Annotated in this window: 50 protein-coding genes, 1 tRNA gene and 1 riboswitch (2 of these 52 only partly in view); of the genes, 27 read left to right on the plus strand and 24 right to left on the minus strand. The window is 68.4% G+C overall.

The features are described 5' to 3' along the window. Positions 1-445: the 5' portion of an RluA family pseudouridine synthase gene (locus ACP7A3_RS04115; RefSeq protein WP_426255244.1), read on the minus strand. 212 nt of this gene lie to the left of the window's left edge; only the first 445 of its 657 coding nucleotides appear in the window; the start codon lies at positions 443-445; the stop codon falls past the left edge of the window. Between ACP7A3_RS04115 and ACP7A3_RS04120 the strand changes: the two genes are divergently transcribed. Beyond that, entirely contained in the window at positions 440-1261 is an 822-nt protein-coding gene (locus ACP7A3_RS04120) for a M15 family metallopeptidase (protein ID WP_426255243.1), read from the plus strand. The two genes, ACP7A3_RS04115 and ACP7A3_RS04120, sit on opposite strands and share 6 nt — an antisense overlap. 3 nt (positions 1262-1264) lie before the next feature. Here the strand turns inward: ACP7A3_RS04120 and trmB are convergent, their stop codons facing one another. Then, positions 1265-1945: a tRNA (guanine(46)-N(7))-methyltransferase TrmB gene (gene trmB / locus ACP7A3_RS04125; RefSeq protein WP_426255242.1), complete on the minus strand. Its 681-nt coding sequence runs from the start codon at positions 1943-1945 to the stop codon at positions 1265-1267. A 96-nt stretch (positions 1946-2041) separates the two neighbouring features. Between trmB and ACP7A3_RS04130 the strand changes: the two genes are divergently transcribed. From ACP7A3_RS04130 to ACP7A3_RS04140, 3 genes are all read left to right on the plus strand, one after another. Beyond that, positions 2042-2857, plus strand: coding sequence for a formate/nitrite transporter family protein (locus tag ACP7A3_RS04130; RefSeq protein ID WP_426255241.1), 816 nt, complete (start codon positions 2042-2044; stop codon positions 2855-2857). Beyond that, entirely contained in the window at positions 2854-3219 is a 366-nt protein-coding gene (locus tag ACP7A3_RS04135; RefSeq protein ID WP_426255240.1) for a hypothetical protein, read from the plus strand. The genes ACP7A3_RS04130 and ACP7A3_RS04135 overlap by 4 nt, the downstream gene beginning before the upstream one ends. Before the next feature lie 81 nt (positions 3220-3300). Next, entirely contained in the window at positions 3301-3642 is a 342-nt protein-coding gene (locus tag ACP7A3_RS04140; protein WP_017979631.1) for a PilZ domain-containing protein, read from the plus strand. 91 nt (positions 3643-3733) lie between these two features. On the opposite strand, the gene metK is transcribed toward ACP7A3_RS04140, so the two are convergent. Then, positions 3734-4951, minus strand: a complete 1218-nt coding sequence (gene metK / locus ACP7A3_RS04145; protein WP_063689693.1) for a methionine adenosyltransferase — start codon at positions 4949-4951, stop codon at positions 3734-3736. A 42-nt stretch (positions 4952-4993) separates the two neighbouring features. Continuing rightward, on the minus strand, positions 4994-6535 hold the full coding sequence (lnt, locus tag ACP7A3_RS04150; protein WP_426255239.1) for an apolipoprotein N-acyltransferase: 1542 nt from the start codon (positions 6533-6535) through the stop codon (positions 4994-4996). Positions 6536-6985: 450 nt separating this feature from the next. Here lnt and ACP7A3_RS04155 point away from each other — a divergent pair, with 450 nt between their 5' ends. Continuing rightward, entirely contained in the window at positions 6986-9742 is a 2757-nt protein-coding gene (locus ACP7A3_RS04155; protein WP_426255238.1) for a [protein-PII] uridylyltransferase, read from the plus strand. Positions 9743-9834: 92 nt separating this feature from the next. Here ACP7A3_RS04155 and ACP7A3_RS04160 read toward each other — a convergent pair whose 3' ends face one another. From ACP7A3_RS04160 to ACP7A3_RS04180, 5 genes are all read right to left on the minus strand, one after another. Then, a complete protein-coding gene (locus tag ACP7A3_RS04160) occupies positions 9835-11598 on the minus strand; it encodes a cation:proton antiporter (protein ID WP_043060347.1) in 1764 nt (587 codons plus the stop codon). 183 nt (positions 11599-11781) lie between these two features. Continuing rightward, entirely contained in the window at positions 11782-14616 is a 2835-nt protein-coding gene (locus ACP7A3_RS04165; protein WP_426255237.1) for a TonB-dependent receptor, read from the minus strand. Between the two features lie 218 nt (positions 14617-14834). After that, complete coding sequence (gene infC, locus ACP7A3_RS04170; protein WP_017979637.1) at positions 14835-15368, minus strand: translation initiation factor IF-3; 534 nt, start codon at positions 15366-15368, stop codon at positions 14835-14837. Positions 15369-15454: 86 nt separating this feature from the next. After that, positions 15455-17452: a threonine--tRNA ligase gene (thrS, locus tag ACP7A3_RS04175; protein ID WP_426255236.1), complete on the minus strand. Its 1998-nt coding sequence runs from the start codon at positions 17450-17452 to the stop codon at positions 15455-15457. A gap of 404 nt (positions 17453-17856) precedes the next feature. Then, entirely contained in the window at positions 17857-18672 is an 816-nt protein-coding gene (locus ACP7A3_RS04180) for an LD-carboxypeptidase (RefSeq protein ID WP_426255235.1), read from the minus strand. Between the two features lie 63 nt (positions 18673-18735). Between ACP7A3_RS04180 and ACP7A3_RS04185 the strand changes: the two genes are divergently transcribed. The 9 genes from ACP7A3_RS04185 to ACP7A3_RS04225 all read left to right on the plus strand — a co-directional run bounded on the left by ACP7A3_RS04185 (position 18736) and on the right by ACP7A3_RS04225 (position 26758). After that, positions 18736-20316, plus strand: a complete 1581-nt coding sequence (locus tag ACP7A3_RS04185) for a glutamate ligase domain-containing protein (RefSeq protein WP_426255234.1) — start codon at positions 18736-18738, stop codon at positions 20314-20316. A 23-nt stretch (positions 20317-20339) separates the two neighbouring features. Continuing rightward, positions 20340-20576 (plus strand): DUF6356 family protein, encoded by a 237-nt coding sequence (locus ACP7A3_RS04190; RefSeq protein ID WP_426255233.1) that lies wholly within the window; start codon positions 20340-20342, stop codon positions 20574-20576. A 68-nt stretch (positions 20577-20644) separates the two neighbouring features. Beyond that, positions 20645-21079 (plus strand): hypothetical protein, encoded by a 435-nt coding sequence (locus tag ACP7A3_RS04195; RefSeq protein ID WP_063685888.1) that lies wholly within the window; start codon positions 20645-20647, stop codon positions 21077-21079. After that, positions 21076-21279, plus strand: coding sequence for a helix-turn-helix transcriptional regulator (locus tag ACP7A3_RS04200; protein ID WP_017979643.1), 204 nt, complete (start codon positions 21076-21078; stop codon positions 21277-21279). The genes ACP7A3_RS04195 and ACP7A3_RS04200 overlap by 4 nt, the downstream gene beginning before the upstream one ends. Position 21280: 1 nt before the next feature. Then, complete coding sequence (locus ACP7A3_RS04205) at positions 21281-22183, plus strand: alpha/beta fold hydrolase (protein WP_426255232.1); 903 nt, start codon at positions 21281-21283, stop codon at positions 22181-22183. Positions 22184-22431: 248 nt separating this feature from the next. Then, positions 22432-23526 (plus strand): YjgN family protein, encoded by a 1095-nt coding sequence (locus tag ACP7A3_RS04210; RefSeq protein WP_426255231.1) that lies wholly within the window; start codon positions 22432-22434, stop codon positions 23524-23526. Between the two features lie 4 nt (positions 23527-23530). Next, complete coding sequence (locus ACP7A3_RS04215) at positions 23531-24583, plus strand: M48 family metallopeptidase (protein ID WP_426255230.1); 1053 nt, start codon at positions 23531-23533, stop codon at positions 24581-24583. Between the two features lie 361 nt (positions 24584-24944). Then, a complete protein-coding gene (locus ACP7A3_RS04220) occupies positions 24945-26225 on the plus strand; it encodes an ATP-binding protein (RefSeq protein ID WP_426255229.1) in 1281 nt (426 codons plus the stop codon). Further along, positions 26222-26758 carry a response regulator transcription factor gene (locus tag ACP7A3_RS04225; protein WP_017979648.1) on the plus strand — a complete coding sequence of 179 codons (537 nt, stop codon included), beginning with the start codon at positions 26222-26224 and terminating at the stop codon, positions 26756-26758. The genes ACP7A3_RS04220 and ACP7A3_RS04225 overlap by 4 nt, the downstream gene beginning before the upstream one ends. 299 nt (positions 26759-27057) lie before the next feature. Here the strand turns inward: ACP7A3_RS04225 and ACP7A3_RS04230 are convergent, their stop codons facing one another. The 9 genes from ACP7A3_RS04230 to wrbA all read right to left on the minus strand — a co-directional run bounded on the left by ACP7A3_RS04230 (position 27058) and on the right by wrbA (position 32703). Then, entirely contained in the window at positions 27058-27360 is a 303-nt protein-coding gene (locus ACP7A3_RS04230) for a polyhydroxyalkanoic acid system family protein (RefSeq protein WP_017979649.1), read from the minus strand. Beyond that, entirely contained in the window at positions 27357-27788 is a 432-nt protein-coding gene (locus tag ACP7A3_RS04235) for a VOC family protein (RefSeq protein WP_426255346.1), read from the minus strand. The genes ACP7A3_RS04230 and ACP7A3_RS04235 overlap by 4 nt, the downstream gene beginning before the upstream one ends. A 153-nt stretch (positions 27789-27941) precedes the next feature. Continuing rightward, complete coding sequence (locus tag ACP7A3_RS04240) at positions 27942-28304, minus strand: hypothetical protein (protein ID WP_426255228.1); 363 nt, start codon at positions 28302-28304, stop codon at positions 27942-27944. Next, the gene (locus ACP7A3_RS04245; RefSeq protein ID WP_241769192.1) at positions 28301-28720 is read right to left on the minus strand and encodes a hypothetical protein; all 420 of its coding nucleotides are present in this window, start codon (positions 28718-28720) and stop codon (positions 28301-28303) included. Before ACP7A3_RS04245 ends, ACP7A3_RS04240 begins: the two co-directional genes overlap by 4 nt. 29 nt (positions 28721-28749) lie before the next feature. After that, the gene (gene gloB, locus ACP7A3_RS04250; protein ID WP_426255227.1) at positions 28750-29478 is read right to left on the minus strand and encodes a hydroxyacylglutathione hydrolase; all 729 of its coding nucleotides are present in this window, start codon (positions 29476-29478) and stop codon (positions 28750-28752) included. Positions 29479-29482: 4 nt separating this feature from the next. Then, the gene (locus ACP7A3_RS04255; protein ID WP_017979654.1) at positions 29483-29932 is read right to left on the minus strand and encodes a VOC family protein; all 450 of its coding nucleotides are present in this window, start codon (positions 29930-29932) and stop codon (positions 29483-29485) included. 471 nt (positions 29933-30403) lie between these two features. After that, the gene (locus tag ACP7A3_RS04260; RefSeq protein WP_426255226.1) at positions 30404-31174 is read right to left on the minus strand and encodes a tetratricopeptide repeat protein; all 771 of its coding nucleotides are present in this window, start codon (positions 31172-31174) and stop codon (positions 30404-30406) included. After that, entirely contained in the window at positions 31171-31905 is a 735-nt protein-coding gene (locus ACP7A3_RS04265) for an alpha/beta hydrolase (RefSeq protein ID WP_426255225.1), read from the minus strand. The genes ACP7A3_RS04260 and ACP7A3_RS04265 overlap by 4 nt, the downstream gene beginning before the upstream one ends. 195 nt (positions 31906-32100) lie before the next feature. After that, the gene (gene wrbA, locus ACP7A3_RS04270) at positions 32101-32703 is read right to left on the minus strand and encodes an NAD(P)H:quinone oxidoreductase (RefSeq protein ID WP_426255224.1); all 603 of its coding nucleotides are present in this window, start codon (positions 32701-32703) and stop codon (positions 32101-32103) included. A gap of 135 nt (positions 32704-32838) precedes the next feature. Here wrbA and ACP7A3_RS04275 point away from each other — a divergent pair, with 135 nt between their 5' ends. After that, positions 32839-33744, plus strand: coding sequence for a LysR family transcriptional regulator (locus tag ACP7A3_RS04275; protein WP_426255223.1), 906 nt, complete (start codon positions 32839-32841; stop codon positions 33742-33744). A gap of 122 nt (positions 33745-33866) precedes the next feature. Here the strand turns inward: ACP7A3_RS04275 and ACP7A3_RS04280 are convergent, their stop codons facing one another. Continuing rightward, a complete protein-coding gene (locus ACP7A3_RS04280) occupies positions 33867-34616 on the minus strand; it encodes an SDR family NAD(P)-dependent oxidoreductase (RefSeq protein ID WP_426255222.1) in 750 nt (249 codons plus the stop codon). A 180-nt stretch (positions 34617-34796) separates the two neighbouring features. On the opposite strand from ACP7A3_RS04280, the gene ACP7A3_RS04285 reads away from it, so the two are divergent. Next, complete coding sequence (locus ACP7A3_RS04285; protein ID WP_426255221.1) at positions 34797-37997, plus strand: TRCF domain-containing protein; 3201 nt, start codon at positions 34797-34799, stop codon at positions 37995-37997. A gap of 105 nt (positions 37998-38102) precedes the next feature. Here ACP7A3_RS04285 and ACP7A3_RS04290 read toward each other — a convergent pair whose 3' ends face one another. Next, a complete protein-coding gene (locus ACP7A3_RS04290) occupies positions 38103-38912 on the minus strand; it encodes a DUF1134 domain-containing protein (RefSeq protein ID WP_426255220.1) in 810 nt (269 codons plus the stop codon). Positions 38913-39074: 162 nt separating this feature from the next. Between ACP7A3_RS04290 and ACP7A3_RS04295 the strand changes: the two genes are divergently transcribed. Continuing rightward, a tRNA-Ser gene (locus ACP7A3_RS04295) sits at positions 39075-39164 on the plus strand. A gap of 120 nt (positions 39165-39284) precedes the next feature. Here the strand turns inward: ACP7A3_RS04295 and ACP7A3_RS04300 are convergent. Continuing rightward, a complete protein-coding gene (locus ACP7A3_RS04300) occupies positions 39285-40835 on the minus strand; it encodes an alginate export family protein (RefSeq protein ID WP_018250667.1) in 1551 nt (516 codons plus the stop codon). A gap of 63 nt (positions 40836-40898) precedes the next feature. Next, the gene (locus tag ACP7A3_RS04305; RefSeq protein WP_331361653.1) at positions 40899-42245 is read right to left on the minus strand and encodes a dicarboxylate/amino acid:cation symporter; all 1347 of its coding nucleotides are present in this window, start codon (positions 42243-42245) and stop codon (positions 40899-40901) included. A gap of 224 nt (positions 42246-42469) precedes the next feature. Here ACP7A3_RS04305 and ACP7A3_RS04310 point away from each other — a divergent pair, with 224 nt between their 5' ends. The 7 genes from ACP7A3_RS04310 (at position 42470) to ACP7A3_RS04340 (ending at position 51179) form a co-directional block, all read left to right on the plus strand. Then, positions 42470-44185, plus strand: coding sequence for a sensor histidine kinase (locus ACP7A3_RS04310; RefSeq protein ID WP_426255219.1), 1716 nt, complete (start codon positions 42470-42472; stop codon positions 44183-44185). Then, the gene (locus ACP7A3_RS04315; RefSeq protein WP_426255218.1) at positions 44182-45498 is read left to right on the plus strand and encodes a sigma-54-dependent transcriptional regulator; all 1317 of its coding nucleotides are present in this window, start codon (positions 44182-44184) and stop codon (positions 45496-45498) included. Before ACP7A3_RS04310 ends, ACP7A3_RS04315 begins: the two co-directional genes overlap by 4 nt. A gap of 244 nt (positions 45499-45742) precedes the next feature. After that, a complete protein-coding gene (locus ACP7A3_RS04320; RefSeq protein WP_426255217.1) occupies positions 45743-46375 on the plus strand; it encodes an RNA polymerase sigma factor in 633 nt (210 codons plus the stop codon). Between the two features lie 91 nt (positions 46376-46466). Beyond that, the gene (locus tag ACP7A3_RS04325; protein WP_426255216.1) at positions 46467-48194 is read left to right on the plus strand and encodes a vWA domain-containing protein; all 1728 of its coding nucleotides are present in this window, start codon (positions 46467-46469) and stop codon (positions 48192-48194) included. 101 nt (positions 48195-48295) lie between these two features. Continuing rightward, complete coding sequence (locus ACP7A3_RS04330; protein ID WP_426255215.1) at positions 48296-49255, plus strand: tetratricopeptide repeat protein; 960 nt, start codon at positions 48296-48298, stop codon at positions 49253-49255. A 51-nt stretch (positions 49256-49306) separates the two neighbouring features. Next, positions 49307-50680 carry a ribosome biogenesis GTPase Der gene (der, locus tag ACP7A3_RS04335; RefSeq protein ID WP_426255214.1) on the plus strand — a complete coding sequence of 458 codons (1374 nt, stop codon included), beginning with the start codon at positions 49307-49309 and terminating at the stop codon, positions 50678-50680. An 82-nt stretch (positions 50681-50762) separates the two neighbouring features. Then, a complete protein-coding gene (locus ACP7A3_RS04340; protein WP_043060370.1) occupies positions 50763-51179 on the plus strand; it encodes an Hpt domain-containing protein in 417 nt (138 codons plus the stop codon). Positions 51180-51488: 309 nt separating this feature from the next. On the opposite strand, the gene ACP7A3_RS04345 is transcribed toward ACP7A3_RS04340, so the two are convergent. Together ACP7A3_RS04345 and queG are read right to left on the minus strand one after the other, a co-directional pair. Further along, positions 51489-52547: a threonine aldolase family protein gene (locus ACP7A3_RS04345; RefSeq protein ID WP_426255213.1), complete on the minus strand. Its 1059-nt coding sequence runs from the start codon at positions 52545-52547 to the stop codon at positions 51489-51491. Between the two features lie 57 nt (positions 52548-52604). Beyond that, positions 52605-52713, minus strand: a riboswitch (SAM-I-IV-variant riboswitch). Between the two features lie 6 nt (positions 52714-52719). Beyond that, entirely contained in the window at positions 52720-53790 is a 1071-nt protein-coding gene (queG, locus tag ACP7A3_RS04350) for a tRNA epoxyqueuosine(34) reductase QueG (RefSeq protein WP_426255212.1), read from the minus strand. A 66-nt stretch (positions 53791-53856) separates the two neighbouring features. Here queG and ACP7A3_RS04355 point away from each other — a divergent pair, with 66 nt between their 5' ends. The 3 genes in view from ACP7A3_RS04355 to ACP7A3_RS04365 are tightly spaced (at most 50 nt apart) and all read left to right on the plus strand, a layout consistent with a single transcriptional unit that may run on beyond the window. Continuing rightward, entirely contained in the window at positions 53857-54810 is a 954-nt protein-coding gene (locus ACP7A3_RS04355; RefSeq protein ID WP_426255211.1) for an ABC transporter ATP-binding protein, read from the plus strand. After that, positions 54807-56036, plus strand: a complete 1230-nt coding sequence (locus ACP7A3_RS04360; protein WP_426255210.1) for an ABC transporter permease — start codon at positions 54807-54809, stop codon at positions 56034-56036. Before ACP7A3_RS04355 ends, ACP7A3_RS04360 begins: the two co-directional genes overlap by 4 nt. 50 nt (positions 56037-56086) lie before the next feature. Further along, positions 56087-56328, plus strand: partial view of a cytochrome P450 gene (locus ACP7A3_RS04365; protein WP_426255345.1) — the 5' portion only. The gene runs 994 nt beyond the window's last position; 242 of the gene's 1236 nt are visible here — the first part of the coding sequence; the start codon lies at positions 56087-56089; its stop codon lies beyond the right edge, outside the window.

Here is a 56328-nt window from a genome sequence, read left to right on the forward strand (position 1 = left end):
TCGGCCGGAATTCGACCAAGGCGCGCCCGTCCCGCACCGCGAGCGTCCGCCATGCGGTATGCGCGGCCTTGCCGGCCGGATCTGCGACCATGCGCCAGCCCGTCTCTCGCGTGCTGACCTTAGCAAGCGCCAGATCGATTTCGCCCGCCGATTCGTGCGGCACACCCGCCAGAATGGCGAGGTAGCGCTTCTCGACCTCGCCGCGCTCGAACGCCTGCTGCAAACGCGCATGCGCTTTTGGGTTGCGTGACAGCAGCAGACACCCGCTGGTGTCACGGTCCAGCCGATGCACCGCCTGCGGCCAGCGCTGGAAGCCGAACTTCAATGAATCGAGATGGTTCTCGAGACTGAGGGATCCGTCACGGGGCTTGTCCACCGGCAGCCCGGCGGGCTTGTCGATGACCAGGGCCTCGCCGTCGATGAACAATACGCGGTCGCCATGCATGCGAAACGCCTTGCCACTCCATCGGTCTTCGCGCCAGAGGCAGCCGCGATGCGCCTCCCCGCCCTTCTCGCTTTGCTGTCCCTGGCTTCGCCCGCCGGTGCGCAGGTTTGCGCCGGTGCCGCAGCGGCGATGGCGAACGATGGTCGCGTCTACGGTCACCTGGCGTATGGCGACGCGCCGCCGGACGATCTGGTCGAGGCGCCGCGCGGCTTCGGGCTGCACGGCTGCCTGTTGCGGCGCGACGTCATCCCCGATCTCGAACGCCTGCTCGCCGCGGCAAAGGGCGATCCCGCGGTGATGGGCACGCTACGTGGCCTGTCCTGCCATCGTTCGATCCTGCGCCAGGCATCGGTGTTCTGTCGCGAACATCCCGACAGCGCCGTCAATGCCGATGCCACGCGTGCGATTTCGGTGGCGCCCCCCGGGCATAGCGAACACGCGACGGGCTATGCGCTCGATTTCGCGGTCCGCCCGGCGAATGGCTGTCCCGATGCCGAAGCATGTATGGCAGCGACCCCGGCCGCGCGTTGGCTGCTCGCCAATGCGCCACGCTTCGGGTTCGAGCTGTCCTTCCCGGGTGGCAATCGCCAGAATGTGAAGTGGGAGCCGTGGCATTGGCGTTGGGTCGGCACCAGCGCGACCGCGCCGGGCGCCGCCCGCGCCCGCTTCCTTTTCGCCCGCGCGCGGGACCAGTTCCCCGCCGACCCCGCGGTCGCCCCGGTCAGAACGATCGCCCGCGTAACGCCGGTGGTCTACGTCGCCGTGCCGACCTGGGTCGACCCACCCCAGAAGGGGAAGACGAAGCGCCGCCGCTGACGGCTACCGTCGGATGTAGCGGAAGTACCACACCTCGTGACCCTGCCGGCGCGCCTTGCGTTCATAGCGGGTCTCGGGCCAGTCGTCGGGGCGGACCAGGAAGTCGGCCGGCTCGCGCGCCTGCCATTCGAAGTCGCGGCGCTGGTCCATCACCATCATTGCCCAGCGGCAATAGGTCGGATCGTCGGTGCCCAGCCGAAATTCGGCGCCCGGCTTCAGCTTGGCAGCGATGGCGTCGAGCGGGCCATGGTTGACCATGCGACGCTTGGCATGGCGCGCCTTACGCCATGGATCGGGGTGGAGCAGATAAACGCGCGACAGGCTGGCATCGGGCAGTCGCTCCACCACGTCGAGCGCATCGCCCATGTGCAGCCGCACGTTGGTGAGGCCGCCATCGCGGATATGACCCAGTGCGCCGACCACGCCGTTCAGGAACGGTTCGCAGCCGATGAAGCCAGTGTCCGGCCGCATCGCCGCCTGCCCCGCCAGATGTTCGCCCGCGCCGAAGCCGATCTCCAGCTCCAGCGGCCGGTCGTCGCCGAACAGCGCCTTGCCCTCGATCGGCCCCGTCTCGGGAACGCTGAGCGCGTCGAGCGTCTCCTCGACCAGCGCGGCCTGACCGACGCGCAATTTGTGGCCCTGACGGCGGCCGTACAGGCGGCGGATGGTGGCGGGATCGTTCATGGCGCCGCGCCCTAGAACAGATGGGGGAAGAGGGAAACGCCCCAATCGCCCTGACACGCGGGAGCCAAGCGCCATCACCGACCGTTGCACGTCACGATGGACGCACCTTCAGACACCTCCGGCGATGACGATCTGAAGGCGGCCGACGCCAAGGACTTGCACCGCACCGTTCGTGAAGAGGGTGAGGAGGAACTGCGCCGCCCGATCCGGTCGCTGTTCTTTTCCGGGCTGGCGGCGGGCATTGCGATCACCGTGTCGCTGCTCGCCGAGGCCGCGTTACATGCGGCCTTGCCTGCCATGCCCTGGCGCGAATTGGTCGTGGGGCTTGGCTATCCAGTCGGGTTCATCGTCGTCATCCTCGGCCGGATGCAGCTGTTCACCGAAAGCACGATCACCGCGATGCTCCCGCTGGTCACGCGGCCGTCGCGTTGGGCGCTGGGGCGAACGCTGCGCCTGTGGGGCATCGTGCTCGCCGCCAATTTGTGCGGGACCGCCATCGCCGCCTTCGCAATCGCCAGCGGCGCCATGGGCAATGCGGCGATTCACGATGCGGCACTGACCATCTCACAGGGGATTACCGAGCTGTCGCCGGGGCGCACCTTCGTCAATGCGGTGCCGGCCGGCTTCCTGATCGCCGTCCTCGCCTGGGCGCTGCCCAATGCGCGGGAACAGAGCGTCACGGTCATCGGCATCTTCACCTATATTCTTGCGATCGGCAGCTTCAGCCATTCGATCGTCGGGTCGGCGGAGGCGTTTCTGTTATGGTTCGCCGGTCAGACCGGGGCGTGGCAGACGCTGGGCGGATTGATCGCGCCGGCCGTGCTTGGCAACCTGTTCGGCGGCGCCGGCATATTCGCACTGCTCGCCCACGCACAGGTTCGTGGCGAAATGCCACAGGGAGACAATCGGTGAGCCACGCTATCGTACCGGCAAACGACACCACACGACGTCTGCCGGCATTTCTGGGCGATGTCGCGCAGCAGCCCCAGTTGGTGGCGGCATCGGTCGGCACGATCGCCGCCGGGCTGGTTACCCGCCGGCCTGACCTGATTCGTGGCGGGGCGCGGATGCTCGCGGTGCATGTCGTCGCCAGTGCGGTCCGAACGGCGATGCGGCAGCGAACGCATGCCCCGAAGCATGCGGCGGATACCGCTGGGTCGCCCTCGCCGCTGTCGGAAGCGATCGTGGCGGGCCTGGTGGGATGGGTTGCGGAAGCCGCGATCGATAGCGCGCTCAACCACTTAGTCCCGGACCGCGAAACAGCGCCGAAATAGCCCCATTTGAGGGGCAATCACCCCACATCGGGTCGTTTACAAACCGGTGACTAATCTCTGTCAGATCGATCCGCGCACGCCATGGAACCGATACCCGAACCCACGCGCGAAAAGCGCAACAGTGTCATCGTCCGCGCCATCGTGATGACCGCCGATGGTCGATCGCGCGAACGCCGCGTCCGCAACCTGTCGCGCCATGGCGCCTGTATCGAACACGACAACGACCTCACCACCGGCGCGACGGTCATGCTGCACATGGGTTCGATGCCCGATCTGGTCGCAACGGTGCGGTGGGTCAGCGATCGGCTCGCCGGACTGAGCTTCAACGAGCTGATCGACCTCGACGAGGCGCGCAAACCGCGCGGCGTCGGCGTCACGCCCCGTGCCGGCTGGATCGCCGAACTCAACAATCCCTACCGCTGACACCTAGGCGTCTCGGGTCCCGAACCGAAACGCCCTCCCCCATCGCGAGACGGGGAAGGGCGCTGTCATGCAACCGTAGGATGCGTGATCGTCAGGCGACGGCAGCCTTCAGCGCGTCGACCAGATCGGTCTTTTCCCAGGTGAACAGATCGCCTTCCGGCTCGCGGCCGAAGTGACCGTAAGCGGCCGACTTGACGTAGATCGGCGCGTTCAGCTTCAGATGCTGGCGGATGCCCTTGGGGGTCAGGCGCACGAGCTGCGGCAGCACCGCTTCCAGCTTGTCCTCGGCGACCGTGCCGGTGCCGTGGGTGTCGACATAGACCGACAGCGGCTCGGCGATACCGATCGCGTACGACAGCTGGATCGTGCAGCGCTTGGCGAGGCCGGCGGCGACGACGTTCTTGGCGAGATAGCGCGCGACATAGGCGGCCGAGCGGTCGACCTTGGTGGGATCCTTGCCGCTGAACGCACCGCCGCCGTGCGGCGCGGCGCCGCCGTAGGTGTCGACGATGATCTTGCGGCCGGTGAGGCCTGCGTCGCCGTCCGGGCCGCCAATTTCGAACGCGCCGGTCGGGTTGATGTACACCTTGGTGTCGTCGGTGACGAAGCCGTCGGGCAGAACGTCGGTCAGCACGCCGGTGACATAGGCGCGCAGTTCCTCATACTTGGCCGGATCGGCGTTCTGGCCCTGCAGGCAATAGCCCGCCTTGTGCTGCGTCGAAACGACCAGGGCGGTCGCGCGGACGGGCACGCCGTTTTCATACTGCAGCGTGACCTGGCTCTTCGCGTCCGGCTCCAGGAACGGCGCCTTGCCCGAATGGCGGTCGGCCGCCATCGTTTCGAGGATCTTGTGGCTGTAGTAGAGCGTCGCTGGCATCAGGCCCGGCGTTTCGTCGGTCGCGTACCCGAACATGATGCCCTGGTCGCCCGCGCCCTCGTCCTTGTTCGAGCCTTCGTCGACGCCCATTGCGATTTCCGCCGACTGGCCGTGCAGGTTGTTTTCGAACGTGAACTCGTTCCAGTGGAAGCCCGACTGTTCGTAGCCGATGCGCTTCACCGTCGCGCGGACCGCCGCCTCGATCTCGGCGAGCGCGCCGTCGGCCCAGGCGTTGTTCTCATACACGCCCTTGCAGCGGATTTCGCCGGCCAGCACGACGAGATTGGTCGTGGTCAGCGTTTCACAGGCGATGCGCGCTTCCGGGTCCTTCGACAGGAACAGATCGACGATCGTGTCGCTGATCTGGTCCGCGACCTTGTCCGGATGACCTTCCGAAACCGATTCCGACGTGAAGATGTAATTGCCGCGCATCATTGCCTCATAACGATATAAAGATACCTTTATATGTCGTCCTTACCGCGCTGAACGGCGGTTGGCAATTGCCGCCACCAGGAAGGCGAGCGCGACGATCAGCGCCGCCCAATTGCCCAGCCGGCTGAACAGCGTGGGCGGCAGCGCGGGCGGCATCCGCACCTCCACCACCCCTGCCCGCTCGTGCGGGATCGTCGCGACGAGCCGCCCGTCGGCGGCGATGACGGCGCTGATTCCGGTGGGCGTCGCACGGACGATCGGCAGCCCCTCCTCGATCGCGCGCATGCGGGTCTGCGCCAGGAATTGCGGCGATCCCCAGCTGCCGAACCAGGCGTCGTTCGACGGATTGAACAGCAGCCGCGGGCGGTGGCCCGGCTCGATCAGCTCGCCCGAGAAGATCGTCTCGTAACAGACCTGTACGCCGATATCGCCAAAGCCGGGCAGGCTCAGCGTGCGCGGACCGGGGCCGGGCGTGAAGTCCATGTCGCCGGGCACCAGCCGGGCAAGCCCGAGCGGGCGCAGCAGCCACGGCATCGGCAGATATTCGCCATAGGGGACGAGGTGCGCCTTGTCGTAGCGGCCGACGATCCGGCCGACGGAATCGATCGCGAGCACGGAATTGGCGGCGCCGGACACCTCGCCGCGCGCGTCGAAGGACAAGGTGTCGGCGCTGGTCATCAGGATGTCGCCCGGGCGCAGCGCGGCGGCGATCCGGCGGCGCGTCCACGACGATGGCCGATCACCATAGACCCAATAGGGATAGCCGCTTTCCAGCAGGTCGCGCAGCAGCCCCTCGGGCCACAGGACCAGCCGAGGCGCACCGGCGGGGTGACGCGTACCGCGCAGCAATGTCGCCAGCGCATATTCCCCCGCATTCTCGCCGCGCACGTCGTTGCCGATATTGGGCTGCACGACACGCAGGATCGGCGCATCCGCCGCTGCGGAAGGCGCATGGGTCCACAGCGCGGACAGTGCGGCGCCGGCCAGCACCACTGCGAGGCCCGCCGCCAGCCGCCAGTGCCGCCGCACCGCCATCAGCAGCGCTACCGCGAACAGCACGGTTACGCCGGACAGCGCATAGGTGCCGATCCATGCCGACAGCCGCGCGATGCCGATTATCGGCACCCAGATCACGCCGATCGGGTCCCAGGCATAGCCCGTGAACAGCGTGGCGCGCAGATATTCGCTGGCGATCCATGCCGCGGCGAAGACCAGGGCGAAGGCCGCATCCACGCCGCCGCGCCCCCGGAAGCGCCAGCCGACCAGCGACGCCAGCATCGGAAACACCGCCAGATACAGCGCGAGGCCAACCGCCGCGAAATAGCCGAGCACCGGCGGCATCTTGTCCTGAAAGTCGAAGGCGTGCTGGAACCAGTTGTTGTTGATCGTGAAATGCCCGACGCCCCAGCACCAGCCGATCCACGCGGCGCGGCGGCCGGTGGGCGCGGCCTGCACCAGCGCGGCGAGGCCCGCGAGGCCGAGGAGCGTCAGCGGCCAGAATTGCAACGGCGCGAAGCCGGTGGCGGCTACGACGCCGAGCAGGAGGGCGGTTAGCGCGGGACGGCGGGACACATCGGCGATCATGCGCGGCGCTTTACTGTACCGCTGGTGGCTTGTCCCAAGCCTTTCACCCCCACGCGTCACCCCGGACTTGTTCCGGGGTCCACCGGGCCGCTGGGGAATGGTAGGAGGCTCGAGCCGTCTCCCTCGCCGCAGAGTGGACCCCGGAACCAGTCCGGGGTGACGGAGGGTTTGTGGACACGTGTCGCGCTCATCGGACGCCGATTCGGACCTCGCCCGACGCTCTGCGCACCGCGGAAGTGGACGAAGTGGACGGTACGTTATCGTCGGAATGCCCTCCCGTCCGTCGGCACGCGCAAAAGCCGGCTTCACGGTATCAAAGAGCAACGGGAGGGTAGGCATAATCGGGTCGTGTAGGACAGCGAAAAATGCGGACGTCGCCGACGCGAGGCGTCCGGGACAGTCGACCGCGACCACCCACCAACACCATGTCGCGTTAACCCTGTCTCCGCTATGACCGCCGCCATGCAGGGCCGTTTCGACCACATCCCCAATCGTCGCGCGATCATCGATCGGCGCGCGCTCGCCGAGCGGATCGCGGCGATCGATGCCGCCGATGCGCCGTTGCGCGCGCAGGCGACGCAGCTACTCAAGGCGGCGCTGGCCGATGGGCGCACCGAAATTCAGCGCCGTCTCGCTGCACATCCCTCACGCGGGCTGGAGGCATCGAACGCGCAGGCGTATCTGACAGACCAGCTGCTGCGCCTGCTCTACGATCTCGCAACGCAGCGGCTGCATCCGCTCGCCAACCCCACCGCGGGGGAGCGGATGACGCTGATCGCGGTCGGCGGCTATGGCCGTGCCGAAATGGCGCCCTATTCGGATGTCGATATCGGCTTCCTGACGCCGGGCAAGCAGACGCCCTGGGCCGAGCAGGTCATCGAATCAATGCTGTATGCGCTATGGGACCTGGGGCTGAAGATCGGCCATTCCAGCCGCTCGCTCGACGAGATGGTGCGCCAGGCGAAGGCCGATGTGACGATCCGTACGGCGCTGCTGGAGGCGCGCTACGTCATCGGCGACCAGTCGCTGTATGACGAGGCGGCGCGGCGCTTCAAGGCGGAGGTGCAGCACGGCACCGAACGCGAGTTCATCGCCGACAAGCTCGCCGAACGCGACGCCCGCCATCGCAAGATGGGCGACACGCGCTACGTCGTCGAACCCAACGTCAAGGAGGGCAAGGGTGGCCTGCGCGATTTGCATGCGCTCTTCTGGATCGGCAAATATATCTACGACGTGCAGCGCGGCGCGGATCTCGTCGGCGTCGGCCTGCTGACGCCGGAAGAGTATAAGCTCTTCCACCGCGCCGACAATTTCCTGCAAGCCGTGCGCTGCCACCTGCACAGTATCACCCGCCGCGCGGAGGATCGCCTGACCTTCGACGTCCAGCGCGAAGTGGCGGCGCGGATGCGCTTTTCCGACCGGCCGGGCAAACCCGCGGTCGAGCGGTTCATGCAATATTACTTCCTGCAGGCGCGCACCGTCGGCGACCTGACCGGCGTGTTCCTCGCGCACCTGGACGAGCGGTTCGCGGCGCGCGGGCGCAGGTTCGGCCTGCCGACGATCCGGCGCCGTCCGGGCAAGCTGCACGGCTTCGTCCTCGATCGCGGACGCCTCGCGCTGCCCCGCGACGACTATTTCGCCGAAGACCCGGTGCGGCTGATCGAGATCTTCCAGCTCGCCGACCTGCACGGCGTCGAGATTCACCCGCTCGCGATGCGCGCGGCCAAGCGCGATGCCAAGCTGATCGACGGGCACCGCCGCGATGCGCGCGCCAACGCCTTCTTCCTCGATGTGTTGACGTCGCCCCGCGATCCCGAATTGGTGCTGCGCTGGATGAACGAGGCGGGCGTCTTCGGCCGCTTCGTGCCCGATTTCGGCCGCGTCGTCGCGCAGATGCAGTTCGATATGTACCACCATTATACGGTGGACGAGCATACGATCCGCGCGATCGGCTTGCTGAGCCGGATCGACAAGGGCGAGCTGAAGGAGGACCATCCGCTGTCCTCCGCGATCATCAAGCACATCATTTCGCGCCGCGTCCTCTATGTTGCGGTGCTGCTGCACGACATCGCCAAGGGGCGCGGTGGCGACCATTCGATCCTGGGCGCGGAGGTGGCCGAGCGGCTATGCCCGCGCTTCGGCTTGTCACCCGCCGAGACGGAGACGGTGGCGTGGCTGGTCCGCTGGCACCTGCTGATGTCGGCGACCGCGTTCAAGCGCGACCTGAGCGATTTCAAGACGATCCTCGATTTCTGCGAGGTGGTGCAAAGCCCCGAACGCCTGCGCCTGCTGCTGGTGCTGACCATCGTCGACATCCGCGCAGTGGGGCCGGGCACGTGGAACGGCTGGAAGCGGCAGCTGCTCGCCGATCTGTTCGAGGCGGCGGAAGAGGTGCTGCGCCTGGGCCACAAGCAGCGCGGCCGCGCCGAGCGGATCGCCACGCGGCAGGAAACGCTGCAGGCGACGCTGGCGTGGGACGATGCGCGCTTCGCCGCCTTCGTCCGGCGCTTTCCCGAGGCCTATTGGATCGCCGAGCCGGACGATGTGCTCGCCCATAATGCGCGCTTCATCGATGCCGCCGGGGACGCGCAGCTCTCCATCGATGCGCAGGTCTATGCGACGCGCGGCGCGACATTGGTGACGATCTATGCCGCCGACCATCCTGGGCTGTTCTATCGCATCGCCGGTGCGATCCATGTCGCGGGCGGCAACATCATCGACGCGCGCATCCATACGACGCGCGACGGCATGGCGATCGACAATTTCCTGGTGCAGGACCCGTTCGGCCGCCCGTTCGACGACGCCAGCCAGCTGACGCGGCTGACGATGGCGATCGAGGATGCGCTGGCCAATCGCGGCAAGCTCGCCGATCGCCTCGTCGCCAAGCCCGCGGCGCGGACGCGGGCGGATGCGTTCGAGATCGTGCCGAACGTGCTGATCGACAATCACGCATCGAACCGCTTCACGGTGATCGAAGTGAATGCCCGCGACCGGCCGGCGCTGCTCAACCAGCTGGCGCATGCGCTGTTCCAGTCGAAGGTGACGCTGCATTCGGCGCATGTCGCGACCTATGGCGAGCGGGCGGTCGACACGTTCTACGTCACCGACCTGACCGGCGACCGCATCATCCAGCCGGCGCGTCTGAAGACGCTGGAACGGCGGCTGCGCACCGCCGCGGCGGGCGAGACGGAGGACGTGACGGCTTAGATTCGATTCCCTGGCCCATCGTCTCGTCACCCCGGACTTGATCCGGGGTGACGATAGATTGTGCGGACTTCCTCGGCGACGAGGGGGCTCAGCTACACCGGTTCGGGCGGGGCGAAGGTGAGCATCGTGTCGCCCGGCTCCACCACCGGCCGCTGCGTCGTCGAGAACAGCAGCAGGCGGCGGTCGGGCTTCATCACCGCGACCGGCTCCGCCTCCGGGGCGAGGCGTGCGCGATAGGCCTCATAGGGGAAGACGCTGGTGATCCGCGTCCGCCCGAACGCCCAGCCGGCGGCGACGCGCACCTGCAATTCGTCCACCGTCTCGCCACCTTCCAGCAGCATGCGCGCGCGGCGGCGGCTGAGACGCGTTTCGTCGACGCCGGTCTGCGTTAGCTTGTCCTGCCCGACTTCGGGGCCGAGGTCGGCACAGACGAGGCTGTTGTAGGAATCGTTGTCGGTGGCGGCGATGACGTGCTGGAACTGCTGCATGTCGAGCGTGTCCTGCGTCACCTCGTCCAGGATGTCGCCCTGATGGACGTCGAGCGACTGTTTGCGTGCGGCGCGGAGCGCGAACTTGGCGGTGTCGGCGATCATCACCGTTAGCCCCATCTTCTGCAAGGCGCCGCCCAATGCGGTGGTGAAGGCGTTGGCGCCGACCAGCAGCACGCCCTCGCCCTTCCCCTTGTCGATCCCCAGCCGCCGCGCGACCCAGCCCGCCGAAAAGCCGTGTGCGAAGATCGTCGCGACGACGACGCCGAACACCAAGGGCACCAGCGCGTCGGCATCCTTCATGCCGAAATCCTCCAGCCGCAGCGCGAACAGGCTGGTGACCGCGATCGCGACGACGCCGCGCGGCGCGATCCAAGCGACGAACAGCCGCTCGCGCCACGGCATGCCCGAAAAGGCGAGGCTGGCGATGACGGTCAACGGCCGCACGACGAACAGCAGCAGAAACAGGAAAATGAGGAACCGCGCCTGGAAGCGCTCCACCACCTCCCATTGCAGCGTCGCGGACAGGATGACGAAGACACCCGAGATGAGGAGGACGGCGAGATCTTCCTTGAAATGCTTGAGCGCGGCGGTCGACTGGGTCTGGCGATTGCCCATCACCACGCCCATCAGCGTGACGGTGATGAGGCCCGTTTCGTGCTTGATCAGGTCTGCCGCGACGAAGCCGGCGATCACCGCGACGAGGACGGTGGGCGCCTTGAGATACTCCGGGATATAGGCGCGGCGGAAGGCGGTGGTGAGGCCGAAGCCCAAGCCGACGCCGATCGCGCCCGCGATCAGCGTCGCCGCGGCGACATCCAGCCCGATCGCGATCGCGCTGCGGTCCGGGCCGATATAGGTGATATAGGCATAGATCGCGACGGCGAGCAGCGCGCCGATCGGGTCGTTGACGATGCCTTCCCATTTCAGCGTGTCGCGGACGCGTGCGGGGACGCGCAGGGATCGCAGCATCGGTCCGATCACCGTCGGGCCAGTGACGACGAGGATGCCGCCGAACAGCGCCGATATGCCGAGCGGCAGTCCCGCGCCGTAGAAGGCCGCGGCGGTGCCGAGCACCAGCCCGACCGGCACGCCGATCACCACGAGCCGCAGCACGGCCGGGCCGGCGTGGCGCAGATCGCGGAAGTTGAGGCTGAGGCCGCCTTCGAACAGGATCACCGCCACGGCGAGCTTGATGATCGGCTGTTGCAGCGCGCCGAAATCGCGTTGCGGATCGATCAGGCCCGTCACCGGCCCCGCCAATACGCCGGCGATCAGCATCAGCGCGATGGCGGGCTTGCCCGTCCGCCACGCGATCCACTGTGCGCCGATGCCGAGCAGGCCGATCAGCGCGAATTTGACCAGCATCGATTCGAAGATCAGCGATCGTCCCCTTCATCGCTCCAATCGGCGATAGCGGGTGCCGGTTCCCTGCCCCCCGTCAAAACGCTTGCGGTACGACGAGCCTGTGGCCGGGTCAGCCGTGCCGCAAAAGAAACGGGCCGGCGCGCATCGCTGCGGCCGGCCCAGGGATCGTTGCCTGGCTTGAGGTTAGAAGCGCGCGCGGATCGTCGCACCATAGGTGCGCGGTTCGGCGAGATATTGCGAGAACAGCTGGCGGCCGCCCGGATATTGCGGATCCTGGAACGCCGCGGTCGCAGCGCCTTCCTGGAACGGCGAGTTGAACGCGACCTGCGCGTAATTCACGTTGGTCAAATTCTGCGCCCAGAATTCCAGGCTGAACTTTTCGTCCGGCGTACGCAGGCCGATGCGGGCGTTCACGATCGCATAGCCGTCCTGCACTTTCTGCGGAAACAGATCGGACCCAGTGTTATAGTCGCTGGTCATGCGCGTATCGACGTAGAACAGCGCCGAATAACCACCGCCGAGTTGCGGCGTCCACGCCGCCGACGCGGTCGTCACCACGTCCGCCGAGTTGGACATGCGATTGCCGGGCAGCTTGCGCAGCGCCTGATCGAGCGGCGCGCCCGCATCGGTGCCGACCAGCTGGTCGCGATAGCTGGTGTCGGTCAGCGTCAGGCCCAGGGTCACGCGGAAGTCGCGCGCCGGGACCAGCGAGGCCTCAAGCTCGACGCCCTTCGAGCGGACGCCCCAGCCCACGTCGCCCGACGGGCAGGCACCGGTGGTCGCCGCCGCGGCATTGTAATTGCCGGCCGCCGCAAACTTGCTCTGGTCGCGATCGCCGCCGTTGAGGTTGGACGAGCAGCCGTTGATGTTCTGGACCAGGAAGACGGTGCCGTTGAACGTGTTGAGCTGGAAGTTCTTGAAGTCCTGCAGGAACGCCGCGGCGGTCAGCGTGAACGGTCCGGTCGCGTATTTGGCGCCGATTTCATAGGCGTTGACCGTTTCCGGCGCGAATTGCAGTGCATTGACCAGCGCCTGCGCACCGCCCGAGGCCGAGAAGGGCAGGATGGGCGACTTCAGCGCCGAGCGGTCGAGGTTGAAGCCACCCGCCTTATAGCCGCGCGAATAGCTGCCGTAGACGAGCAGGTCGTCGATCGGCTTCCACGACAGCACCGCCGTGCCGGTGAACTGGTCTTCCTTGCGGACGCTGTTGATCGACACGCCGTTGAGCTCTGCGGTCGAATTGCCCTGGCACGACAGGCCGATGATGCCGCCCGCGGTGGCGGCGAGGCCGGCGTTCGACAGGAAGGGCAGCAGCGCGCGCTGGTTGGCGACGCAGCCGACGTTGTCGTTGGTGAAGGTCGCGTCGAAGCGCTTGCGTTCGTTGGTGTAGCGCAGGCCCAGCGTCAGATCGACGGTGCGCGTGACATGGAAGATGTTGTGCGTGAACAGCGCCCAGTTGCGGCTGTTCTGATTGTAGACGTCGCGCGTTGCGCCCTTGTCGTTGATCGCATCCAGCGTATCGATCGCGCCGACGATCGTCGGGCCCGCCGCGCCGAAGGGCGAGGCGACACCCGGCACGACGCCGCTGAGGACCGCACGACCCGTCGCGCTGAGGCAGCCTGCGTTACCCGGCGCGTAGAATTGTGCGAGCGCACTGCCCGACACCAGGCGGCAGGTCGCGAAGCGGCCGTACTGGCTGCCGAAGCGCAGGTTATCGAGGACGCGCAGGTCTTCGTTGGCGAAGAAGCCGCCGACCAGCCAGTCGAGCTTGTCGTTGAACAGCGAGCCGTTCAGGCGGACCTCCTGCGTGAAGGTGCGGAAGCGACGCGCCGAATTGCCGTTGGCGGCGCGATACAGGATGTCGACGCGGCTATAGTCGGTGTCCGACCCCTGGCTCGAATCGTAATCGCGATAGGCGGTGATCGAGGTCAGCTTGGTGCCGCCGATATTCCAGTCGAGCTGGCCGGACACGCCCCAATCCTTGGTGATGCCGGCAAAGCTGCGGCCGGGGCTGACCGACACGTCGCGGCTGTAGCCGGCGGCGTTGACGTAGTTCAGCGGCTGGCCGAGGTCGCGGATGACGTTGACGATGTTGTTGCCGTTGCTGCCCGCGGCGAGGCCCGCGTTCACCGAGGCGACCGGATCGTTGAGGTTGCCGACAGCTTCGTTAACCGAGCGATCGACATAGGTCGCCGCGCAGCACTTTTCGTCGCGATGCGTATAGTCGCCGATCAGGCGGAAGGTGACGTCGCTGCTCGGTTCGAACAGTAACTGGCCGCGCAGGAAGTAGCGGTCGCGGTTATTGACGTCGGTGTTGTTGGTGTAATCGCGGTAGAAGCCGTCGCGCTTGACGTAGACGCCATCGACGCGTGCCGCGATCGTTTCGCTCAGCGGCAGGTTGAGGTTTCCGGCGAAGCGGTAGAAATTGTAGTTGCCGTAGGTCGCTTCCGCGCCGCCGCTGAAGCCCGAGAAGGACGGTGCCTTGCTGACGATGCTGATCAGGCCCGCCGACGAGTTGCGGCCGCCGAGCGTGCCCTGCGGGCCGCGCAGCACCTCGACCCGGTCGATTTCACCCAGTTCGGTGAGGCCGATGCCGGAGCGCGAGCGGTAGACGCCGTCGATGAACACCGCGACCGAGCTTTCGAGGCCGGGGTTGTCGCCGACCGTACCGATACCTCGAATACGCGCCGAGCCGTTCGCTTCCGAGCCCGTCGACGACACCAGCAGCGACGGCGCGAGCTGGTTGAGCTGACGGATGTCGCTGGCGCCCGAATTCTGCAGCGTTTCGGCGGAGACGGCGGAGATCGCGACCGGCACGTCGGCCAGCGCCTGGGCGCGGCCCTGCGCGGTGACGACGATGTCCGCTCCCATCTGGTCGTCCTGCGTCACCGACCCGGCGGCGGTGGGCGTCGTCGTCTGCGTCGCCGCGCTCGAGGGTTCGGGGCTGTTGTTCTGGGCCATCGCGGGCGAGGCGATGGCGATCGTCGCTGCCGACAGCAGGTACGCGGTAAGGCGCATGGGCTTCCTCTCCAGATCGATTTCGATTGTTTTCGAATATCGGGTTTTCTTTTGAGGCTAGGTGGTCGCAGGCGTGAGCGTCCACTATTTTCATAATGGCGTCATGCTTTTCGAATGCAGTGTCTCCCATACGCAACACCGGGCCCGTTGCCGGACCCGGTGTTCAAAAAAGCCAGATTTCAGATGACGCTACGGAAAGCGCCGATCCGGCCGGATGCTTATTTCGGCGCGAGCACCATCAGCATCTGACGGCCTTCCATGCGCGGATAGGCTTCGACCTTGGCGATCTCCTGCACCTGCTCCGCGACGCGCTGCAGCACGTTCATGCCGAGCTGGCCGTGGCTGAGCTCGCGACCGCGGAAGCGCATCGTGACCTTCACCTTGTCGCCATCCTCGATGAATTCGGCGACCTTCTTCATCTTGGTGTCGTAATCATGGTCGTCGATGTTCGGACGCATCTTGATCTCCTTGATCTCCTGCGTCTTCTGCGACTTCCTCGCGAGGTTCGCCTTCTTCTGCGCCTCGTACTTGAACTTGCCGACGTCGAGGAACTTGGCGACGGGCGGATCGGCGTTCGGCGACACCTCGACCAGATCCAGGCCGACTTCCTGCGCCTGCGCCATCGCCTCGCGCGTGTACATCACGCCAAGATTCTCACCCTCATGGTCGATGACGCGGACCTTGGGGCTCTGGATCCATTCGTTGAAACGAGGACCGTTCATCGGCGGCGCCTGGTTCGGCCGGCGCATCATGGGAGGACGTATGGGTATTGCTCCTGTGGTGGTTTGCGAACGTATATAAGGGATCGGCGCGCCTTTTGAAAGACGCGCCGTCTCCTTCAGCCGCGCATGTCCGGCGCCAGTGCCTCGTCGCGGAGCATAGCGAGCGCTTCGTCGATGGTCACGATCTGCTGGGCCTGACTGCCGAGGCGGCGGATGGCGACCTTGCCTTCTTCGGCTTCGCGCTTGCCGACGACGAGCAGGACGGGGACCTTGGCGACGGAGTGTTCGCGGACCTTGTAGTTGATCTTCTCGTTCCGGAGGTCGGTTTCGACGCGCACGCCCGCCTTGCGCAGGGTCGCCGCGACGTCCTCGGCATAATCATCCGCATCCGAGACGATCGTCGCGACCACCGCCTGCACCGGCGACAGCCACAGCGGGAAACGGCCGGCGTGGTGTTCGATCAGGATGCCGATGAAGCGTTCGAACGTGCCGAGGATCGCGCGATGGAGCATGATCGGGCGGTGGCGGTTGCCGTCTTCACCGACATAGCTCGCATCGAGGCGGTCGGGCAGCACGCGGTCGGACTGGATGGTGCCGACCTGCCACGTCCGGCCGATCGCGTCGGTCAAATGGAATTCGAGCTTGGGGGCGTAGAAGGCGCCCTCGCCCGGCAGTTCCTCGAACTTCGCCTTGATGTCCTCAGGCAGGTTCGACGCCTGCACCGCGTCGCGCAGTTCCTGTTCGGACTGGTCCCACATTTCGTCAGAGCCGAAACGCTTTTCGGGGCGCAGCGCGAGCTTCACCGCATAATCGGTGAAGCCGAGGTCCTGATAGACCGAGTGGAGCAGTTCGCAGAATTTGCGCACTTCGTCGACAAGCTGGTCCTCGCGCACGAAGATGTGCGCGTCGTCCTGCGTGAACTGGCGCACGCGCATGATGCCGTGGAGCGCGCCGTGCGGCTCGTTGCGGTGGCAACAGCCGAATTCGGCCATGCGGATGGGGAGGTCGCGGTAGCTCTTGATCCCCTGTTTGAAGATCAGGACGTGCGCGGGGCAATTCATCGGCTTCAGCGCCATCAGGTCGGCATCGCCCGACAGGATCGCGCCCTCGTCCTCGGTGTTCGGAATCTCGTCCGGCACCACGAACATGTTTTCGCGATACTTGCCCCAGTGGCCCGACTGTTCCCACTGACGTGCGTCCATCAGCTGCGGCGTCTTCACCTCGGCATAATCGGCGGCGTCGAGGCGGCGGCGCATATAGGCCTCCATCTGCCGCCACAGGACGAAGCCCTTGGGGTGCCAGAAGACCGAACCCTGCGCCTCCGACTGGAGGTGGAACAGGTCCATCTCCGCGCCGATCTTGCGATGGTCGCGCTTGGCGGCCTCCTCCAGCATGAAGAGGTGCTGGTCGAGTTGCTTCTTGTTGAGCCAGCCGGTGCCGTAGATGCGGCTGAGCATCGCGTTCTTCTGGTCGCCGCGCCAATAGGCGCCCGACACGCGCGTCAGCTTGAACGCGTTGGGATCAAGCTTGCCGGTCGAAACCATGTGCGGCCCGCGGCACATGTCGAGCCATTCGCCCTGACGATAGATCGTCAGTTCCTCGCCCTCGGGCAGTTCGGCGGCCCATTCGGCCTTGAAGGTCTCGCCCTGCTTCGTCCAGGTATCGATCAGCTTTTCGCGGCTCCACACTTCGCGCGTAAACGGTTCGTTCTTCGCGATGATGCGGCGCATTTCGGCCTCGATCGCGGGCAGGTCGTCCTCGGTGAAGGGGCGATCTTTCGGCGCGAAGTCGTAATAGAAACCATCGTCGGTCGCGGGACCGAAGGTGATCTGCGTGCCCGGGAACAGATGCTGCACCGCCTCGGCCATCACGTGCGCGAGGTCGTGACGGACGAGTTCGAGCGCGTCGGCTTCGTCCTTCGCGGTCACCAGCGCGAGCTGCGTGTCGCCGTCGAACGGCCGGTTGAGATCGCGCACCTGCCCGTCGATGCGTGCGGCGAGCGCCGCCTTGGCGAGGCCCGGACCGATGGCGGCGGCCACGTCCGCGGGGGTAGTCCCCGGCGCAACCTCGCGGACGGAACCGTCGGGCAGCGTGATACGGAACATGACAGACATGGGTTCAAGGCTTCCTTGGGTATTGAGAGCGCGGCTTATGCACGCGGGGGAGCGAAGGACGCAAGGCGAGTCGCGGGGGCGATTCGGGGGCGCGGCGGCCTTTCGGGGCGCTGGAAGTGGACGAAGTGGACGAAGTGGACGATACGTTATGGTCGGAAGCGCCACCCGTGCTGTCCCAACGCGGCGGTGCCGGTGTGATCGGCGGAGGCGCGACATGGGCCATCGCGGGGACCTTAGGCATAACCGGGGCGCGTAGGACAGGCCCTCTTTTCGTCACCCCGGACTTGGTCCGGGGTCCACTCGGCGGCCAGGGGAGTGGTTCGAGCCTCTTGCCTCCCCCGCGCGGCCCGGTGGACCCCGGACCAAGTCCGGGGTGACGGAGTGGAGGTGGCTACCGTCGCGCCTCACACGATCCCGAACGGCACCACGCGGTTGGTCTGGGTGTGGCCGACGTCGGCGCGGCCGAGGTACGGCACGCCGAGGTCGGCGCACCAGCGGCGGACCATGTATTCGATGTCCTCGTTCCATTGCGGCTCGTTCGGGGTCACCGCGGTGACGCTGCCGAGGCGGACGCCGGCGATGCCCTTCAGCTGCGTCGCACGGCCCATGTGGAACAGCAGCCGGTCGATATTGTACATGGGTTCCGACACTTCCTCGATGATGAGGACGTGGTCGGTGAGGTCGGGCAGATAGGGTGTGCCGATCAGCGCGCCGAGGATCGACAGGTTGAACGCCGCCGCCGGGCGCCCGTCAAGGCCGGGTTCCAGCCCCTGCCGGTCGCCGCGCGCCAGCCAGCCCAGCGAGCGCGCGATCGTCTGGTCGCCGTGGGTGCGGCGGATGTCGCTCGCCATCGGGCCATGGACCGGCCGGCCGATCCGCCGGGCGTAGAGCGCACCGAGCAGGAACCCCATGTCGGAATAGCCGAGATACGTCTTGTGCCGCGCGGCCGGCCCCAGCTGCGGCATGACCAGCGGCAGGATGCGGTTCGAACCATAGCCACCGCGCAGGAACCAGATCGCGTCGAAACCCGGATCGTTGGCGAATTCCAGGAAGGCGTCGGCGCGGCGACGGTCGCTGCCGGCGAAATGGCCGTCCGTCTCCCAGCATTGCGGGTGAACGATCAGGTCGACCTCGGGATAGGCCAAAGCGGTGAAGGCGATGAACGGCGCCTCGGCATCCTTGTTGCCGATGCTCGCCGGCGCCACCACTCCAATCCGCATGCGCGTATCCCCGCTTGCCGACAGAGCCTTGTGCCTGCCGATGCCCGGCGATAGCGCGGGCCGATGGCGAACGGCAACATTTCCGAGACAGTACAGAATCAGCGTTTCTTTCTGGTCGGCATCGGCGGATCCGGCATGCTGCCGCTGGCGACGATCCTGGCCGGACGCGGCGCGATCGTCGAAGGATCGGACCGCGGACTGGACCAGGGGCGTGTGCCTGCCAAGTTCGACAGTCTGATCGCGCGCGGCATCCGGCTGCATCCGCAGGACGGCAGCGGCATCGTATCGGCGGAGCAGATCGTCGTCGCCTCCGCCGCGGTCGAGGACACGGTGGCGGATATCGTCACCGCCACGCGGCTGGGCTGCGCGCGGATGAGCCGTGCCGAGCTGCTGAGCACCCTGTTCAACGCGAGCGAGCTGCCGATCGGCATCGCAGGCACCAGCGGCAAGTCGACCGTGACGGGCATGATCGGCTGGATTCTGCACGCGGTGGGGCGCGACCCCACGGTGATGAACGGCGCGGTGATGAAGAATTTCGCGGCACCGGATGCGCCGTTCGCGAGCGCGCTGGTGGGGGCCAATAGAAAGGAGGGGGGCGATGCCTTCGTCAGCGAGGTGGACGAAAGCGACGGGTCCATCGCGCGCTACGTGCCGCGGGTTGCGGTGCTGAACAACGTCAGCCTGGATCACAAGGCGCTGGACGAATTGCGGCGCCTGTTCGCCGACTTTGCGGGCAAGGCCGAGGTGGTCGTCGCCAATGTGGGCGATGCGGAGACGGCGGCGCTGGTTGCCGGCATGGCGAATGTGGTGACCGTCGCGGTGGAGGCGGAGGCGGATCTGCGCGCCGAGAACCTCGCGCCGGAGCCGTTTGCGATATCGTTCGATCTCATCGCGCGCTCACCCTCACCCTTCGGGCGCTTCGCGCCCTCTTCCCGCGACGGGTCGGACATGCCCCCGGCATGTCCTGAACAGCGCGGGGCGCTGTTCACCCGCCGCGCCCAGCGGGAGAGGGAGGGAGCGCCGGAGGCGCGGAAGGGTGAGGGTGAGACGCGATTGCGCGTGCAGCTTGGCGTACCCGGCCGGCACAATGTCGCCAACGCGCTCGCGGCAATCGCCGCGGTCGCCGCCGCGGGCATTCCGCCGGAGCAGGCGGTGGAGGCGATCGGCGGCTTTACCGGCCTCAGGCGCCGGTTCGACTTCGTCGGCGCGGCGGGCGGGGTCGCGGTGATCGACGATTTCGGGCACAACCCCGACAAGATCGCCGCGACGCTCGATACGTTGCACGCCTTTCCCGGGCGCCTGCGCATCCTGTTCCAGCCCCACGGCTATGGCCCACTGAAGGTGATGCGGCGCGAATTGGTCGAGAGCCTGACGCAGCGGCTGCGGCCCGACGACCTGCTCGTCCTGCCCGATCCGGTCTATCACGGCGGCACGGTCAACCGCGAGGTGACGAGCGCCGACATCGTCGCGGATCTGACCGCCGCCGGCCGCGACGCGCGCCATGTCGCAAACCGGGCCGAGGCGGCTGCGCTGCTGGTCGCCGAAGCGCGGCCGGGCGATCGAATCGTTGTGATGGGCGCTAGAGACGACACGCTGAGCCTGCTCGCCGCCGAGATGCTGGAAAGCCTGCGCGCGAAGGGATAGCATCCGGGGTCAGGAGGTGTCCGATGAACCCCTTTACCCACCACCCCGCCTCGGTCGGCGAAAGCTATACGCAGCATCTGGGCGTCGCGACGCGGTTCGGCCTGCGCATGATCGTGGGCGGGCTCGGCGCGCTGGCGCATGGCGTCTTCCCGTTCCTGTTCACCACCATCGGCAGCCGCACGATCATCGCGCTCCACGCCGAAATCGTCGCCAAGCGCGCCGACGAGGCGCAGCGGCGATCGGTGGAGTTCGTCATCTGATGTAAAGCGCGCTTGACGTAAAGCGAGCTTTCCATGTAAAGCCTCCTTCACATACGAAGGAGGCTGTGATGTTCTCGATTCGACGCAGCGAAAAGCTGAACCCGGCGCAGCGCCGCTATCTGCGCCGCTTCTTTCCAGCGATGACGATGTACGTGCTGGTGCTCTTCGCCTGCACGGCCATGATCCGTGATCAGAAGCCGCAGGGGGCGCTGCTTGCGCTTCTGTCCGTAGCGCCGGCGCTGCCGATCGTGGCGGCGATCCTGGTGATGGGCGCCTATCTGATCGAGGAGCGCGACGAGTTCATCCGCACGCGGCTGGCCACGGCGATGCTGGGCGGGCTCGGTGTCATGCTGGTCATCACCACCGTCTGGGGGTTCCTGGAGAATGGCGGCGCGGTCGGGCACTTCCCGACCTTCCTGACCTTCCCCGTCTGGTGCGGCTGTTTCGGCCTGTGGCAGTGCGCGATGGGGCTGCGCGACCGCTTTGCCGGGGATGGCGCATGAACAACCACCTGCGCGCGCTGCGGGCGACGCGGGGGTGGAGCCAGCAGCATCTCGCCGAACAGCTCGAGGTCAGCCGGCAGAGCGTCAATGCGATCGAGACGGGGCGCTACGATCCCTCGCTCCCCCTCGCCTTCCGCATCGCGGAACTGTTCGAGCTTGCCATCGAAGACGTCTTCGTCAGTCCGTCCAAGGAGAAGTAATATGATCCGGTTTCTCGGTATGCGCCTTGCCGCCTCCGCCCTGACGCTGGGCGTCGTCCTGCAGCCGGCGCCGAGCCATGCCGCGACGCCGGCGGCCGAAACGCGGATGCCGCATATCTCGGTCGTGGCGACCGGCAAGGGCAGCCCGGTCATCCTCATTCCCGGCCTGTCGTCGCCGCGCGCGGTGTGGGACGGCGTGGTGCCGGGCCTTGCGAAGACCCATCGCGTCTATGTGGTGCAGGTCAACGGCTTCGGCGGCGATGCACCGGGAGCGAACCTGTCGCCGGGGGTGCTCGACGGCGTGGTCGCGGACCTGCACGCACTGATCGCCAAGGAAAAGATCGCAGGCGCCGCGGTGGTCGGCCATTCGATGGGCGGGCTCGCCGCACTGATGCTGGCCAACGCGCATCCGGGTGATGCGGGCAAGCTGATGATCGTCGATTCGCTGCCGTTCATCGGCACGCTATTCGCGCCGACCGCGACCGTCGCGATGATCGAACCGCGCGCGAAGGCGATGCGCGACATGCAGGCGGCGAGCTATGGCAAGCCCGCCGATGCCGCCGCCGCGACCGCGATCGCCGACCGGCTCGCGCTGCGCCCCGAGGCGCGTGCGAAGGTGACGGCCTGGGCGATGGCAGCCGATCTGCGCGTTTCGGCACAGGCGATGTACGAGGACATGACCACCGACCTGCGCCCCGCGATGGCGCAGATCGCGACGCCGATCACGCTCGTCTATCCCTGGGCGACGTCGGGGCCGAGCGAGGCGCAGGCGAAGGCGCTGTACACCGCGGCCTATGCGGGTGCGCCGAACGTGCGGTTCGTGGGGATCGGCGATGCGGCGCATTTCGTGATGCTCGATCAGCCCGCGGCGTTTCAGGCGGCGATCGAGGGGTTTGCGGGGTGATACTGGTTCGGTTTTGTCGTGCGCGGCCGTGGTGGAGAAGCGGGACCCGGGACCCGAGCCGTCGTCCCGCGTCAATGGCAAAAATGTCGGATCGTCATCCGGACGACGAAGGCGAGCGTGGTGAGGGGCTTAGGCGCCGGCTTGCCGTGCGGGCGGCTCGCCGGCGGGGGGATTGCCCTGTCCATGGCCCAGATTGTCGTTGACCCGTCCCCGGCGCTCGGCTCCACTGCCCCGCGAGGGGGACGGACATGAGTGACGAACAGGCAGCGATGCGGGCATTCCGCTTTACCGGGCGGTGGCAGGATTATGCGCCGATCGCCTTCACCAACCTGCTGCTGACGATCGTCACGCTGGGCGTCTACGTCTTCTGGGCGCGGACGCGGACGCGGCGGTATCTGTGGAGCCGGACGCAGTTCATCGACGACCGGCTGGAATGGACGGGCACGGGGCTGGAGCTGTTCGTCGGCTATCTGCTCGCCTTCGTCCTGTTCGTCCTGCCGCTCGGCATCATCAACCTCGTCCTGCAGGGCGTGATGATGCGCGGGCATCAGGGTGCGGCGGGGCTGATGGTGGGGCTGCTCTATCTCGCGATCCTCTACCTGTTCGGCGTCGCGCGGTTCCGGGCGCTGCGCTACCGCCTCAGCCGCACGCTGTGGCATGGCATCCGCGGCGGCAGCGACGACCAGGGCGTCGCCTATGGCTGGAGCTATTTCTGGCGGACATTGCTGTCGTTCCTGACCATCTATCTGATGACGCCCTGGGCGATGGCCAGGCTGTGGAACCAGCGGTGGAATGCGATGAGCTTCGGTTCGCTGCCCTTCCGCAGCGAGGCGCGCTGGCAGCCGGTGTTCAAGCGATTCCTGCTGTTCTACGTCGCCCCGATCCTCATCGTCGTGGCGGCCGGCATCCTGGGCTTCCTGTTCGCGGGGGCGTTTGCCGGGATGAAGCCCGGTACGCCGCCGACGGCGGGCGTGATCGCGACAGTGGTGCTGGCCGTCGTCGGCTTCTACGTGCTGTTCTTCGGCGTGCTCGGCCTGATCGCCATGGCCTGCTACGCCGCCTTCTTCCGCGAGGCGATCGGCGCGACGTCGCTGGGCAAGCTGGAGTTCGGGTTCGAGGCGTCGACGATGGACTGGGTGAAGCTGTACCTCGGCAACTTGGGGCTGACGGTCGTCACCTTCGGCGTCGGCTATATCTTCGTGCCGTACCGCAACTGGGCGTTCTTCATCCGTCACCTCGCGGCCTATGGCGAGGTGGAGATCGACACGCTGACCCAGTCGCGCACACGCGAACCGGGCCAGGGCGAAGGGCTGCTCGACGCGTTCGACGTCGGCGCGTTCTGACCCCATGCGCGCAGGCGTCTGGCATTACGACGGCGTCACCGCGCTGCGCCGCCGGGTGGAGCTGGTCACCGAGGGCGACGGCTTCACGCTGGTGGACGACGGGGAGGCCGGCGCGCGGGTGGCGTTCGCCGAGCTGACGCCGGGCGACGGCGACGCCGGCCATGCGAGCTTCGGGCGCAAGGGGCACCCCGGCTGGCGCATCACCTTCGACGGCGCGGTGCCGGCCGAACTGGCCGCGGCGCTACCGGGCGCGCATCGTTACGGCCGCTGGGTCGACCGGCTGGGGCTGTGGCGCGCGGTCGGCGTCTTTGCGGTGCTGGCGGCCATCGTCGTGGTCGTCGTTCTGCGCACCCCTGCCCTGCTCGCGCGGCTGATCCCCGCGTCGGCCGAACAGCGGCTGGGCGACGTGATGATGGGCGATTTCGGTCGCAAGGGCTGTGCCGATCCCGCCGGACGCGCCGCGCTGGCGACGCTGGTGCAGCGCATCGACCCCGACGATCGCACGCTGGAGGTGCATGTCGTCAAGCTCCCGATGGTCAATGCGGTGACACTGCCCGGCGGGCGGATCGTGGTGTTCGATGGGCTGATCCAGGCGGCGCAATCGCCCGACGAGGTGGCGGGCGTGATCGCGCATGAGATCGGCCACGTCCGCGGACGCGACGTGATGGAATCGCTGCTGCGGCAGATGGGCCTGTCCGTCCTGCTCGGCGGGATGGAGGGGCATGTCGGCGGCTATACCAACGCATTGCTCGCCACCGCTTATTCGCGCGATGCGGAGGCGCGGGCCGATGGCCGGGCGATCGAGATGCTGCGCGATGCGAAGCTGTCGCCGGTGCCGACCGCGCGCTTCTTCGACCGGCTGGGCAAGGGCGCGGGCGGGACGGAGCGGATGTTCGCCTATATCGCCAGCCACCCGATGTCGGCGGACCGGGCGAAGCGGTTCCGGGCGAGCGTCGTGAAGGGCGCGGTGTATACGCCTGCGCTGGACGCGCGCGAGTGGGCGGCGTTGCGCGGGATCTGCAAGGGCGAGACGGATAGGGTCGACTGGCGGTTCTGAGGGGGGCGTCGTTTGCTCCGTTGCTCCGGGGTTTCTGCGGCGCGGGGGAGTTGGAGGCTCTGGCCGTTCCCATGCGGCGCGGTGGACCCCGGACCAAGTCCGGGGTGACGCGGTGGGTGGGTGGAACCGGGTGGCGGCGTAGGCTGCCGTCTGAGCGGTGCGTTTCCTCATACGCTCCGTCACCCCGGACTTGGTCCGGGGTCCACTCTGCGGCGAGGGGGAGCTGGCGGCTCTGGTCGTCCCCGTGCGGCGCGGTGGACCCCGGAACGAGTCCGGGGTGACGGACCGGGTGAGGCGTGCGTTCCGGCCCTTTCCTGTGCGCCGGGATGACGGGCGGGGCGGCGCGCGCTACCACGGGGCTATGAGCCACGCCGTCCGCCTGCCGCCGCCTGCGCCCGAGGATGCCGCGGCGCGTAATATGCGGCAGCTGGTGCTGTTGCGCTGGATGGCGGTGGGCGGGCAGCTCGCGACGATCCTGACGGTGCATTACGGCTTCGGCATCACGCTGCCGATCGCGCAGATGTTCGTCGTGCTCGCCGGGCTGGTGATGCTGAACGTCATGACGTGGCTGGGGCATCCGCATTGGCCGGTCACCAATTTCCAGCTGTTCGGGACGTTGGTGTGCGACGTCTTCGCATTGTCCGTGCAGCTGTATCTGTCGGGCGGCGCGAACAATCCGTTCGTGTCGCTGTACCTGTTGCAAGTCGTCATGGGCGCGGTGCTGCTGCATGCCTGGTCGAGCTGGGCGCTGGTCGGGTTTACCGCTGTCGCCTTTGCCGTCGTTGCGGCGGTCAGCCCGCCGCTAGCGTTGCCGCCGTGGTTCGCGACGCATCTGTCGCCCGTCTATGTGCTGGCGCTGTGGTGCAATTTCGTGCTCGCCGCGGTGCTGCTGGTGCTGTTCGTGACGCGGATCGCCGCCAATCTGCGCGAGCGCGACGCGTATCTGGCAGACCTGAGCCGCCGCGCCGCCGAGGAGGATCAGATCGTGCGCATGGGTCTGCTGGCCAGCGGCGCGGCGCATGAACTGGGTACGCCGCTCGCGTCGATCGCGGTGCTGCTGGGCGACTGGAAAGCCGATCCGGCCGTCACGCACGATCCCCGCCTCGCCGCCGAAGTCGCGGAGATGCAGGCCGAGGTGATGCGTTGCAAGACGATCGTGTCGGGCATCCTGTTCGCTGCGGGCGAGGTGACCGGCGTCGCCCCCGAACGCACGACGGTGCGCCGGTTCCTGCGCCAGCTGATCGACGCGTGGCCGGGCACCGTCGCCTTCCACGATGCGTTGTCCGACGACACGCCGATCGTGGCCGATCGCGCGCTGGGGCAGGCGCTGACCAATTTGCTCGACAATGCGGTTGAGGCGGGGGCGGAGCGGATCGCGCTGACGGCGCGGATGGAGGAGGCGATGCTGGTGCTGACGGTGCAGGATGACGGCAGCGGCTTCCCCGCGCAGGTGCTCGGCAGCCTGGGGCGGCCGTACAACACCAGCAAGGCGCGACGCGGCGCCGGGCTGGGCCTGTTCCTCGCGACCAACGTGCTGCGGACGCTGGGGGGCACGTTGCAGGCGCGCAACCGGGCGGAGGGCGGCGCGGAGACGGTGCTGCGGCTACCGATCGCCAGCCTGGCGCTGGAGGCGCGCGGATGAGCGAGGCGCGCCGCCTGCTGATCGTCGAGGACGACGCCAATTTCGCGCGCACGCTGGGCCGATCGTTCGAGAGGCGTGGCTATGCGGTTGCGATGATCGATGGGCCGGACACGCTGGAGGCGACGGCGACGGCGTTCAAGCCCGACCATGCGGTGGTCGACCTGCGGCTGGGTGGCGCGTCGGGCCTTACCTGCGTCGCGGCGCTGCATGCGCTCGATCCGGGGATCAAGATCGTCGTCCTCACCGGCTTCGCCAGCATCGCGACCGCGGTGGAGGCGATCAAGCTGGGCGCCACCAACTATCTGACCAAGCCCGCCAATACCGACGATATCGAGGCGGCGTTCGCACGCGTCGAGGGCGATGCCGACGCGACGATCGCCCCTGCCCCGCCGACGTCGATCAAGACGCTGGAATGGGAGCATATCCACCAGACGCTGGCCGATGTGGACTTCAACATTTCGGAGGCTGCGCGGCGGCTGGGCATGCACCGGCGGACGTTGGCGCGGAAGCTCGACAAGCGGCATATGGGGTGATCCGAGTCCTCCCCCGCCAGGGGGAGGTGGCACCGCGTAGCGGTGACGGAGGGGGAGGTAAGAAGTGTCCTCAGTCATGACGGACGCCGCCGTCCGCCCCCTCCACCATTCGGCTGACGCCGAACGGTCCCCCTCCCCCTGGCGGGGGAGGACTTTCGGCGGCGGTGACGGCGGGGGCCAGCAAAGCCCTAAGTCACGACGGACGCCGGCTGGGGATGCACCGGCGGACCTTGGCGCGGAAGCTGGACAAGCGGCACATGGGGTGATCCCGGTCCTCCCCCTGGCGGGGGAGGAATGTTTCACTTCAGCAGCTTGGGTGCTTCCTGCTGGATGACGTCGCGGATCTTGCCGGCGAACAGGCCGAGGAAGCCGGGCAGGTCGACGATCGCGTGGACGTTGCTGTCCGACACGGTGGCGCGGCAGCCGATCTGCTGGCCCATCGCGCCGACGGTGAAGTGCATCGTGTCGCCCTCCCATCGGTGATCGACCTGCGCGCCGCCGGGGATCAGCCGGCCGATCTTGCCGATGCCGCCGTCCAGGCGGTCGCGCACGCCCTGCTTGCCGAGCTGGTGGGGGATGTTGATCTCGATCGGCGCGGTCATGCGGGGTCCTTCGTGGTGGCGAACAGCATCGCGTCATCGGCAAACGCCTTGAACTCCAGCGCGTTGCCAGAGGGGTCGTAGAAGAACATCGTCGCTTGCTCGCCCGGCTGGCCGACGAAGCGGACATGCGGGGCGATGCCGAAGCGGGTGCCCGCCGCGACGAGGCGGTCGCGCAGGGCCTCCCAGTCCGGCATGGTCAGCACCACGCCGAAATGCGGGACCGGCACGTCATGGCCGTCGACGGCATTTTCGACGCGCACCGCGCGGGCGGCGGGATCGAGGTGGGCGACGATCTGATGGCCGTACAGGTCGAAATCGATCCAGGCATCGCTCGACCGGCCCTCCGCGCAGCCCAGGGTGCCGCCGTAGAAACCGCGCGCGGCGGCGAGATCGTGGACGGGAAAGGCGAGGTGGAAGGGGCGTATCATGCCGGCACGATAGGGGGATCGTGGTGCCGGTGCCAGCGTCGCCGTCATCCGATCCGGCCATCATCCCGGCATAGGCTGGGATCGTTCGGTTGAGACGCGGGGCAGGAGCCGCGAATGACCCCAGCCTGCGCTGGGGTGACGTCTACAGGTGAATCAGCGCTGTTCCGGCAGCGTATAGGGCGTGAAGCGGGTGAAGCGGCAATAGGCCGAGGGGATCGACGTACCCGGCGTCAGCACGCGGAAGCGATCGTTGCGGCAGAGTTGCCCGCCCCACACGTCGACGATCAGCGTATTGAGCGGCGCGAGCGACGGGCAGGCACCGACCGGCCCCGTCTTCCACACCGTGCGGCCCGCGCCCTGGCGGTAGAGGATGGTGTGCGCATCGACGATCTCCGGGCCGTTGGTGCTCGACAGCGAGATGCAGTCGGCCGGCTGCCCGGCGATGCGGTCGGCAAGCGGGTCCGACCGTGCCGCCATCAGCGGCAGCGCGAGGGCGAGCAGCGCCAGCGCCTTCATCGCGCCGGCCGCTCGTAGCGGACGAATGGACCGAGCGAGCAGCTGCCCGACATCATCCGCGATCCCTGGTCGACGGTGGTCGCTATATCGCCCTGGCACGCCTGGCTCATCGGGCTTTGCGTGACGAGGATATCACCGCGTGCAACGCGCTCGCAGCCGCCCGACGTATCGGTGCGGTATTTGAGCGTACGGCTGACCGAATAGACCAATGTCGGGCCGAACGCCTTGACCTGCGTATTGTTGAAGCGCGGCATGCACGCCATCGGCTGACCGGGGGTGAGGCCCGCGAGCTCCTTCTGCAAGCCGCTGGCCGCGGCGGCGCTGTCCTGTTCGGCGGCAAGGCGTTGCTGCGGCGTCTGGGCACAGGCCGCCGCCAGCAGCAGCGTCGCCATCGCAAGGGGGGTCCTGATCGCCATATGTCGCTCCTGTCGCCGGGTGAAACGTCTCAGTCTTTAAAATTGTCCTTGCCGGCCCGCAGCGTGGCAAATTCGTCCGCATCCCTTGCCCGCAGGAACGGGTTGGTCGCGCGTTCCAGGCCGATGGTCGTGGGCACGGTTGCCTCGCCCGCCGCGCGGGCTGCGTCGACCGCGCGCATCCGCTCGATCAGCGCCGCATTGTCCGGCTCGACGCTGAGCGCAAAGCGGCCGTTGCTTTGGGTATATTCGTGGCCGCAATAGACGCGCGTCGCGTCGGGCAGCGCGGCGTAGCGTTGCATGTTGGCGAACATCTCTGCGGGCGTACCTTCGAACAACCGGCCGCAGCCGAGCGCGAACAATGTGTCGCCGGTGAAGATCGCCTGATCGTCGGCGAGGTGGAAGGCGATGTGGCCGGCGGTGTGGCCGGGAACGTGCAGCACCTGCGCGACCGTTCCGCCGATATGGACCACGTCGCCTTCGTCCACCGTCGCGTCGAGCGTCGGGATCTTGGCGGCCTCGCGCGCCGGGCCAGTGATGCGGGCGCCCGCCGCCCGCAACGCCGCGTTGCCGCCGACGTGATCGGGATGCCAGTGCGTCGTCCACACCTGATCGATCCGCCAGCCGCGCTGCGCGGCGGCGGCCTGCACCGGCGCCGCCTCGCCGGGATCGACCGCGACCGTCTCGCCGCTGGCATCGTCATGGATCAGCCAGGCGTAATTGTCGCTGAGCACGGGAACGCGGACGATCTCCAGCGTCATGGCGTCACCAGCTGCCGGTGTTGGGCATCGACGCCCAAGGCTCGGCCGACGGCAGCGGGTCGCCCGCCTGCAACAGTTCGATCGAAATGCCGTCGGGCGTCTTCACGAAGGCCATGTTGCCGTCGCGCGGCGGGCGGTTGATCGTGACGCCGTGGTCCATCAGCGCCTGGCAGCTGTCGTAGATATTGTCGACGCGATAGGCGAGATGGCCGAAGTTGCGGCCGCCGGTGTAGCTTTCGGGCGCACTGCCATCCTGTGCCGGCCAATTGTAGGTCAGCTCCACCTCGGCACGGCGTTCGCCGAGCTTGGCGTCTTCGGGCGTCGCGAGGAAGATCAGCGTGAAGCGGCCCTGGTCGTTGTCGATGCGGCGGACTTCGTGGAGGCCGAGCACGTTGAAGAAGGCGATCGTCGCGTCGGGATCGCTGACGCGGATCATGGTGTGGAGGTAATGCATGCCTTGCCCTTGGACTTGGGGAACGATCGTGCCCCAACGCGTAAGGGACGGCGTCGGTGCCGTCGAGGGGGGGCCACTTCGTCACCCCGGACTCGTTCCGGGGTCCACCGGGCGGCGGGGGGACGGCAAGAGGCTCAGACGCTGCCCCTGAGGATCAGTGGACCCCGGACCAAGTCCGGGGTGACGGGGTGGGGGTGGCGACCTTATTCCTCCCCCGCCAGGGCGCATCGGGATGAACGGCCCCCGGCCGTTCAAGATCATGCCGGGGGCATGATCGACCCGAGGCGGTGGCATGCTGCAGGCATGACGGAGGGGGAGGTAAGGGTAGCGCTTCGTTACTAGGGACGTTCCTGTCCGCCCCCTCCGTCACCGCCTTCGGCGGCGACACCTCCCCCTGGCGGGGGAGGACTTATGGGTGCGCTGAGTGTCGATCAGCCCTTCCGCTGGATGGCGGAGTGGGTGTGATTGTCGTCAGCGGCCCGTCGGCGCCGCCTTTGCCGCCGGCACGTCGCCGAACTGGGCGAGCGCGGCGCGGGCTTCCTTGCCGGCGGGGGCGTTGGGGGCGAAGCGTGCGGCTTCGGCCCAGGCGGCGCGGGCGCCGGCCTCGTCGCGGGCAAGTGCGGCGATATTGCCCGCCTCGAGTTGCACCGAGGCGTCGTCGGCGGAGCGTTTCAGCGCCTCGGCGATGTCCGTCTTGGCGCGGATCACGTCGCCCTCGCGTCGTGCCAGCGTCGCCGACAGCAGCCACGCCAGCGGATCGTCGCCCGCGGTCTTGAGCGCCATGTCGATATCGCGGCGCGCGCCTTCGGGCTCGCCGGCCGCGACCAGCACGCGGGCGTGGTCGAGCTGTGCCTCGCCGAGCGCCAGCCCCTCCAGCGTCCCCGCGATCAGCGCGGTGTCGAGGTTGGACCGCGCCTTGGGCACGTCGCCGGCCGCAAGCCAGGCATTGCCCGCCTGCGCACGGTAATTGGCAGCGCGTGTGTCGTGCGCGGTTTCCGCCGCCTTGGCCGCCGCTTCGAATTCGACGGCGGCGGCGGGGAAATTGCCCTCCTGCGTGTAGGCGAGGCCGGCGCATTGGCGTGCGAACCAGGCGCCGCCGCTGGCGCCCCAGCGGACCGCTTCGGCGCGGGCGGCGGCGGGATCAGTGCGGGCGAGTGCGACGCAGCGGTCGAAGCGCGCCTCGCGCGGGTCGGCAGGGGCAGCGGTGGCGGCTTGTAAGGCGGCGGCGAACAACAGGATCATAAGCGGCTCAGCACGTCCTCGACCGCACGGACGATCAGCGCGACGTCGGTGTCGCGCGACAGGCGGTGGTCGCCGTCCTTGACCAGCCATGTCTGCACGTCGGCTGAACGGATCAGCTCGGCCAGATGCACGGTGCGATGCCAGGGCACGTCGGGGTCCGCCTGCCCCTGCACCAGCCGCACCGGACCGTCGAAGGGAATGGCACCGAACATCAAGCGGTTGGCTTCGCCCGACTGAAAGAAGGCGCGGGTGTAGAGCGTCGGTTCGGGGCCATAGGGGTTGGCGCGCTCCAGCTTGCCCTGCTGCAGGATCGCCATCTTTTCGTCGAGCGTGAAACCCCAATCGGTGAAATCGGGGGCGGGCGCGATGCCGACGAGGCCGAGCACGCGATCGGGCCGTGCCCTGGCGGCGAGCAGCATCAGCCAGCCACCCATCGACGAGCCCACCAGCACCACCGGCCCGGTGGCGATCTGGTCGATCATCGCCAGCGTATCGTCACGCCAGCCGGCGAGCGTCTGGTCGGCGAAGTCGCCTTCGCTCGCGCCGCACCCGCCGTAATCGAAGCGCAGGAACGCACGGCCGGTGCGGCCCGCCCAGGCCTCCAGCGCCAGCGCCTTGGTGCCGGTCATGTCGGAGGCATAGCCGGAGAGGAAGACGATCGTCGGACCGGTGCCCGGCGTGTGGTGATAGGCGAGACGCGGGCGTGGGGGTTGAGTGGGGGCTTGGGTCATGCCGCGGTGGTAGCGCGGTGACGGGCGGGCGTCATCATGGTGGTGCGCGGGACACTTCCCCCAAATGCCCCGTCACCCCGGATTCATTCCGGGGTCCACCGGTCCGCAAGGGGGAGGCTGGAGCCGCTTGCCGTCCCCGTGCCGCTTGGTGGACCCCGGAACAAGTCCGGGGTTACGGGGTGGATGTGGCGGCCGTTACGCCTTCAGCTTCGCCGCCGTCTCGGCGATGCGCTTGCCTTGGTAGCGGGCGCCGGCGAGTTCCTCGGCATGCGGTTGGCGCGAGCCGTCGCCGCCGGCGATCGTGGTGGCGCCGTAGGGCGAGCCGCCGCGGACTTCATCGACGCCCATCTGGGCCTGGAAGCCGTAATCGAGGCCGACGATCGCCATGCCATGGTGCAACAGGTTGGTGAGAAGCGAGAAGAGCGTCGTTTCCTGCCCGCCGTGCTGGCTGGCGGTCGAGGTGAAGGCGCCGCCGACCTTGCCGATCAGCGCGCCCTTGAACCACAGGCCGCCCGTCGTGTCCCAGAAGGCCGCCATCTGGCTCGGCATCCGGCCGTAGCGGGTCGGCGCGCCGACGATGATCGCGTCATAGTCGGCGAGCGCATCGGGGCCCTCGATCAGCGGGTGCGCGGTGTCGGTCTTGAAGCCGGCCGCCTTGACGATCTCGTCCGGCGCGGTTTCGGCCACGCGGCGGATGGCGACCTCTGCCCCACCCTCGCGCGCGCCCTCGGCAACGGCGTCGGCCATCTTCTCGATATGGCCGTAGGAGGAATAATAGAGCACCAGAACCTTGGTCATCGCGAAGTCTCCATCTGTCTTGGCCGCCAAGATGGCGTCGGCCCATCGGCGCGTAAACGGAAACGCTGGAAACCGATCGTTTCCTCAAGCGGTTCCTTTGGGTAAGGCTGGCGGTTGCAACCTGTGGGGGGATCGATGCGACTGCCGGATCTGGAAGCCTGGGCGATCTTCGCCGCGGTGGTGGAGCATCGCTCGTTCAGCGGCGCCGCGGACGCGATCGGGCTGAGCAAGGCAACCGTGTCCAAGGCGATCAGTCGGCTGGAGGCGCATATCGGCCAGTCGCTGTTCCACCGCACGTCGCGCCGGCTGGCGCTGACCGAGGCGGGGCGACCGCTCGCCGACCATGCGACGCGCATTCTTGGCGAGGCGCGCGCGGCGGAGGAAGCGGCACGCGATGCCGCGAGCGTACCGACCGGGCGCGTCCGGCTGGCGGCGCCGATGAGCTTCGGCATCAGCAACGTCGCGCCGCTGCTCGCGACGTTCCTGAAAGAGCATCCGGGCGTCGAGATCGACCTGCATTGTTCGGACGCGCGGGTGGATATCGTCGCCGAAGGGTTCGACGTCGCGCTGCGCATCGGCGAACTGGCCGACAGCAGCCTGCGTGTGCGGCGGCTAGGCGACATCACGGCGCATCTGGTCGCGTCGCCTGCCTATCTGGCGGAGCATGGCACGCCCGCGCACCCGGCGGAGCTGTCGGCGCATCGGCTGCTCGGCTATTCGAACGTCACCGGGCCGTGGCATTTCCAGCATGCCGACGGCAGCGACGTCGCGATCCGGCCGCAGGGGCCGCTGATCGCCAACAGCGGCGAGGCGCTGGTGCCCACGCTGCTCGCCGGCCTGGGAATCGCGCGCCTGCCGGCCTTCATCGTCGGCCCGCACCTGGCCAGCGGCGCGCTGGTGCCGCTGCTGGCGGACTGGGCACCCGCGCCGATCGGGCTGCACATCGTCACCCCGCCCAGCGCGCTGCGCCCGGCGCGCGTCGAGGCGCTGATCGCTTTTCTGTCGCAGCACCTGCGCGATCCGTGCGCGGGGCGGGACTAACGGGCCATATATCCCCCGTTCGTGCTGAGCCTGCCGAAGCACGCCTATACGCACGAACCGCACCGCGCGGAGCACCCAGCCCTTCGACAAGCTCAGGGCGAACGGAGTTTTTGGTCCGCCCCCTACCCCTTTCGCGCGACCTGGAAGCCGGCGAAGGACTGGCTGACCGGCATCAGTTCCAGCCGGTTAATGTTGAGGTGCGGCGGCAGCGTCGCGACCCAGAGCATCGTCGCGGCGATATCCTCCGCGGTCATCGGGTCGGCCCCCTTGTACAGCGTGTCGGACGCGCCTTGATCGCCGCCGGTGCGCACGACGGTGAATTCCGTTTCGACCATGCCCGGCTCGATCGAGGTGACGCGCACGCCGGTGCCGTGGAGGTCCGAGCGTAGCCCCAGCGAGAATTGCTCCACGAACGCCTTGGTGCCGCCGTAGACGTTGCCGCCGGTATAAGGATAGGTCGCGGCGACCGATGACAGGTTGATGATCGCGCCCTGGCGTTCGATCAGGCCGGGCAGCAGCCGGTGCGTCAGCGCGACGAGCGCGGAGACGTTGGTGGCGATCATCGTGCGCCAGTCGTCGAGCTTTGCCTCCTGCGCAGGCTTGGTGCCGAGCGCGAGGCCGGCGTTGTTGATGAGGAGGTCGATGTCGCGCCAGTCCGCGGGCAGGCTGTCGATCGCGGCGGCGGTGGCGGCGTCGTCGGCGATGTCGAAGGCGAGCGTGTGGACCGCATCGCCCAGATCGGCCTTCAGCGCGTCGAGCCGGTCGGCGCGGCGGCCGGTGGCGATGACGCGCCAGCCGGCGCCGACGAATTCCTGGGCGGCGGCGGCACCGATGCCGGCGGTGGCGCCGGTGATGAGGGCGATCTGGGTCATGGCGTCTCTCGTGAAAGGGAGGAGTATCTGCGGGACTGATGCCGCGACGCGGGCGCGCTGCCAACGATCATCTGCGCAGGGCGATCCGCGGGCATGCGGGCGATCTTCTTTTGCCCAAGCGCGGAACGGCGATGGGCGGGCGGGTGTTTCCCGTTATCCTTCAACAGGATGCCCCAGTTCATGCGTACGCTGTCCGCCGCGGAGATCGCGACCCTCGCCCCGGGCGACAACCGGCCCCACCGGCGGCTGGGCATTGCCGAAACCGCGGCGGGGCTCGCCGGCCTGCTGCGCAAGAGCGACGTGCTGGCCGCGGAAGCGGACGAGGTGCGCGCGGCGGCGCTGGCCCGCGCGCTCGCCGCGATGATGCCCGCGGCAACGGTGGTAGTCTGTCCCGGCACCGACGCGCTGCCCGGGGACGAGGCGCCCGCCTCCCCCGCCAATGTCGGGCAGCGCGTATCGGCGTTGCGCACCGTGCGCTGCACGCTCGCCAAGCGCCGGCGGCCGCGGATCGCGCTGATCACGACGGGTGAGGCGCTTGCCCGCGCCTGCCCTACCCCCGCGGCCTTCGATGCCGAACCGCCGCGGGTGACGGTCGGCAGCGCATGCGATCTGGCGACACTCGCCGAGGCACTGACCGACCTTGGCTATATCGCCGACGAGCGGGTCGACGAACCGGGCGAACTGGCGCTGCGCGGCGCGGTGCTGGACGTGTTTCCCGCCGATGCGGACGCGCCGTTGCGGATCGAGGTGGGCGATGGCCATGTCGTCGCGATCCGATCCTACGACCCCGCCGACCAGCGCAGCACGGGCGAGGTCACGCAGCGCGAGCTGGGCCGCGTCGCCGAACCGCCGCTGGGCGAGGAACGCTGCACGCTGATCGACCATTTGCCCGATGCGACGATCGTCGTGTCACCCGCGGCGGACGACCGCCGCCGCCGCCTGCTGCTGCTGAGCGCCGATGCCGCCGCGCGGGGTGCCCGCCGGGCAGCGCGTGAGGTGGTGGACGAAGACGCCTGGACCGCGGCGATGGCAGAGCGGACCGTCAAGACTCTGCCCAAGGCGGGCGATCCGCCGCCCCGCTTCGTCGAACAGCGCGGGCCGATGCGCGCCTTCGCGAAGGTCGCCAAGGCGGCGCTGGCGGCGGGCACGCGGGTCGTGCTGCTGGGCAGCGCGCGCGACCTGCGCTTCCTGACCAAGCGCGTCGAGAAGGCCGCGGATGCTGCCGCCGTCGCGGTGGACGACTGGGCGGCCGTGGCCAAGGCGCCGAAGGGATCGCTGCTGACGCTCGCCGCCCCCGCAGATCGCGGGTTTGCGACGAAGGGCGTGCTGGCGGTCGCTGCCGCAGACCTGATCGGCAGCCGTGCGGATCGCGACGACGGGGCGGTGCGGCGCGTCGACCCGGACCTGCTCCAGACCACCGAAATCCGCGTCGGCGATACGGTGATCCATGAGGATCACGGCATCGGCACCGTCGCGGGGCTGGAGTCGCTGGCAGAGGACGGGGACACCGGCGGCGACGCGATCAAGCTGGTCTATGCGCGCGACGCGGTGCGGCTGGTGCCCGTCGCCGACGCCGACCGGCTGTGGCGCTATGGGGCCGAGGACGATGCGGTGAAGCTCGACACGCTCGACGGTAAGAGCTGGCACGAGCGGCGCGTCGGCATCGACGCCGCCATTGCCGAAACCGCGCGCGGCCTGACGAACCTCGCCACCGAGCGCGGCGAGCGGACGGCGCCGGTGCTCGATCCCGATCCCGCTGCCTATGAACGCTTCGCCGCGGGCTTTCCCTTTTCCGAAACGCCCGACCAGCTGCTCGCGATCGAGGCGGTGCGCAGCGACCTCGCCTCCGGGCGCCCGATGGACCGGCTGGTGATCGGCGACGTCGGCTTCGGCAAGACCGAGGTCGCGTTGCGCGCCGCGGCCATCGCCGCGCTGTCGGGCAAGCAGGTGGCGCTTGCCGCGCCGACGACGGTGCTCGCCCGCCAACATCTCGACAGCTTCACGCAGCGCTTCGCCGGCACGGACATCGTCGTCGCCGGCCTGTCGCGCCTGTCCACCGCCGCCGAGGCACGCCGGGTGAAGGCGGGGCTGAAGAATGGCAGCATCCATATCGTGATCGGCACGGGCGCGGTTGCGGGCAAAGGCGTGGCCTATCGCGACCTGGCGCTGGTGATCGTCGACGAAGAGCAGCGCTTCGGCGCGGCGGACAAGGCGAAGCTGCAGGCGTTGTCGGCCGGCGATGGGGCGGCGGGCCATGTGCTGACGCTGTCGGCGACGCCGATCCCGCGCACGCTGCAAGCGGCACTTGTCGGCCTGCGCCAGCTGTCGGTGATCGCGACGCCGCCGGCGCGGCGCCAGCCGATCCGTACCGCCGTGTCCGCCTTCGCGCCCGAGACGCTGCGCGCGGCCCTGTTGCGGGAGCGCGCGCGCGGCGGGCAGAGCTTCGTCGTCGTACCGCGCATCGCCGACATGGCGCCGCTCGCGGACCAGCTTGCCAAGCTGGTGCCCGAACTCGAGCTGTTGCAGGCGCATGGCAAGATGCCGGCCGCCGAGATCGACGAGGCAATGGTGCGCTTCGGCCGCGGCGACGGCGACGTGCTGCTCGCGACCAACATCATCGAGGCGGGGCTGGACGTGCCGCGCGCCAATACGATGGCGATCGTCCATGCCGACCGCTTCGGCCTCGCCCAGCTGCACCAGCTGCGCGGGCGCGTCGGGCGCGGGCATCGACGCGGGCAGGTGCTGCTGTTCACCGATGGCGAGCATGCCATCGCGCCGCGCACGTTGAAGCGCCTCAGGACGCTGGAGGCGTTCGATCGGCTAGGCGCGGGGTTCGCGATCAGCGGGCGCGATCTCGACATGCGCGGCGCGGGCGACCTGCTTGGCGAGACGCAGGCGGGGCATATGCGGCTGATCGGCGTCGAACTGTACCAACAGTTGCTCGAAGGCGCGCTACGCACCGCGCGCGGCGAGACGGTGGAGCGCTGGACGCCCGAGCTGCATTTGGGGCTGGAAGGGCAATTGCCGGCCGACTGGATTCCGGACGAGGATTTGCGGCTGTCGCTCTACGCCCGGCTCGCACGGCTGCGCGATGTGGATGACGTCGAGGCGTTCGAGGAGGAATTGCGCGACCGGTTCGGCGACGTGCCCGATGCCGCCATGCGGCTGATCGCGCTGGCGCGGGTGCGCGAACTGGCCCGCGCGCATGGCGTCGCACGGATCGATGCCGGCCCCGCCGCGGTGGCGCTGACGCCGCGGGCGGACAGCGATATCGCCGCGCACGTCGACGGGCTGGAGGCAAAGAACGGCCGGCTGATCCTGGCCGAACGGATCGCCGACGCTGGCGAACGGATGGAGCGGATCGCGACGCTGCTCGCCTGAGCTTCACCGCAAAGGGCTACGCCAAACCCCTATCGTCAGTGCGAGGCAGCTCAGGGGTACGGGTGGTGCGTCGCTGCGACTGACGTGCAGCGCTCGCCCGACCGATCAGAACGGCAGCCACTTCGCCTTGTGCGAGATCTTCATATAGCCGACGTTGACGCCCGCGCGGTAACCGACGCCGAGGCGGATCGGGATCAGCACGATGTTGCCGCGGCGCAGATAGGTCGCGGCAAAGCCGCCGACCAGATACAGCCGCCCCTCCACCGCCGGAAAGCGGCGGAACAGCTCTTCGGTATCATAGAGGTTGTAGACGAGGACGAACACCTTGTTGGCGTCGCCGCCGACGTCGAAGCCCACCGACGGGCCGGTCCAATAGACGGGCTGCTGCCCCTCCACCTTGTGGCTCATGATCCCCGAGCCATAGCGCACGCCCAGCACAAACGCGCCCGCCGCCTCGCGGCCCGCGATATAGGCGTTGGGCTCGCCCTGCTCCTTCAGCACCTTTTCCAGCATGCCGGCGAGGCCGGCCGCGCCCTTGCCGAACACGCCCTCGCCCGCGGCGAGCAGGTCTTCGCGCTGATAGGTGGAAGCGGCCTTCAGCGTGGCGTCGGCCTGCGCCTGCTGCTGCGCCTCGGTCGTCTGGCCGGCATAGACGGGTGCGGGGGCCTGGGTGAAGCCGGCACCGGACGCGCCGGCCGTGGTCTCCGGCTGCGCCGCCCAGTCCCGCTCCACCGAGGGAGCCGGGGTCGGCGTCGGGCGCGGCGCGGTGCGCGGGGTGGAGGATGTCGTCCGCCCCTGCGTCGACAGATCGCCGTCGATCGCGCGATTGGGATCGATCGTCGTCACCTGTGCGGGCGCACTTGCTGCCACCAGCGCACTCGCCGCCAGCGCGAAACCGATCACCCGCATCACCATTCCCCCTTGTCGCGCCACACGGCGCCGCCCCTCGTTAACCACCCCGGCGCTTGCCCGGCAATGAACGAACGGCGGGCGGCGCCGAAATTACGATCGAATGCGGGCCTCAACCCCGTTGATCCCCCGAAAGACCCTCGCTATAGCCGCCCGACGCCGCAGCTCGGAGACGTGGGTGAGTGGCTGAAACCAACGCTTTGCTAAAGCGTCGTACGGGAAACCGTACCGAGGGTTCGAATCCCTCCGTCTCCGCCACTTGCTTGTTCAGGTGGTTCGTTCAGCCGACGATGAGCGGCGGCGTGTATCTCGTTCGAGACGACATTAGGCCACGTTCCCCGCGGGACGTGGCCTAATGTCATATGGGCCCCCGCCCGATCAGAAGCGCAGGCTGAGCCAGCCGGCGAGGAAGTCCGAACTGCTGTAGCCGGCGTTCTTCAGCGCCGGACCCGCCATCAGATGTTCGTAGCGGCCGGTGACGCTGACGCGTGGCGAGATCGTCCAGACCGCTTGCAGGCGCGCGGTGTCGGCGATCTTGCGGCCGGGGACATTCTGCGTGCCGGCAAAGGCGGTGCCATTCGCACGATACACCGCATCGCGGACCGTATCGCGCCAGCTGAGTTGATATTCCGCCGACAGGCGCACGGTCTTCAGCGGGTTGAAGGTGAAGGTCGGCGCGAGCGCGATCAGATTGGTCGGCGTCGCGTACAGCTGGTAGCTGTAATAGATGTTGTTGCCGAAGGGCGCGAGCGCATTGCGCAGCGTGCCGCCGGTATAGGCCCCGCCGCCCGACGCGTAATCGGCGTGGAAGCCGACGCGCGGGGCGCCGCGATCCTTGCCAAGGCGATAGTTCTGCGCGAACAGCAGCAGCCAGGCGCTGATCGGCCGACCGTCGTAATGGCCGCCCTGATGATTGACCGTCCAGTCGAGGTTGACCGGGCCGATGTCCCCCAGCGTGTGCAGGCCGTAGAAGAAGCGTTCTTCGCGGGTCGTCGTACGGCCCCAGGTGGCGGCACTATTGCGCAGCCGCCAGAAGAAGGGGTCGAGGTAGAGCTTCGACCCGCCGAACAGCGTCTTGGGCAGAACGATACCGCCCGAAATGCCCGAGAAGCGGCGGCCGCGATCGCTGATGTCGTCGCCGGTGCCGCCGACGCCCAATTGGGTCGTATGGAAATCGAACAGGTCCACGCGCACCTGCTTCGCGCGCGCCCAGGCGCGGGTGCCGTTGTAGACGGTGAAGATCGTATTGTTGTCACGCGGCACGACCATCAGGTTCGGACCGTCGGCGAAGGTCTGGCGACCGTAGCGGATGCCGACGTCGGCCTGCGCGATGGTGCCGGTGAGGTCGACGAAGGATTGCTGGACGACCAGATCGTTGCGCATCTGCGGCGTGATCGTACCGAGATTCTGGCCGGCGAGGCCGCCATGCGCCAGTTCGCCGAACAGACGGACGTGGCTGCCCAGATGCAGATCGGCACCGCCGACGATGCGTGTGATGTCCTGCCGTTGCGCCTCACCCGCGCGCAAATTGGGGTTGGTCGTTTCGTTGACGCGGAAGCGCAATTCGCCCGACAGCGTCAGATAGATGTCGCCCTTGCCGTCGAGCGGGATGAACTTCAGCCGGTCGAGGATGTCGTCGCGCTTCTTGGGGTCGCGATAGCGGCGCCAGTCCTCCACCCAGCGCGACTGGTTGTAGCCGCCGCTGGTGACGCCATCGCCGATCGCTTCGGCGGGATAGGCTTCGGACACGGGAGAGGCTGGAACCTGATTGCCCCGTTCCTTGGGCGGTAGCGCCTGTCCGGCGGTCGCGGTTGCAGTTGCGGCGGCGGTTGCAGTTGCGGGGGCGGCGGGAGTCTCGGCCAGCGCCGGAGTGGCGGCGAGAAGGGCGAGCGTGGCGGTGGCGACCAATTGGCGCGCGATGTTCGACATGGGATCGATCTTTCAGTCGGTGGTGGGACGGCGGCGCATCACCGGCGCCGCCGTCTGGTGCGGTCATTCGGCCGCGACGGCACCCGCGGGCAGATCCTCGACGCGGGGCAGACGACCGGCCACCGCCAGGTCGAACTGCTGCTGGTCGAACTTGCCCTCCCACCGCGCGACCACGACGGTGGCGACGGCGTTACCGATGAAATTGGTCAGGCTGCGGCATTCCGACATGAAGCGGTCGATGCCCAAGATCAGCGCCATGCCGGCGACCGGCACCGAGGGGACGATCGACAACGTGGCGGCCAGCGTGATGAACCCGGCCCCGGTGACGCCCGCCGCGCCCTTCGACGAGAACATGGCGACGCCCAGCAGCAGCAATTGCTGGCCGATCGTCAGGTCGACGTTGCACGCCTGCGCGATGAACAGCGCCGCCAGCGTCATGTAGATATTGGTGCCGTCGAGGTTGAACGAATAGCCGGTCGGCACGACCAGGCCGACGATCGACTTGGGGCAGCCCGCGCGCTCCATCTTTTCGATCAGCGCCGGCAGCGCGCTTTCCGACGACGAGGTGCCGAGCACCAGCAGCAATTCCGCCTTCAGATAGCGGATCAGCGTGAAGATCGAGAAACCGGCGAGCTTCGCGACGATGCCGAGGACGACGACGACGAAGAGGAAGGAGGTGAAGTAGAAGCTGCCGACCAGCCAGGCGAGGCCCTTCAGCGCCACGATCCCGTATTTGCCGACGGTGAAGGCCATCGCACCGAACGCACCGATCGGCGCGACCTTCATGACGATGCCGACCAGTTTGAAGAAGGCGATCGACACGTCTTCGAGCAAGTCGAGCACGCGCGCGCCGCGATCGCCGACCAGCGCCAGCGCCACGCCGAACAGGATCGAGACGAGCAGGACCTGCAGGATGTTGCCCTCGGTCATCGACGACAGGAACGTGTCGGGGATGATGCTCATCAGGAAGCCGACCAGCGTCGTTTCATGTGCCTTTTCGGCAAAATCGGCGATCTTGCTGGTATCGAGCGTCGCGGGATCGATGTTGAGCCCCGCGCCCGGCCGGACGACATTGGCGACGATCATGCCAATGATCAGCGCCAGCGTGGAAAAGAAAAGGAAGTAGATGAACGCCTTGCCCGCGACGCGGCCGACCGAGGCGAGATCGCGCATCCCGGCGATGCCGGTGACGATGGTGAGGAAGATGACCGGTGCGATCACCATCTTCACAAGCTTGATGAAGGCATCGCCGAGCGGCTTGAGCGCTTCGCCGGTGGTGGGCGCGAAATGGCCGAGCAGCACGCCCGCGACGATCGCGGCGAGCACCTGGACATAGAGGTGGGCGTACCAGGGGCGTGCCGCGGGCGGAACCGCGTGCGGCGTTCCGCTGGTGGCCGGATAGATCGTCATGGATGCGGCTCCTCTCGAATGACCCGCGTGCGTCGCGGTGTGGTTGGGAGCAGTGTTGCCGGACGCGCCACGCGGACAGAAACGGTGCGTCGCGTATATTTTAATCGTTTATTTGCATGGGCTTAGCGAAGATCATCCGCTGCGCGACGTGTCACTATTCGCCGTCTCCGCATCGCCCAGTGCAGAAAATTGCACACGCGCCATCACCGGCGTACGATGCCGGCATGCGGGATTCGAGATTCGTGCGCCGGGTCGGATGGGTGCTCGCCGCGCTGGCGGCCAGCGTGCTGGCGGCGCTGGCGATCGGCGTGGTCGCCGAACGCAACGCGCGCGCGCGGTTCGAGGCCGCGCTGACCGCCGACGTCCGCCTGCGCCAATCGCTGCTGACCAGCGAGATCGCCCGGTTCCGCCTGTTGCCCGAAGCGCTGTCGGACGATCGCGACGTCGTGGGCACGCTGGCCGGCACGCCCGGCATGGCGGCGGCGCTGAGCCGGAAGCTGGACGGGCTGGCCGCGAGCACCGGCGCGGCGGTGATCTATGTGATCGACCGCGACGGCAACACGCTGGCGGCGAGCAACTGGCGCATGCCCGACAGCTTCGTCGGCAACAATTATCGCTTCCGCCGCTATTATGCGCAGGCCGCGCGCACCGGTCAGGCGGAGCAGTTCGCGCTCGGCACCGTCAGCCACCGGCCGGGCCTGTACCTGTCCAGGCGCACCCGCGATGGCGGCGTCGTGGTGGTGAAGCTGGAGCTCGACCGGGTCGAACGCGAATGGCGGCAGGCCGGCGGCATCACCTTTGCCACGGGGCCGCAGGGCGTCATTCTGGTCACCAGCCGCGGATCGTGGCGCTTTGCCGAAACGCGTCCGCTGGCGCCCGCCGCCGCCGCCGCCGCCCGCGCCGATTTCGGCATCGCGGCGCTGGGCCCCCGCCCCTGGCGCGATGCCGACGGCCGGCTGACCGATGCCGCGAGTGGCGAGACGCTGATGATGGCGACCAGCCCGGCCGACGCCGCCGGCTGGCGGGTGACGCTGGCGATGCCGACGCGCGGCGCGATCACCGCGGCGATACGCAATGCCGCCGGCGCGGCGGCGCTGGCGATGCTGGCGCTCGTCGCGATGGGCTGGGCCTTGCGCGAGCGTGCCCGCCGCCGCGCGGAACGGACCGAGGCGCTGGAGGCGGCGGTAGCGGAACGCACCGCGGACCTCAGTCGCGAGATCGCCGAACGGGCCGCGGCGGAGGCGCGCGCCGACGACCTGCGCGAGGGACTGCGCCAGGCGAACCGCCTCGCCGCATTGGGCCAGATCACCGCCAGCGTCGCGCATGAAACCGCGCAGCCAGTCGCGGCGATCCGCACCTATGCCGCCGCGGGCGAGGCGCTGCTGGATCGCGGCGCACTGGAGGAGGTGCGCGGCAATTTGCACGCCATCGCCCGGCTGACCGAACGGATCGGCGCGGTGACGGCGGAGCTGCGCGGCTTTTCGCGCAAGGGGTCGGGCACGATCGGCCCGGTGGCGCTCGCCGAGGTGCTCGACGGCGCGCGGCTGATCCTGAAGGAGCGATTGGCGCGCGTCGCGGTGCGCTGGCCCACCTTGCCGCCCGGCCTGCTGGTGGTCGCCGGTCGCGTGCGGCTGGAACAGGTGGTGGTCAACATCCTGCAGAATGCGGTCGAGGCGCTGGATGGCCAGCCGGCACCGGCGATCACCATTTCGCTGGACGATCAGGGCGATTGCGTGGTGCTGACGATCGCCGACACCGGCCCCGGCATTGCGCCGGACATCGCCGAGCGGCTGTTCACCCCCTTCGCCACCAGCCGCCCGACCGGGCTGGGGCTGGGGCTGACGATCGCGCAGGATATCATGCACGACCTCGGCGGATCGCTGCGGCTGGTGCCGAGCACGCATGGCGCAGCCTTCGCCATCGCGATGCGGCGCGCATGAGCGAGATCACGCCCCGCGTCGCGCTGGTCGACGACGACGACGATCTGCGCGCCGCGACCGCGCAATGGCTGTCGCTGGCCGGCTTCACCGTCGACAGCTTCGCCGCCGCGCCGCCCGCGCTCGACGCGCTGGGCGCCGACTATCCGGGCGTCGTGGTCAGCGATATCCGCATGCCGATCATGTCCGGGCTGGAGCTGTTCGCGACGTTGCATGCGCGCGACCCGGCGCTGCCGGTGATCCTGGTGACCGGCCATGCCGATGTGGCGACCGCGGTCGGCGCGCTGAAGGCGGGCGCGTGGGATTTCCTCAGCAAACCATGCGATCCCGATGCGCTGGTCGCCGCCGTCGGCCGCGCCGCGACGGCGCGCGCGCTGACGCTGGAGAACCGGCAATTGCGCGCCGCGGCCGAGGAGGCGGAGAGCGGCGGCATCGCCGCGGCGCTGGTCGGCCGCAGCCCGGCGATCCGGCGGCTGCGCGAAATGGTGCCGGTGCTGGCCAATGCCGACATCGACCTGTTTATCGAGGGCGAGACGGGGACGGGCAAGGAATTGCTCGCGCGGCTGATCCACCGGGCCGGGCGGCGCGGGCGGCACCGCTTCGTCCCCGTCGCCTGCGCCGCGATTCCCGAGGAGCTGATCGACGGCGAGCTGTTCGGCCCCGGCGACACCGGCGTCATGGCGTCGAGCCGGGGGACGCTGTTCCTTGACGATATCGATCGTGCCTCGCCACGCCTCCAGGCCCGGCTGGTGCCGCTGATCGAGGAGCGCGCGGTGCGGACGGGCACGCGAGCGCCCGCGCCGATCGATCTGCGTATCATCGCGGCGGGCGGCGAAGCGGGCGAGCACGGCCCGGCGGCGATCAGCCCCGAACTCTTCTATCGCCTCGCCGCAGTCCGCCTGCGGCTGCCGCCGCTGCGCGAGCGGCGCGAGGACATCCCCCTGCTGTTCGCGCATCTGGTCGACGCGTCCGCCGCACGACTGCGCATGCCGGTGCCGCCGCTGACCGCGATGGCGCGCGAGCGGCTGGCGGAGCATCACTGGCCGGGCAACGTGCGCGAGCTGGCGCATTTCGCCGATCGCGTCGTGCTCGACCTGGAACCGGGCGATGGCGCCCCCGCCGTGTCCTCCGCCACGCTGCCCGACCGCGTCGCCGCCTTCGAACGCGAAGCGATGGTGGAGGCGATCCGCGCGGCGGGCGGTGACGCCAGCATCGCGATGGAGCGGCTGGGGCTGCCGCGAAAGACCTTCTACTACAAGGTGCAGCGCCACGGCATCGACCTGACCGCGCTACGCCGGGGGCTGCGCGGCGATTAGGGGCGTATTCGTCCAATTCGCTGCGGCCGCGGTCATCCACGCATAGCCGGCCCGAACCTCTAGGCGACGCCAGAGACGGCACCGCAGAAGATCCCCGATCGTCATTGCGAGCGAAGCGCGGCAATCCAGGGCGTCCAGGTCCGGCTCTGGATTGCTTCGCTGCGCTCGCAATGACGGAGCACATCGCTCTCATCCCACGACGTCGCCCCGCCGCTGGTGAAAACGGGTGTCCTGCACACCAGCCATGGCCTCGCGCGGCGCGATCGGGCAGACAGCGGGCATGGCGGGGGACGGTCTTGATGGGCGGGCGCGATCGGACGGTGCGTCGTCGGCCCCTGCGCCAGCGCTTGGCTCCCATGGCGACCCCGACGCCGATCTCGTCGCTGCGGCGGTAGCGGGGGATCGCGACGCGTTCGGGACGCTGATCGATCGGCATTATGACCGGATCCACGCGCTCGCCTGGCAGCTGACTGGATCGCGCAGCGATGCGGAGGATATCGCGCAGGACGTCTGCTGTGCGCTCGTCCGGCGGATCGGCAGCTTTCGCGGCGAGGCGCGCTTTTCGACGTGGCTGTGCGGCATCGTCTTCAACGCCTGCCGCGATGCGCGCCGCCGCGGGCGGGCGTTTCGGGGGCTGACCGAACGGCTGGCGGTGATCGCCGGGATCGGGCGCGGCGGCGACCATGCCGATCTGCACGATGCGATGTGGGTGAAGAGCGCGGTGATGAAGCTGCCCGCCGCCTATCGCGACGCCGTGGTGCTGGTCGCGGGGCAGCAGCTGACCCATGCCGAGGCCGCCGCGATTCTGGGTGTCGCCGAAGCGACGGTGTCGTGGCGCCTGCACGAGGCGCGCAAGCGGCTGGGCGGGGGCGTGTAAAAAAATGCACGGGCGCTCCCAAGGATCATGCGGGCTGCCGCGTCGAAGGAACAGGCGGACGATATGCCGCCGGTTCTTCGAGGAGACTGCCATGACCCGTGCCCGCTTCGCCCGCCCCGTCCTGCTCGCCGCCCTGGGCCTGCCCGCGCTGTTCGTCGTTGGATGTGCCGATACCACGCGGCGGACCGGCGCAGAGAGTCCGACGCCTGTCGCGCAGGAGGCGGCCAACGATATCGTGCTGACGGGATCGCGCGCCACCGCCCCCAACGAGCCGGCACCGCCGCCCCCGCCGCCGCCGCCTCCTATGCCTGCACCGGTCATGATGATGTCGGCGCAGCGTATCGGCATGCCCTTAGCACCGCACGCGCCGCCCTTTTCGATGACCGGCCGCGACCGCTTCACGCCGATCAAGCAGAATGCCTTCCAGCGCGTCGCCGAAGCGCCCGTCTCCACCTTTTCGCTCGATGTCGACACCGCCTCCTATGCATTCGTGCGTGCGTCCTTGAACCGCGGCACCCTGCCGCCGCGCGACGCGGTGCGGACCGAGGAGCTGGTGAACTATTTCCCTTATGACTATGCCCCCGCGAAGAGCGCGGCGGAGCCGTTCAGCACCGATCTGTCGGTCTTTCCCAGCCCCTGGGCGCCGGGGCGGCTGATCGTCCGCGTCGGCGTGCGCGGCTATGACCTCACCCGCACCACGCGGCCCCGTGCGAACCTCGTCTTCCTCGTCGATACGTCGGGATCGATGATGAAGCCCAACAAGCTGCCATTGGTGAAGCAGTCGCTGCAGCTGCTGCTCGACAGCCTGGGCGAGAACGACCGGGTGGCGATCGTTGCCTATGCGGGTCAAGCCGGCACCGTGCTGGAACCGACGCCGGCCAGCGACCGGACCCGCATCCTCGCCGCGCTCGACCGGCTGGAAGCGGGCGGCAGCACCGCGGGCGCCGAGGGCATCCGCCAGGCCTATGCGCTCGCCGAACGCGATTTCGATCCCAAGGGCGTCAACCGCGTGATCCTGGCGACCGACGGCGATTTCAACGTCGGCATCACCGATCAGGACCAGCTGAAGGGCTATATCGAGGCGGAGCGGACGAAGGGCGTGTACCTGTCCGTGCTCGGCTTCGGCATGGGCAATTACAACGATGCGCTGATGCAGACGCTGGCGCAGAACGGCAATGGTGTCGCCGCCTACATCGACACGCTGAACGAGGCGCGCAAGACGCTGGTGACGGAGGCGAGTTCGTCGCTGTTCCCGATCGCCAAGGACGTGAAGGTGCAGGTGGAGTTCAATCCCGCCGCGGTCGCCGAATATCGGCTGATCGGATACGAAAACCGGCTGCTGGCGCGCGAGGACTTCAATAACGATAAGGTCGATGCCGGCGATGTCGGCGCGGGGCGGACGGTGACGGCGCTGTACGAAGTGGTGCCGGTCGGCGGTGCGCGCACCGTCGATCCGCTGCGTTATGGCAAGAACGCCAAGGTCAGCGCGGTGAAGGCGCGCGCCGCCGAGCTGGGCTTCGTCAAGATCCGCTACAAATTGCCCAAGGCGTCGACAAGCCGGCTGATCGCGCGGCCGATCCCGGTCGCCCATGCCGCCCGCTTCGCCGATGCGCCACGTGACGCGCGCTTTGCCACCGCCGTGGCCGGGTTCGCCGAGCTGCTGCGCGGCGGCACCTATGAAGGGCGGTTCGGCTATGACGATGTCGCGCGCATCGCGGCGGGAGCGAAGGGGGCCGATCCGTTCGGCTATCGCGCCGAGTTTATCGACCTCGTCGCCAAAGCACGCGCCGCGCAGGCGATGCCGCCGCTGGTGCGCTGAGTATGGCGGGCGGCATTGACGCTTCCGGTGGCCGCGTCGATGCCGCTATAGCCAGGGGGATGGCGCGCGTCCTTCCCCCCTGCCCGGCCGGTTGAGCCGCGATGGACGACGATCTCGCCCGCCAGCTGCCCGATCCACCGCCGCCCCGCCCCGCCGCGCGGCGAGCGGCACTGGATGCGGCGATGGCGCGGTTCGATGGGGTGGAGGCGCCGACCCAATCGACGCGCCACCCGCCCGCACGCGCCGGCTGGCGGTTGCGACCGGGGCCGGTGGGGGCGCTCGCCTCGATCGCGCTCGTCGCACTGGTGGGCATCCCGATGGCGCTCGATCATCGCGACCTGCCGAGCGAGGTCGCGCGCCAGCGACCCAAAGGCGACGCACGGCCGGAACGGATCGTGGCGGACCAGACGACGCCGGCGCCGCCATCCGCCGTGAAGGCCGAAGCGACGCCTACCCCCGCCGCACCGGTACGCCGCGCGACGGAGAGGCAGGAAGAGGCCGTTCCGCCGCCGCCTCCTGTGCCCGCGCCGGTATCCGCGCCCGTGTCCGCGTTCGCGCCCGCGCCGGTGCCGGAAGCCGTGGTGGAACCTGCGCCGCCTCCACCGCCGCCCCCGCCCCCCGCACCCGCGGCCCCGATGTCCGCCCCGGCCCAGGCGCAGGACGTCGTGGTTACGGGATCGCGTGTCGCACGCCGCACCGGCGTCGGTCGCTACACGGAACACGCTTCCAGCATTGCCGCCGACCCCGCAGATACGGCCTTGCGCACCGGTCTCGCCGCGCTGGAGGCTGGCGATTCCACCGCCGCGATCGGCGCGCTGGACCGGGCCATCGCACTGCGCCCCGACCTGGCGAGCGCCTACCTGAACCGCGCGCTCGCCTATCGGCAGCGCGGCGACCTGGCGCGCGCGGAAAAGGATATGGACCGCGCGATACGCCTCGATCGCTCCGCCCGCGCCTATCGCCTGCGCAGCGACATTCGGGCGACGCGCGGCGATGCCAAAGGCGCGCAGAAGGATCGCGAGCGTGCCGAGCGGCTGGAGGCGGATGGCGACGGGCGATAGGCGTGTCCCCCGGGACTTGGTGTTTGCACCCGCCTCCCCTAAAGCACGGCCATGTCCCGTCTTCCTATCGTCGCGATCGTCGGCCGTCCCAATGTCGGCAAGTCGACGCTGTTCAACCGCCTCGTCGGCAAGAAACTCGCGCTGGTCGACGATCGGCCGGGCGTGACGCGCGACCGGCGCGAGGGCGATGCGACGCTGATCGGCATGGACTTCCGCGTCGTCGACACCGCCGGTTACGAGGATCACGACGCCCAGACGCTGCCCGGCCGCATGCGCCTGCAGACCGAGGCGGCGATCGGCCAGGCGGACGTCGCGCTGTTCCTGGTCGATGCGCGCGCGGGCGTGATGCCGCTCGACGAAGAGATCGCGCGCTGGCTGCGTTCGTCGTCCACCCCCGTCGTCCTCGCCGCCAACAAGGCGGAGGGGAAGGCCGGCGAACAGGGCGTGCTCGAGGCACTGGCGCTCGGCTTCGGCGATCCGGTGCAGCTTTCCGCCGAACATGGCGAGGGCATGGGCGACCTGTTCGAGGCGCTGCTGCCGCATCTGGAAGCCGCGATCGAGGCGATGCCGGAGGAAGAGGACGACGAGTCCCCGGACGCGCCGCTGAAGCTGGCGATCGTCGGCCGCCCCAATGCGGGCAAGTCGACGCTGATCAACAAGATGCTCGGCGAGGACCGGATGATCACAGGGCCGGAAGCCGGCATCACGCGCGATTCGATCGCGGTCGACTGGACGTGGTACGACCGCGACAACATCCCCCGCGCGGTCCGGCTGATCGACACCGCCGGCATGCGCAAGCGCGCCAAGGTGCAGGACAAGCTGGAAAAGCTGTCGGTCGCCGATGCGCTGCACGCGGTCGACTTCGCCGAGGTGGTCGTACTGCTGCTCGATGCGACGCTGGGGCTGGAGGCGCAGGACCTGCGCATCGCCGACAAGGTACTGTCCGAAGGCCGCGCGCTCGTCATCGCGCTGAACAAATGGGACGTCGCCGAAAACGCCTCGTCGCTGTTCAACGGCGTCAAGCGCGCGCTGGAGGACGGCTTGAGCCAGGTGAAGGGCGTCACGGTGATGACCGTGTCGGCGGCGACCGGCAAGGGCATCGACCAGCTGATCCAGGCCTGTTTCGAAACGCGCGAAGCCTGGTCGCAACGCGTCGGCACCGGCGAGCTGAACCGCTGGTTCGAACGCGCGGTCGAGGCGAATCCCCCGCCCGCCCCCGGCGGCAAGCGGATCAAGATGCGCTACGTCACGCAGATCAAGACGCGGCCGCCGAGCTTCGTGATCTTTGGCACACGCGTCGATCAATTGCCGGCGAGCTATGAACGCTATCTGGTCAATTCCATGCGTAAGGATTTGGGATTTGGGGCAGTTCCTGTTCGACTGACCTTCCGCGCGCCGAAGAATCCTTTCGACACCAAAGATTAGGGTCCGCCCTAATCGGCCGCATCGGCAACCAGCTGTTTACCGCTGCTCAATATGGTTGGTCCGATCCTGAGGGGAGAAGGCCGTGTCGTTCGAAGGCAGCACGTTGGTGGATTGGGCGGCGTTCGCCCAGGCGCGCGCCGAACTGGGCGCCGGCTTCGTGCGCATATTGGGCTATTTCCGCGAAGACGGCGTGAAATCGGTGTCGGCGATCGAACAGGCGATGCGCGCGCAGACCGCCGCCGCGATGGTGATTCCGGCGCACACGCTGAAGGGCGAGGCGCGTCAGTTCGGTGCCGAGCCGCTGGCGATGCTGGCCGAGACGATCGAGGAATTCGCGCGCGACTGCGTCGAGCGCCACGAAACCTGCGAAGAGGCGCTGGAGCATGTCGTGCGCCTGCGCCCGCTGTTCTTCGAAACGCTGGCGCTGCTGGAGCGCGAGGCGAACCCGCTCGTGCCGCGGCGGCCGGCGGGCGGTGGTTTCGGTCGGCGGTTGGGGTGAGCCAAGGCCGATCGACATTCACCGTCGTGATGCATTTCCCGACGAGCGGAAAGACCTGAAGAAAAAGAGTTTTGTTCGCGCGGAGGCGCGGAGGACGCGGAGGTGTCACGCGCGTTGCAACGCTTCGCTTTGACCTCGACCGGGATAGACAGGCCGCTCGCGCGGCAGACCCCACACCTCTGCGTCTTCCGCACCTCCGCGTGAACCGTCTTGTCTTCATGTCTTCGCATCTTGGCATGAATGAATGTCGATCGATCCTGGGGATACGTCATCCCAGCGTAGGCTGGGATGAGGACGATGGCGGGGCCGCTACGCCGCCAGTTCTACCTCCGACCCGACGCACGCCTCGCGAATATCCGCTGCCAGTGCGTCGACCCGCGCCGGGTCGGCATCCCAGGCGAACATGAAGCGCGCGCCGCCGCCGATGAAGGTGTAGAAGCGCCAGCCGCGCTGCCTCAGCGTATCGAGCACCGGTTCGGGCGCGATCAGGAACACCGAATTGGCCTGCACCGGAAATAGCAGGTCGATACCGGGCAGACCCGACACCTGATCCGCCAGCCGCCGCGCCGCGGCATTGCCGTGCTCGGCGTTGCGCAGCCATGCACCGCTGTCGATCAGCCCGATCCACGGCGCCGACAGGAAGCGCATCTTCGACGCGAGCTGCCCCGCCTGTTTGCAGCGATAGTCGAAATCCTCGGCAAGGCTGCGGTCGAAGAAGATCACCGCCTCGCCGATCGCGAGGCCATTCTTGGTGCCGCCGAAGCACAGCACGTCGACGCCCGCTTCCCAGGTGATCGCGGCGGGAGTGCATCCCAGCGCCGCACAGGCATGCGCGAAGCGCGCGCCGTCCATATGGAGCTTGAGCCCCAGTTCGCGGCAGACCGCGGAAATCGCCTGCACCTCTTCGATCGCATAGACCTGCCCCGTCTCGGTCGGCTGGGTGATCGTGACGACGCGCGGCTTCGGGAAATGGATGTCGGATCGGCTGGTCGCCAGCGCGCGGATCGCGTCCGGCGTCAGCTTGCCGTCGGCGGACGGCGCAAGCAGCAGCTTCGACCCGTTCGAGAAGAACTCCGGCGCGCCGCATTCGTCGGTTTCGACATGCGCCGCCGACGAACAAATGACGCTGTGGTACGATTGGCACAGCGAGGCGAGCGCCAGCGAATTGGCCGCGGTGCCGTTGAACACGAAGAACACCTCGGCATCCTTCGCGAACAGCGCGCGAAGACGGTCGGCGGCCGCCTGCGTCCAGTCGTCATCGCCATAGGCGACCGCCGATCCGGCATTGGCAGCGAGCATCGCCTGCATCGCCTCGGGGCAGGCGCCCGCATAATTGTCACTGGCGAATTGCTGGGGCTGGGCAGTCACGGCGTCGGGTCCTTGTGCAAAACGGTCTGCACCCGGAGACGAACGACGATGTGGCGTGAGGTCCCGTTTGGTTGCCGGTCCGGCCACATCCCCCCGTTTGCCGGGGGCGCCACCTTGCTCGGGGAGCAGGTTGGCGTCGAACGTCGTTCGACTCTTGATGCTGGCGGCGCGGTTAGCCGCCGCTCTCCGTGCGGTCAAGCCGCGCACGCGCCCAGGCCGCCGCCTCCGCCACCACCGGGTCGTCGTCGCCGAGCAACCGGTCGAGCGCCGGGATCAGCGCCGGTGACCCGCTGTTGCCCGCGGCGATCGCGGCGTTGCGCACCATGCGATTGCGACCGATGCGCTTGATCGGCGATCCGGAGAAGACCTGCCGGAACCCCGCATCGTCCAGCGCCAGCAAATCTGCGAGCGCGGGCGCGGTCAGCTCGGCGCGCGGGTGGAACGCCATGTTGGCCGCGGCGCTGGCGGCGAACTTGTTCCAGGGGCACACCGCCAAGCAGTCGTCGCAGCCATAGATGCGGTTGCCGATGCCAGTCCGAAACTCTTCCGGAATCGGCCCGGCATGTTCGATGGTGAGGTAGGAGATGCAGCGCCGCGCATCGAGGCGATAGGGCGCGGGGAAAGCATCGGTCGGGCACGCCCGCTGGCAGGCGTCGCACGATCCGCAACTGTCGCGCCCCGGCGTGTCCGGCGCGAGGTCCAGCGTCGTGTAGATCGCGCCGAGGAACAGCCAACTGCCGTGATCCCGGCTGACGAGATTGGTGTGCTTCCCCTGCCAGCCGAGGCCCGCCGCCTCGCTCAACGGCTTTTCCATCACCGGCGCGGTATCGACAAAGACCTTGAGGTCGCACCCCGCCTCGCGCGCCAGCCAGCGGCCCAGCGCTTTCAGCGCGCGCTTGACGACATCGTGATAGTCGCCGCCCTGCGCGTAGACGGAGATGCGGCCGCGCTCCCCCTCGCCCGCCAGCGCCAGCGGATCGCGTGCGGGCGCGTAGCTCATGCCGAGCGCGATGACGCTGCGCACGTCGCTCCACAAGGCGGCCGGCGCGGCGCGCTGGGCACTGCGCTCCTCCATCCAGATCATGCCGCCGTGGCGGCCTTCATCGAGCCACTGCCGCAACCGTTCGCCACTGCGGGGCGCGGCGTCGGCGTGCGCGATCCCGCACGCGACGAAGCCGAGCGCCGCCGCCTCGGCCTTGATCCGCGCTTCGATAGGGGTCGGGGAAGGCTTGTCTTTCGCCACGCGCGCCCGCTACCACAGACGTCACGACGACACACTCACCCATTCGGGTCGAGCGAATGGGGGCGGATGGTGGGATCAAGCGAACCGGCGGTTTTTGCCGAACATCTGGTCAAGCGCTTCGGCGAGCGGCGCGTCGTCGACGGCGTCGACCTGTCGGTGCCGCGCGGCGCGATCTACGGCGTGCTCGGCCCCAATGGCGCCGGTAAGACGACGACGCTGCGCACCCTGCTCGGCATCATCGAGCCCGACGTGGGGCACCGCTCCATCCTGGGCCACGCCGCCCCACGCGAGGCGAGCGACCGCGTCGGCTATCTGCCCGAAGAGCGCGGCCTGTATCCGTCGATGAAGGCGCGTGACGCGATCGCCTTCATGGGCGCACTGCGCGGGCTCGATCGCCGTACCGGTCGCGCACGCGCCGCCGAGATGATGGAGGCGGCGGGCCTGGGCCATGCGATCGACGAGAAGATCAAGAAACTGTCGAAGGGCATGGCGCAGCTCGTCCAGTTGCTGGGATCGGTGGTGCATCGCCCCGACCTGCTGGTCCTCGACGAACCGTTCAGCGGCCTCGACCCGGTCAATCAGGAAAAGCTCGAATCGCTGATCCTCGCCGAGCGTGACCGCGGCGCGACGGTGCTGTTTTCGACGCATATCATGGCGCATGCCGAGCGCGTGTGCGACCGGCTGGCGATCATCGCCGGCGGCAAGCGCCGCTTCGAAGGGACCGTGGACGCGGCGCGGGGCACGCTGCCCAGCCAGGTCCGCTACCTGCCGACGCATCCCGACGCCGCGATCGCCGACGTGTTGCCGCATGATGCGATGCGCGACGGAGACGGCTGGCGGTTCCAGCTGCCCGGCGAGGGGATCGAAGGGCTGCTCGGCACGCTGATCGCGCGCGGCTATGGCATTGGCGGCCTGTCGATCGAACGGCCCAGCCTGCACGACGCCTTCGTCCGCATCGTCGGCCGCGATGCCGCCAACCCGCCGGGCGCCAGTCATCCGCATGGGGGAGCCACCGCATGACCAACCTCGCCCGCACGCTGCGCCAGGCGCTGACCATCGCGCGCCGCGACTTCATCGCGACCGTCTTCACGCCGATCTTCCTGCTGTTCCTGTTCGCGCCGGTCATCATGGGATCGTTCGGCGCGATCGGCGGCATGGGCGCGGCGAGCGTCGCCGACGGCCGTGCCGACAAGACGCGGATGGTCGCCATCGTATCGCCCGATCAGGCGCGCGTGATGACCGACGCGGACGATCGCCTACGCGACGTGTTCCGCCGCGACGAAGAGGCGCCCCCCGCCCTCGCCACGCTGACGCCGACAGGCGACGCCGCGGCGCAGGCGCGTGCCGCGTTCGAAAGCAAGGACTATGAGGCGAGCGCCGTGCTGTACGGCCCGCTCGACCGGCCGCAGATCCTGTACGGCCCGCGCGGCAAGCGCGCCGCCGATTATCTGGGCGTGCTGGCGCAGGAAACGCTGACCGCGGATAAACTTGGCAGCGGCGTGCCGCGCGTCGTCGCGACCAAGACGCCGCTCGAACGGCAGAGCGGCTCCGCGGGCAACCGCCGCCAGTCCGCCTCCTTCGCGGTATTCGGCGTGTTCCTGCTCAACCTGTTCCTCGCCAGCCAAGTCGTCGGCACGATGGCCGAAGAGCGCAACAACAAGGTGATCGAGGTGCTCGCCGCCGCGGTGCCATTGGAAAGCGTGTTCCTGGGCAAGCTGCTCGGCATGTTCGGCGTCGCGTTGCTCTTCGTCGGTTTCTGGGGAACGATCATCGCGAAATTGGGCTCGTTCCTGCCCGCCGATGTTGCGCGCGCGCTGGCGATCCAGACCGCGGTCGGCACGCCGGTGTTCGTCGCGCTGTTCGTTACCTATTTCACCATGGCCTATCTGCTGCTCGGCTCGGCCTTCCTCGTCGTCGGCGCGCAGGCGTCGACCCCGCGCGAAATCCAGATGCTCGCGCTGCCGATTTCGGTGCTGCAGATGGGCATGCTGGCGCTGGCGCTGGCCGGCACCGCCAACCCCACCGGTTGGGTGGCGACCGTGGCGGAGCTGTTCCCGCTGTCCTCGCCCTTCGCGATGGCTGGCCGCGCGGCAACGTCACCGACGATCTGGCCGCATCTCGCGGCGATCGCCTGGCAGCTGTTGTGGGTGTCGATCTTCATCACGCTCGGCGCGAGGCTGTTCCGGCGCGGCGTGCTGCAATCGGGCAGCGCCCGGCCGTTCTGGAAGCGCGCGAAAGCCAATTGACATAAGTGTCAGTCGGGTATCTCCTGTCGGCAAAAGACAGGAGAGTGATGATGGCGACCCTCATGCAGGCGACCGCACCCGCGGTCGATCCGTTCGACGTCAGCCGCGCGGAACTGTACCGCGACGACACCTGGCACGCGCCCTTCGCGCAATTGCGAGCCGAGGCCCCGGTCTATCGCTGCGAGCATAGCGACTACGGCCCCTATTGGTCCGTCTCGACTTACAAGCCGATCGTCGAGGTCGAGTCGCTACCCGATATCTATTCGTCCGAGGTCGGCGGGATCACCCTCGC

The sequence above is a fragment of the Sphingomonas sp. DC5200-1 genome (assembly GCF_049897245.1).
GTDB classification, from domain to species: Bacteria; Pseudomonadota; Alphaproteobacteria; order Sphingomonadales; family Sphingomonadaceae; genus Sphingomonas; species Sphingomonas aquatilis.

What these genes read in the sequence shown, in the direction of transcription:
- ACP7A3_RS04290 (WP_426255220.1), bottom strand. Translation starts at nt 38,912, where the DNA reads ATGGTGATGCGGGTGATCGGTTTCGCGCTGGCGGCGAGTGCGCTGGTG.
- ACP7A3_RS04245 (WP_241769192.1), bottom strand. Translation starts at nt 28,720, where the DNA reads ATGGCGATCAGGACCCCCCTTGCGATGGCGACGCTGCTGCTGGCGGCG.
- ACP7A3_RS04185 (WP_426255234.1), top strand. Translation starts at nt 18,736, where the DNA reads ATGGCGAACGGCAACATTTCCGAGACAGTACAGAATCAGCGTTTCTTT.
- der (WP_426255214.1), top strand. Translation starts at nt 49,307, where the DNA reads ATGTCCCGTCTTCCTATCGTCGCGATCGTCGGCCGTCCCAATGTCGGC.
- ACP7A3_RS04130 (WP_426255241.1), top strand. Translation starts at nt 2,042, where the DNA reads ATGGACGCACCTTCAGACACCTCCGGCGATGACGATCTGAAGGCGGCC.
- ACP7A3_RS04205 (WP_426255232.1), top strand. Translation starts at nt 21,281, where the DNA reads ATGATCCGGTTTCTCGGTATGCGCCTTGCCGCCTCCGCCCTGACGCTG.
- ACP7A3_RS04235 (WP_426255346.1), bottom strand. Translation starts at nt 27,788, where the DNA reads ATGATACGCCCCTTCCACCTCGCCTTTCCCGTCCACGATCTCGCCGCC.
- ACP7A3_RS04265 (WP_426255225.1), bottom strand. Translation starts at nt 31,905, where the DNA reads ATGACCCAAGCCCCCACTCAACCCCCACGCCCGCGTCTCGCCTATCAC.
- metK (WP_063689693.1), bottom strand. Translation starts at nt 4,951, where the DNA reads ATGCGCGGCAATTACATCTTCACGTCGGAATCGGTTTCGGAAGGTCAT.
- ACP7A3_RS04120 (WP_426255243.1), top strand. Translation starts at nt 440, where the DNA reads ATGCATGCGAAACGCCTTGCCACTCCATCGGTCTTCGCGCCAGAGGCA.
- ACP7A3_RS04325 (WP_426255216.1), top strand. Translation starts at nt 46,467, where the DNA reads ATGACCCGTGCCCGCTTCGCCCGCCCCGTCCTGCTCGCCGCCCTGGGC.
- ACP7A3_RS04165 (WP_426255237.1), bottom strand. Translation starts at nt 14,616, where the DNA reads ATGCGCCTTACCGCGTACCTGCTGTCGGCAGCGACGATCGCCATCGCC.
- lnt (WP_426255239.1), bottom strand. Translation starts at nt 6,535, where the DNA reads ATGATCGCCGATGTGTCCCGCCGTCCCGCGCTAACCGCCCTCCTGCTC.
- ACP7A3_RS04225 (WP_017979648.1), top strand. Translation starts at nt 26,222, where the DNA reads ATGAGCGAGGCGCGCCGCCTGCTGATCGTCGAGGACGACGCCAATTTC.
- ACP7A3_RS04320 (WP_426255217.1), top strand. Translation starts at nt 45,743, where the DNA reads ATGGCCTCGCGCGGCGCGATCGGGCAGACAGCGGGCATGGCGGGGGAC.
- ACP7A3_RS04300 (WP_018250667.1), bottom strand. Translation starts at nt 40,835, where the DNA reads ATGTCGAACATCGCGCGCCAATTGGTCGCCACCGCCACGCTCGCCCTT.
- ACP7A3_RS04215 (WP_426255230.1), top strand. Translation starts at nt 23,531, where the DNA reads ATGCGCGCAGGCGTCTGGCATTACGACGGCGTCACCGCGCTGCGCCGC.
- ACP7A3_RS04230 (WP_017979649.1), bottom strand. Translation starts at nt 27,360, where the DNA reads ATGACCGCGCCGATCGAGATCAACATCCCCCACCAGCTCGGCAAGCAG.
- ACP7A3_RS04275 (WP_426255223.1), top strand. Translation starts at nt 32,839, where the DNA reads ATGCGACTGCCGGATCTGGAAGCCTGGGCGATCTTCGCCGCGGTGGTG.
- ACP7A3_RS04220 (WP_426255229.1), top strand. Translation starts at nt 24,945, where the DNA reads ATGAGCCACGCCGTCCGCCTGCCGCCGCCTGCGCCCGAGGATGCCGCG.
- ACP7A3_RS04195 (WP_063685888.1), top strand. Translation starts at nt 20,645, where the DNA reads ATGTTCTCGATTCGACGCAGCGAAAAGCTGAACCCGGCGCAGCGCCGC.
- ACP7A3_RS04190 (WP_426255233.1), top strand. Translation starts at nt 20,340, where the DNA reads ATGAACCCCTTTACCCACCACCCCGCCTCGGTCGGCGAAAGCTATACG.
- ACP7A3_RS04285 (WP_426255221.1), top strand. Translation starts at nt 34,797, where the DNA reads ATGCGTACGCTGTCCGCCGCGGAGATCGCGACCCTCGCCCCGGGCGAC.
- ACP7A3_RS04280 (WP_426255222.1), bottom strand. Translation starts at nt 34,616, where the DNA reads ATGACCCAGATCGCCCTCATCACCGGCGCCACCGCCGGCATCGGTGCC.
- ACP7A3_RS04210 (WP_426255231.1), top strand. Translation starts at nt 22,432, where the DNA reads ATGAGTGACGAACAGGCAGCGATGCGGGCATTCCGCTTTACCGGGCGG.
- ACP7A3_RS04160 (WP_043060347.1), bottom strand. Translation starts at nt 11,598, where the DNA reads ATGCTGGTCAAATTCGCGCTGATCGGCCTGCTCGGCATCGGCGCACAG.
- ACP7A3_RS04305 (WP_331361653.1), bottom strand. Translation starts at nt 42,245, where the DNA reads ATGACGATCTATCCGGCCACCAGCGGAACGCCGCACGCGGTTCCGCCC.
- thrS (WP_426255236.1), bottom strand. Translation starts at nt 17,452, where the DNA reads ATGTCTGTCATGTTCCGTATCACGCTGCCCGACGGTTCCGTCCGCGAG.
- ACP7A3_RS04255 (WP_017979654.1), bottom strand. Translation starts at nt 29,932, where the DNA reads ATGCATTACCTCCACACCATGATCCGCGTCAGCGATCCCGACGCGACG.
- ACP7A3_RS04260 (WP_426255226.1), bottom strand. Translation starts at nt 31,174, where the DNA reads ATGATCCTGTTGTTCGCCGCCGCCTTACAAGCCGCCACCGCTGCCCCT.
- ACP7A3_RS04140 (WP_017979631.1), top strand. Translation starts at nt 3,301, where the DNA reads ATGGAACCGATACCCGAACCCACGCGCGAAAAGCGCAACAGTGTCATC.
- ACP7A3_RS04315 (WP_426255218.1), top strand. Translation starts at nt 44,182, where the DNA reads ATGAGCGAGATCACGCCCCGCGTCGCGCTGGTCGACGACGACGACGAT.
- gloB (WP_426255227.1), bottom strand. Translation starts at nt 29,478, where the DNA reads ATGACGCTGGAGATCGTCCGCGTTCCCGTGCTCAGCGACAATTACGCC.
- ACP7A3_RS04155 (WP_426255238.1), top strand. Translation starts at nt 6,986, where the DNA reads ATGACCGCCGCCATGCAGGGCCGTTTCGACCACATCCCCAATCGTCGC.
- infC (WP_017979637.1), bottom strand. Translation starts at nt 15,368, where the DNA reads ATGATGCGCCGGCCGAACCAGGCGCCGCCGATGAACGGTCCTCGTTTC.
- ACP7A3_RS04240 (WP_426255228.1), bottom strand. Translation starts at nt 28,304, where the DNA reads ATGAAGGCGCTGGCGCTGCTCGCCCTCGCGCTGCCGCTGATGGCGGCA.
- wrbA (WP_426255224.1), bottom strand. Translation starts at nt 32,703, where the DNA reads ATGACCAAGGTTCTGGTGCTCTATTATTCCTCCTACGGCCATATCGAG.
- ACP7A3_RS04200 (WP_017979643.1), top strand. Translation starts at nt 21,076, where the DNA reads ATGAACAACCACCTGCGCGCGCTGCGGGCGACGCGGGGGTGGAGCCAG.
- ACP7A3_RS04360 (WP_426255210.1), top strand. Translation starts at nt 54,807, where the DNA reads ATGACCAACCTCGCCCGCACGCTGCGCCAGGCGCTGACCATCGCGCGC.
- ACP7A3_RS04310 (WP_426255219.1), top strand. Translation starts at nt 42,470, where the DNA reads ATGCGGGATTCGAGATTCGTGCGCCGGGTCGGATGGGTGCTCGCCGCG.
- ACP7A3_RS04355 (WP_426255211.1), top strand. Translation starts at nt 53,857, where the DNA reads ATGGTGGGATCAAGCGAACCGGCGGTTTTTGCCGAACATCTGGTCAAG.
- trmB (WP_426255242.1), bottom strand. Translation starts at nt 1,945, where the DNA reads ATGAACGATCCCGCCACCATCCGCCGCCTGTACGGCCGCCGTCAGGGC.
- ACP7A3_RS04180 (WP_426255235.1), bottom strand. Translation starts at nt 18,672, where the DNA reads ATGCGGATTGGAGTGGTGGCGCCGGCGAGCATCGGCAACAAGGATGCC.
- ACP7A3_RS04330 (WP_426255215.1), top strand. Translation starts at nt 48,296, where the DNA reads ATGGACGACGATCTCGCCCGCCAGCTGCCCGATCCACCGCCGCCCCGC.